Raw genomic sequence first — 54244 nt, forward strand, 5'->3', positions numbered from 1 at the left:
CAGCATCGCCGTCACTTCCGTTGCCAGAACCTTCTTGGCGTCGTTGATCTCGGAGCCGCCGAGGGCCGCGAGCCGTGCAATCTCATCCAGCGGCAGCACCGTGTAGAGCTTGAGGAAGCGCTCGACGTCGGCATCCTCGGTGTTGCGCCAGTATTGCCAGAAGTCGTAGGCGCTGAGCATGTCGGCGTTCAGCCACACAGCGCCGTTCATCGACTTGCCCATCTTGGCGCCCGACGACGTCGTCAAAAGCGGCGAGGTCAGCGCATAGAGCTGCGGCGTGCCGAGGCGATGGCCGAGATCGATGCCGTTGACGATGTTGCCCCACTGGTCCGAGCCGCCCATCTGCAGGCGCAGGCCGTGGCGCTTGTTCAGTTCAACGAAATCGTAGGCCTGGAGGATCATGTAGTTGAATTCCAGGAACGACAGCGACTGCTCGCGATCGAGGCGCTGCTTGACGGAATCGAAGCTCAGCATGCGGTTGACGGAGAAATGCTGGCCGACGTCGCGTAGGAATTCGAGATAGTTGAGCGGCATCAGCCACTCGGCGTTGTTCGGCATTAGCGCATCGCGCGGCCCGTCGCCGAAGGTCAGGTAGTTGGAAAACACCTGCTTGATGCTGTCGATGTTCGACTGGATCGTCTCCGGCGTCATCAGCTTGCGCGCCTCGTCCTTGAAGGACGGGTCGCCGACCATGCCGGTGCCGCCGCCCATCAGGGCGACTGGGCGATGGCCGGTCTTCTGCATCCAGTACAGCATCATGATCTGGATCAGGCCGCCGGCATGCAGGCTCGGCGCCGTCGGATCGAAGCCGATATAGGCCGATACGATCTCCTTGCGGAACAGGTCGTCGAGGCCGGCGTCATCCGAGGTCTGGTGGATGAAGCCGCGCTCGGAAAGGGTGCGCAGGAAATCGGACTTGAAGGCAGACATGGCTCTTTCTCTCGGCGGACGATGGGTACGATCGATCCGGCGTTGGATCGGCGACGCCAGCGCTTTAGCATCTGAAGCGCAGGAATCACAAGGATGGCAGACCGATGCCTGCGGTGGCGGCCGCAAGAATCCCAAAGGTCATCGTTGCCGAAGATGCCGGCCTCAACGGCGAGGCCACCGAGGCCGAAGCCTGGGCTTATCTCGCCGCGCGCTCGGCCCTTGGCCTGCCGCTGACTTTCCCGACCACCACAAGCTCCAGCGAGCCGGTCAGCGGCGGCTTGCGCGCTGAGCCCTAACGTCTTGGGAGACTTCATCAAAGTTTCATCACCGCGTCACCCGGTCGACATGCCGCGCCCCTAGCAGAGGCGCGTCAGTTCAACCAACCGGGGTCCACCATGCGACGCTCTCTCTATCTGGCTGCGGCCGTCCTAGCGCTTTCCACCGCTTCCGCCTTTGCCGACGACCAGGAGTTTCCGGCAAAGCTTGCCGCCCACGCGATCCTGCCGGCCAACACCATCATCCCGGCTCCCGAAAACGCGCCGGAACATCTGCGCAGCTCGGGCAAGTTCACCACGGCCGACCGCAAGCGCGCCGAGGGTCTCGGCACCGTTCCGGGCAAGGATGGCGTCCGTCCGACCGGGCTGTCGCTGCCTTTCGACGGCCAGCCCGTTCAGGGTTTCTCCGGTATCAAGTCGATGGGCGACGGCACCTTCTGGTCGCTGTCCGACAACGGCTTCGGTTCGAAGCTGAACTCGTCGGACGCCGCTCTCATGCTGCATCACATCGCTTTCGACTGGGACAAGGGCACCGTCGAGCGCAAGAAGACCGTGTTCCTGACCGACCCCGACCGCAAGGCACCATTCCCGATCGTCCTTGAAGGCTCTGATAACCGCTTCCTCACCGGCGCCGACTTCGACGTCGAATCGATCCAGCCGGTCGCTGACGGCTTCTGGGTCGGAGAGGAGTTCGGTCCCTATCTGCTGAAGTTCGATGCCGAGGGACGACTGACCGACGTCTTCGACACCGTGATCGAAGGCGAGCCGGTTCGTTCGCCAGACCATCCGACGCTGACCCTGCCGGGCAACCCGGCCGCTAAGAATCCGGTCTTCAATCTGAAGCGCTCGGGCGGCTATGAAGGCCTCGCCATGTCCAAGGACGGCGCGAAGCTCTACGGCCTGCTCGAAGGCCCGCGCTACATGGCCAATGGCGAAGTCGAGAAGGTCGACGGCAAGACAGCGCTGCGCATCGCCGAATTCGACGCGGCCAAGAAGGAATGGACCGGCCGCAGTTGGCTCTACCCGCTGGCCGACGGCGGCGAGGCCATCGGTGACTTCAATATGATCAGCGCCACCGAAGCGCTTGTCATCGAGCGCGATAATGGTGCCGGCACTGCCGACAAGGCCTGCGCTGACGCCAATGCGCCGAAGCCGGACTGCTTTGCCCGTCCGGCCAAGCTGAAGCGCATCTACAAGATCGAGATGACGGATGAGAACGTCGGCAAGGCCGTGCGCAAGGTCGGCTACATCGATCTGATGAAGATCGCCGACCCCGACAACAAGAAGCGCCAGGGCGGCGGCGAGGGCTTCTACGACATGCCTTTCGTCACCATCGAGAATGTCGATCTGGTCGACGACAGCCACATCATCGTCGGCAACGACAACAACCTGCCGTTCTCGGCCGGCCGCGCCATCGACAAGGCCGACGACAACGAGTTCGTGCTGCTCGAGGTGAGCGACCTGCTGAAGGCCAAGTAAGGCCGGCTCTCACCATGAAGCGTCGTCCGGGCTGCGCGAGCGGCCCGGATTCATTTTCTCAAGGTATGGTCTCAACTAGCTGAGACAACGTAGGAATCGGAAAGTCGACCGTTACAGGCGTGGGCACCGAGGCTATTCGCCGTCGATCCCGCCATATGTGCGCACCAGCTTGGCCATTTCGGCGGCGTCGGGCGTCGGCTTGTCCGCCTCCAGCCCTTCTGCCACGCCGACCCTGTCGGCGACCGGTCGGTTCTGGCTGACCTTCCACTTGCCTTCGATTGCAGCGATGTCGATTTCGAGGCCGACGATGCCCTTCATCTGGGCGGCGATGTAGGCATCGGGCGCGTCAGTCACCTGCCAGGGCTCGGCGCGGCCGCCTTCATGGGTGGCGGTCAATTCGGCGATCTGGCCGGTCAGCCAGTGCTGATCGTCCATCACGCGGACCTTACCGCGCACCTGCACGATGGCATAATTCCAGGTAGGCACCACCTTGCCAGTCTCGCGCTTGGTCTCGTACCAGGACGGCGTGACATAGCTGTCGAGCCCCTGGAACACGACAAGCGCATCGGGGTTGTCGGCAAACAGCTTCCACTGCGGGTTGGCGCGGGAGAGATGGGCGCGCAGCCGGCCGTTGGGCGCAGGCTCTGCATCAAGCAGAAACGGCACCGGATTGGCCACGGGGCCATCGGTGCCGCTGCAGATCAGAAGGCCCAGCGGATGGGCCTTGATCAGTGCATGCAGCACGTCCAGCCGTGTCTCCTTGAAATGGGGCGGCTGATACATGGCTGCTTGCTCCTTGCTTACTTCAGGCGCTTCGGCCGGGCGTCGGAAAGCTCGCCGGCCAGGCGGCGGTCGAGATATTCGGCGCATTCGTCGATAAGCAGGTCGGGCGCGTTGCCGAAGAAGTGGTTGGCGCCTGTCAGCGTCTTCTGCGTAATCGTGATGCCCTTCTGCGTGTGCAGCTTGTCGACCAGGCCCTGCACGTCCTTCGGCGGTGCCACCTTGTCTGCATCGCCATGGATGATCAGGCCCGACGAGGGGCAAGGTGCCAGGAACGAGAAGTCGTAGGTGTTGGGCTGCGGTGCGACCGAGATGAAACCTTCGATCTCCGGGCGCCGCATCAGAAGCTGCATGCCGATCCACGCGCCGAAGGAATAGCCTGCGACCCAGCAGCTTTTCGAGTCTGGGTGCAACGACTGCACCCAATCGAGTGCCGCCGCCGCGTCGGACAATTCGCCCGTGCCGTGGTCGAATTCGCCCTGGCTGCGGCCGATGCCGCGGAAATTGAAGCGCAGCGTGGTGAAATTGCGCTTCTGGAACATGTAGAAGAGGTCGTACACGATCTTGTTGTTCATCGTGCCGCCGAACTGCGGGTGCGGGTGCAGCACGATGGCGATGGGGGCGTTCTTTTCGCTGGACGGCTGATATCGACCTTCCAGGCGACCCGCCGGACCGGCGAAAATGACCTCTGGCATGTTATACTCCACTTGATGCAGGCGCGGACGAGACAATCCTGAGCCCAGCCTTGACGCGGGGAACACGTCTACATAGAAGCTAGTTTAGAACTGTTCAAAACTGGGCTGCGTAACCGCTCGGTTGGCAAAGCGGGTAGATAGGACGGCTGGCCTTGGAATTTCAAGGAAATTGCGCGTTGCTGCACCCGAACGTGATTTGACAGGGCAAAAACCAGGAAAATGGCCGGAAGACGCGCCTATCTCGACCACAATGCCAGTGCGCCGCTGCTGCCCGCAGCGCGTGAGGCCGTGGTTGCGGCGCTCGACATTGCTGCCAATCCGTCGTCGGTGCATGGCGAGGGCCGTGCCGCGCGCAAGCTGATCGAGGACGCCAGGCGCGCCGTTGCCGAACTCGTCGGCGCCAAGCCGGAACATGTCGTCTTCACCTCGGGCGCGACCGAGGCCGCCACCACACTGTTATCACCCGACTGGCGCATGGGCCGTGGGGTCGTGCGCATGTCCCGGCTCTTCGTCTCCGAGGCCGACCATCCTTGCGTGCTCAATGGCGGCCGCTTCCCGGCCGACCGCGTGACGCGGATCGGCGTAGACGGCAACGGCATCGTCGATCTCGCGGCACTCGAAGCTGCACTCGCTGCCCACGACAAGTCGGACGGCCTGCCGCTGGTGGCGATCCATGCCGCAAACAACGAGACCGGCGTCATCCAGCCCGTTCGCGCCATCTCGGAGCTGGTGAAGGCTGCAGGCGGTGTTCTGGTGCTCGACGCGGTCCAGGCTGCAGGCCGCATTCCTCTCGACATGTCAGAGGGTTACGCCGACTACCTGATTCTCTCCTCGCACAAGATCGGCGGCCCCAAGGGCGCCGGCGCGATCGTCGCCACCGCCGACCTGATGATGCCTGCGCCCTTGGTTGCCGGCGGCGGCCAGGAGAAGGGTCACCGCGGCGGCACAGAGAATCTTCAGGCCATTGCAGGATTTGGTGCTGCGGCACGTGACGCGCTGGCTGGTTTCGCCGATATGGAGCGGGTGCGCAGCTTGCGCGACGGCATCGAACAGACCGTCATGCGCTTTGCTCCCGATGCTGAAATCTACGGAAATTCCGTCGAACGGCTTGCCAATACGACATTCTTCGCTATTCCGGGCGTCAAGGCCGAGACGGCGCAGATCGCCTTCGATCTCGCGGGCGTCGCGCTCTCGGCAGGCTCCGCCTGTTCGTCGGGCAAGGTCGGTCCCAGCCATGTGCTGAAGGCCATGGGGTATGCCGACAATCTGGGCGCACTGCGCGTCTCGATCGGGCGGCAGACGACCGAAGAGGATATCGCCCTGTTTGCGGATGCGCTGGCCAAGCTGCTGGCGCGCCGTGGCGGGGCGACACGAGCCGCCTAGTGCATGATCCCGAAAAGCGGTCGACGCTTTTCGGAAAAGTCAGGCGCCGGCAAGAAGGCGGCAGAATTGGCCCAAGGGCCGTTGAATGGGTGTGTCACGGTCGCCGGAAGGCGGCTTCCGGGTGAATTCCGGGGCGGGATGCACTATATGGAACTTACGCCGCGCTAGCGGTGCCATAGTTTGAAAACTGTCGGGCCTTGACCCCGGCGTGGATGGAGAACGCTTATGCCTGCTGTGCAGGAGACGATCGAGCAGGTCCGCAAGATCGATGTGGACCAGTATAAATACGGATTCGAGACCGAGATCGAGACCGAAAAGGCCCCCAAAGGCCTGAACGAAGACATCATTCGTTTCATCTCGAACAAGAAGAACGAACCGGAATGGATGCTCGAATGGCGTCTTGAAGCGTTCCGCCGCTGGCTGACGCTCGAGGAGCCCAACTGGGCGCGCGTCGATTATCCCAAGATCGACTTCCAGGACATCCACTACTACGCTGCGCCGAAGAACCAGTCGGGGCCGAAGTCGCTCGACGAGGTCGATCCGGAGATTCTCAAGGTCTATGAGAAGCTCGGCATCCCGCTGCGCGAGCAGGAAATCCTCGCCGGCGTCCAGAAGGAGGTCGATCCCGACCTCGAGGAAGCTAACGACAACGTCTACAAGTCGGGCCGCGTCGCCGTCGACGCCGTGTTCGATTCGGTGTCCGTCGTCACCACCTTCAAGGACGAGCTGGCCAAGGCCGGCGTCATCTTCTGCTCGATCTCGGAAGCCATCCGCGAGCACCCGGAGCTGGTGAAGAAGTATCTCGGCTCGGTCGTGCCAACCTCAGACAACTACTACGCCACACTGAATTCGGCCGTCTTTACCGATGGCTCCTTCGTGTTCGTGCCCAAGGGCGTGCGTTGCCCGATGGAACTGTCGACCTACTTCCGTATCAACGAGAAGAACACGGGCCAGTTCGAGCGCACGCTGATCATCGCCGAGGAGGGGGCCTACGTCTCTTATCTCGAAGGCTGCACCGCCCCGCAGCGGGACGAGAACCAGCTTCACGCCGCAGTCGTTGAGCTGGTCGCGCTTGACGACGCCGAGATCAAGTATTCGACCGTCCAGAACTGGTATCCTGGCGATGCCCAGGGCAAGGGCGGCATCTACAACTTCGTCACCAAGCGCGGCGATTGCCGCGGCGATCGTTCGAAGATCTCGTGGACCCAGGTTGAAACCGGTTCGGCCATCACCTGGAAGTACCCGTCCTGCATCCTGCGCGGCGATGACTCCAGAGGCGAGTTCTATTCGATCGCCGTTTCGAACGGCTACCAGCAGGTCGACTCGGGCACCAAGATGATCCATCTCGGCAAGAACACGTCGAGCCGCATCATTTCCAAGGGCATCGCCGCCGGCTTCTCGCAGAACACCTATCGCGGCCAGGTCTCGGCCCACCGCAAGGCAACCAACGCACGCAACTTCACCCAGTGCGACAGCCTGCTGATCGGCAACCAGTGCGGCGCGCACACCGTGCCCTACATCGAGGCGAAGAATTCGTCCGCGCAGTTCGAGCACGAGGCGACCACGTCGAAGATTTCCGACGATCAGAAGTTCTACGTCATGCAGCGCGGCATTCCCGAAGAGGAAGCCATCGCGCTGATCGTCAACGGCTTCGTCAAGGAAGTCATCCAGGAATTGCCGATGGAGTTCGCCGTCGAGGCCCAGAAGCTCATCGGCATCAGCCTCGAAGGCTCGGTCGGCTGACCGGCGACACGATATTCAGGAAGAAAAAAGATGCTTGAGATCAAGAACCTGCATGCCCGTATCGCCGACAGCGGCATCGAAATCATCCGTGGCCTGAACCTGACGGTTAAGGCAGGCGAAGTCGCAGCCATCATGGGCCCCAACGGCTCGGGCAAGTCGACGCTTTCCTACATCCTCGCCGGCCGCGACGATTATGAAGTGACCGAAGGCGAGATCCTCTACAACGGCGAATCGATCCTGGAGATGGATCCTGCCGAGCGCGCCGCCAAGGGCATCTTCCTGGCCTTCCAGTATCCGATGGAGATACCGGGTGTTGCCACCATGGAATTCCTCAAGGTCGCGATGAACTCGCAGCGCAAGGCGCGCGGTGAAGACCCGCTGAAGATTCCTGACTTCCTCAAACGCGTGAAGGAAGCTGCCGCCTCGCTCGACATGGACATCAACATGCTCAAGCGCCCGGTCAATGTCGGCTTCTCCGGCGGCGAGAAGAAGCGCGCCGAAATCCTGCAGATGAAGCTGCTCGAACCGCAGCTCTGCGTGCTCGACGAAACCGATTCCGGCCTCGATATCGACGCGCTCAAGATCGTCTCCGACGGCGTCAACGCGCTGCGCTCACCCGACCGCGCGGTCGTCGTCATCACCCACTACCAGCGCCTGCTCGACCACATCGTTCCCGACACCGTCCATGTCCTCTACAAGGGCCAGGTCATCAAGTCGGGCGACAAGTCGCTGGCGCTCGAACTCGAAGAGAACGGCTACGCCGGGATCATCGAAGAGGCGGCTTGAGGTGTCGACCATGAACATGCGTGCTGAAATCCAGCGTACCCCCGCGGAGGCGGCGTTGGTCGACGCCTTCGGCGAGCGGCTGTCGCTGCTGCCCGGCGACGGCGCCGTCATGGTCAAGCGCGACGACGCCATCGAGCAGGTCAAGAACGGTCTGCCGACGCGTCGCGTCGAGGCCTGGCACTACACCGACCTGCGCCGCCTGCTGGCAAGCGTTCCCGACTTCGACGCCAGCGCCAAGGCCAAGTCGGTCGCGCCGCTGCTCGAAGGCTCGACCGTGCTGTCGCTCGCCAATGGCGTGTCGCAGCCTGTTTCCGGCATCGACGGGGTGACCTTCCAGCGTCTTGCCGACAAGCTCACCGACGGCAGCTATGCCCCGGCGCTCGTCACCTATGGAAACGACGATACCATCGGCGCCATCAACACCGCTTTCGTCGCCGACGGCTACTTCGTCGACATCGAGGCCGGTAGCCAGCTGGACAAGCCCATCGAGCTGCAGAACCTCCAGGCCGGCGGCCAGAGCCATGTGCGCTTGCCGGTGCGTGTCGGTGCCGGTGCCAAGGCGACGATCGTCGAACGCCAGACGGGCGAGGGCGCTGGCCTTGTCAGCTCCGTCAGCCAGCTCCTGCTCGGCGACGACGCCGAGGTGTTGTGGCTGATCGTCCAGGACCAGCCGGAGACGGCGACCCATCTCGCCCAGTTCAAGGCCGAGCTCGGCAAGAACGCCAAGTTGACGCTGTTCGTGATGAATGCCGGCGGCAAGCTCGTCCGCCAGGAAGTCATCGTCAAGGCGGCAGGCGAAGGCGCCGATTTCAAGCTGCGCGGCGTCAACTTGCTCGCCGGCGACAGCCATGTCGACGTCACCATGGTGCTCGACCATGCCGTGCCGCACACCTCCTCGACCGAGGTGGTTCGCAACGTGGTCACTGGCCGCGCCAAAGGCGTGTTCCAGGGCCGCATCAACGTGCACCAGGTCGCCCAGAAGACCGACGCCCGCATGGCCTGCAACACGCTGTTGCTGTCCGACGACGGCGAGTTCTCGACCAAGCCGGAGCTGGAGATCTTCGCCGACGACGTCGCCTGCGGCCATGGCGCCACCGTCACCGAGATCGACCACAATCATCTGTTCTACCTGATGGCGCGCGGCATCGACGAGAAGTCGGCCCGTGGCCTTCTGATCCGCGCCTTCCTGGCCGAGGTCATCGAGGAGCTCGAGGACGAAAGCGTCGTCGATCCGCTGGAAGAGCTGCTGAGCAACTGGTTTGCGACGCACGGGTAACGGCTGAGGGCTGCGCTTGGGCGTACCCTCAACCGGCCTCGCTCCGCTCGGCCACCTTCTCCGACAAGGGGAGAGGGAAATGCGCCTGACCTTCTCCCTTGCAGGAGAAAGTCGATTGGCGCGAAGCGCTGAGACGGATGAGGGGTGTTGGAAGAAACGTGGCTTAGAGAAGACGCGATGGACAAGAAAGTCGAAGCCAGCACCTACGATGTCGAGGCGATCCGCCGCGACTTCCCGATCCTGTCGCGCGAGGTCTACGGCAAGCCGCTGGTCTATCTAGACAATGGCGCCTCGGCCCAGAAGCCACAGGTTGTTATCGACACCATCGCCAATGCCTATTCGAATGAATACGCCAACGTCCACCGCGGCCTGCATTACCTCTCCAATGCCGCGACCGACGCCTATGAGAAGGCGCGCGAGAGCGTGCGCCGCTTCCTCAATGCGCCCAACGTCGACCAGATCGTTTTCACCTCCAACGCCACCTCGGCGATCAACACCGTCGCCTATGGCTATGGCATGCCGAACATCGGCGAGGGCGACGAGATCGTTCTGTCGATCATGGAGCACCACTCCAACATCGTGCCGTGGCATTTCATCAGGGAACGCCAGGGCGCCAAGCTTGTCTGGGTGCCGGTCGATGACCTCGGCGCCTTCCATGTCGAGGAATTCGAGAAGCGCCTGACCGACCGGACAAAGCTGGTCGCGATCACGCATATGTCGAACGCGCTGGGCACGGTGACCCCGATCAAGGAAATCTGCCGCATAGCACATGCGCGCGGCATTCCCGTTCTGGTCGACGGCAGCCAGAGTGCTGTCCACATGCCTATCGATGTGCAGAACCTCGACTGCGACTTCTTCGTCATGACCGGGCACAAGCTCTACGGTCCGTCAGGCATCGGCGTGCTCTACGGCAAGCGCGAGCTGCTCGAGCGTATGCGCCCGTTCCATGGCGGCGGCGAGATGATCGTCGAGGTGACCGAGGACATCGTCACCTACAACGAGCCGCCGCACCGCTTCGAGGCCGGCACGCCGCCGATCGTCCAGGCGATTGGCCTGGGCGCAGCACTCGACTACATCGACGGCATCGGCCGCGAGCGCATCGCAGCGCATGAGGCGATGCTGCGCGACTACGCCCATGAGCGGCTGCGCTCCATCAATTCGCTGCGCATCTTCGGCGACGCGCCCGGCAAGGGCGCCATCGTCTCGTTCGAGCTGCAGGGCATCCACGCCCATGACGTGTCGATGGTCATCGACCGCCAGGGTGTCGCCGTGCGCGCCGGCACCCACTGCGCCCAGCCGCTGTTGAAACGCTTCGGCGTCACCTCCACATGCAGGGCGTCCTTTGGCATGTACAACACCAGGGCCGAAGTCGATGTCCTGGTCGAGGCGCTTGAAAAAGCGCGCAAATTCTTCGGGTGAGCACCATGGAAGACGTTATCGCCGCGACCACTGAAGAGACCGTGCCCGAAACCGGCGGCAACGGTGTCATGTCGGCCTCGACAATCCCGGCCGACGAACTGGCGCGCTTGACCGACGATATCATCTCGGCGCTGAAGACGGTCTATGACCCGGAAATCCCCGCCGACATCTACGAACTCGGCCTCGTCTACAAGATCGACATCGAGGACGATCGCACCGTCAAGATCGACATGACGCTGACCGCCCCCGGGTGCCCGGTCGCCGGCGAGATGCCTGGCTGGGTGCAGAACGCCGTCGGCACCGTCGAAGGCGTGTCGGGTGTCGAAGTCAACATGACCTTCGACCCGCCATGGACGCCTGACCGCATGTCGGAAGAGGCACAGGTCGCGGTGGGGTGGTATTGAGCCATCGACGGTGGTGCTTGCATGCACATGCAATCTTCACCATCTTAGCTCTGTAATGGAACATTCCCCGGGCCTTTAACCCGGCGACGAATGGAGACTGAAATGGGACGCTTCGCCGTCATCTCAATGACCGACCGGGCCGCCGAGCGCGTGCGCGAGATCATGGCCACCCGTGAAAATGCCCAGGGCATTCGCCTCGGCATCAAGAAGGGCGGCTGCGCCGGCATGGAATACACGGTCGATCTGGTGACCGAGCCGAACCCCAAGGACGACCACATCGAGCGCGACGGCGCCCATGTTTATGTCGCGCCGGAAGCGGCATTGTTCCTGTTCGGCACCCAGATGGATTTCGAGACCACGACCCTGCGTACCGGCTTCACCTTCAACAACCCGAACCAGAGCTCGGCCTGCGGCTGCGGCGAATCCGTCGAGTTGAAGCCCGCCGACCTCAAGGCGCTCGCCGAGGCGCGCGCGCAGGCCTGATCCACTACGAGGCATCGGCCGATGAGCGATGAAGCCATCCGCGAAACCTTCTCGGGCCTTGGCGACGTCACCATCCGAAAGATGTTTGGCGGCAAGGGCATCTATCACGACGGCCAGATCGTTGCCGTTGAAGTGCGCGGTGAAATCTTGCTCAAGGCTGATGCGGTGAGCGCGCCCGATTTCGAGGCAGCCGGCGCGACACGCTGGAGCGATGCCGGCGGCCGGCCGGTCAACATGCCCTATTGGACCATCCCTGAAAGCGCGGTCGATGATCCGGACGAACTCGCCGTGTGGACGCGCAAGGCATATGAAGCCGCGCTGCGCGTCCGGAAATAGCAGGCGCCTCAGAGCGCCCGGGCGATCTTCGCTGCCAGGCGTGCGTTGTTTTCCACCAGCGCGATGTTGGTTTTGAGGCTGGCGCCGTTGGTCAGTTCCAGAATCTTGGCGAGCAGGAACGGCGTAACAGCCTTGCCCGAGATGTTCTGGGCCTCAGCTGCCTTCTGTGCAGCCTCGATGTAGCCGGCCATCTTTTCGGTCGGGATCTCGTCGCTCTCGGGCACGGGGTTCGCCACCAGCAGGCCGCCGTCGAGGCCCAGTGCTGCGCGTGTCGCATGCAGGCGTGCGATCTTCTCGGGCGCATCGAGGCGCAGCGGCGCGGCAAAAGGCGACTTGCGCGACCAGAATGCCGGCACGATGTCGGAGCCGTAGGCGACAACAGGCACACCGCGTGTTTCCAGCACTTCGAGCGTCTTTTCGATGTCGAGGATGGCCTTGGCGCCGGCAGACACCACAATCACGGGCGTGCGCGCCAGCTCGTCCAGGTCGGCCGAGATGTCGAAGCTCTTCTCTGCGCCCTTGTGCACGCCGCCGATGCCGCCTGTCGCGAACACCTTGATGCCGGTGAGATGGGCCGCGATCATCGTCGCTGCCACCGTGGTTCCGCCGGTGCGACCTTCGGCGACCGCATAGGCGATGTCGGCGCGCGACAGTTTCATCGCGCCGCCGGTCATGGCAAGCGATTCGCGCTCGCCGTCCGACAGGCCGATCTTGATGCGGCCGTTGATGACGGCGATCGTCGCGGGAACCGCGCCTTCGTCCGAGATGATCTTCTCGACATTCGCCGCCATCGCCGAGTTGTCGGGATAGGGCATGCCGTGGGTGATGATGGTGCTCTCGAGCGCGACCACGGGCTTGCCGGCGGCAAGGGCAGCGGCAACAGGCGCGTGGACGTCGATGAAGGGGCGGGCGGTTTCGGGTGTCATCTTGATCTCCATGGGCGGCCTCATGCCATTTCCTTGGCTTGCGGCACAAGGGCCAGCATCTCTGCGAAGGCCTGTTGGTCGAGTTCCGGTACTGCGGAAGCGGTCTCGATGGCGAGCACGGCGGCTGCAATGCCTTCGCGCAGCGCGCGCTCCAGCGTAAGCCCGCGCATCAGCGCTGCGGTCGTGGCGCCTGCCAGCGCGTCGCCCGCACCTGTCACGTCGACAATCCGGCGCGGGGCGGGGGGCGCAACCTCGATCAACCCTGACGTGTCATAGGCGAAGACTCCGCTGCCACCGGCCGTGACGACGCCGCGCTTGAGCCCGGCGGCCCGCAGTCCACGCATGAATTCGGCCGGCGAGGAATCGGTGGTGGTGCCTGCCAGCACCCCCGCCTCGCGCCGGTTCATGTAGAGGCAGGAGAGCTTGCCGAGGATCGGCACCAACCGCACCGCCTTGGCCGGCGAAATGGCAATCGCAAACAGCGGCCTGTCGGCAATCTCTCCAAGCTTGGTCAGTGCCGCTTCGGGCAGGTTGGCGTCGCACAGAACTGCGTCTGCCGCTGTTATCGCCTCGCGTGCCTTGGCGCGCCGCATCTGCTTGGCGAAGGCGAGTTCATAGAGCCCCATGTCAGCCAATGCCGCCACCACGTCGCCGTCGCGGTCGAGCAGCGCCGTGTAGCTCGGCGTCGCCCTGTCCAGGAACACAACCGACAGGTCCTCGATGCCGTTCGCTGCGATCTCGGAGGCCACTGCTTCGCCTGCAGCGTCGCCGCCGCGCACTGACATCAGCGCACCGCGCGCGCCCCGACGAACTGCACCGCGCAGCGCGTTGAAGGCGCCGCCGCCGACCTCTTCGCTCATCGCGCCGGGGATCGAGGCGCCCGGCACGAAGGGCGCCGTCATGCGTCCCCTGCGGTCGACATGCGCGCCGCCGATGGCGAGGATCCTGGGTGATGTCATCAATGATATGTCCGGCCGGATTTCGAAGCGGCGAACTTAGTGCGCCGGGAGGTTGGCAGCAACCACGGCGAATCGCCTTCGCGGCCATTTGCTGGAGTTTGTCGCTTCGCTCGCATGCGACATCGGATCACGCATGTGTGTGAAACGAAAAAAGAACACCAGGCTGAATTGCGTTTTGTTTCAATCGGTTGGGTGCTCTTGCCAAATAAGAACAAAACAGATACAAATTTATATCGGTACCGGATCTGCCGGCCTTCATTGACGACCACGGGGTGATGTATCATGGCTCAGAATTCATTGCGGCTCGTAGAGGATAATTCGGTGGACAAATCTAAGGCTCTGGACGCGGCGCTGTCGCAGATCGAACGCGCCTTCGGCAAGGGCTCGATCATGCGCCTGGGTGCCAATGAGCAGGTTGTCGAGATCGGCACGGTCTCCACCGGCTCGCTCGGCCTCGACATCGCGCTTGGCGTCGGCGGCCTGCCGCGCGGACGTATCATCGAGATCTATGGGCCGGAAAGCTCGGGTAAGACGACGCTTGCCTTGCACACGATCGCCGAGGCCCAGAAGAAAGGTGGCATCTGCGCCTTCGTCGACGCCGAACATGCGCTCGATCCAGTCTATGCCCGCAAGCTTGGGGTCGATCTCGAAAACCTGCTGATCTCGCAGCCCGACACCGGCGAACAGGCACTCGAAATCTGCGACACGCTGGTGCGCTCGGGCGCCATCGACGTGCTGGTCGTCGACTCCGTCGCCGCACTTACCCCGCGCGCTGAAATCGAAGGCGAGATGGGTGAGTCGCTGCCGGGCCTCCAGGCCCGCCTGATGAGCCAGGCGCTGCGCAAGCTGACCGCCTCGATCTCGCGTTCCAACACCATGGTCATCTTCATCAACCAGATCCGCATGAAGATCGGCGTCATGTATGGTTCGCCTGAGACGACGACGGGCGGCAACGCGCTCAAGTTCTACGCCTCGGTCCGCCTGGATATTCGCCGCATCGGCTCGGTCAAGGACCGCGACGAGGTCGTCGGCAACCAGACCCGCGTCAAGGTGGTCAAGAACAAGCTGGCCCCACCCTTCAAGCAGGTCGAGTTCGACATCATGTATGGCGAAGGCGTCTCCAAGACCGGCGAGCTCGTCGACCTCGGCGTGAAGGCTGGTGTGGTCGAGAAGTCAGGTGCCTGGTTCTCCTACAATTCCCAGCGTCTGGGCCAGGGGCGCGAGAACGCCAAGCTGTTCCTGCGCAACAATCCCGAAGCTGCGCGCGAGATCGAGACGGTACTCAGGCAGAATGCCGGGCTGATCGCCGAAAAGTTCCTTGAGAACGGCTCGCGTGAGGATGATGGCGAGGATGAAGCCAGCGCCATGTGATTTGGCCCTGTGTCCGGTTGGCGGTTCTGTCGCTCGGCGCAGCTAAACGTTCAGCTCTTGTTCGAAACCGCCGGCCTTAGCGCCGGCGGTTTTCGTTTGTGGCAGCGACGGCCGCTTTGGCCTGTAATCTTGGCGGATATCAGCGCCTTTGCGGCGGCGGGGTTTCTGGACAGGGTCAAGGTGGGCAGCTAAAAGGCCAGTTCGAAATCCCGCCGGCAAAAGGCGGACATCTGTTCTGCTCGGCGACCAAAGGCGACAACATGAGTGGCGTGAACGAGATCCGGTCGACATTCCTCGACTACTTCAAGAAGAATGGGCACGAGGTGGTGGCCTCCAGCCCGCTCGTGCCGCGCAACGACCCGACCCTGATGTTCACCAACGCCGGCATGGTGCAGTTCAAGAACGTCTTCACCGGCCTGGAGTCGCGCCCCTATTCGCGCGCCACGACCGCCCAGAAGAGCGTGCGTGCCGGCGGCAAGCACAACGATCTCGACAATGTCGGTTACACCGCCCGCCATCTCACCTTCTTCGAGATGCTCGGCAACTTTTCCTTTGGCGACTATTTCAAGGAACAGGCGATCGAGCTCGCCTGGAATCTGATCACCAAGGAGTACGGGCTCAAGAAGGACAAGCTGCTCGTCACCGTCTATCACACCGACGACGAAGCTGCTGAATACTGGAAGAAGATCGCCGGCTTCTCTGACGACCGCATCATTCGTATCCCCACCTCGGACAATTTCTGGGCGATGGGCGACACCGGTCCCTGCGGCCCGTGCTCGGAAATCTTCATCGACCGCGGCGACCACATCTGGGGTGGCCCTCCCGGCAGCCCGGAGGAGGACGGCGATCGCTTCCTCGAATTCTGGAACCTCGTCTTCATGCAGTACGAGCAGGTGACGAAGGAAGAGCGCATCGACCTGCCGCGCCCCTCCATCGACACCGGCATGGGCCTCGAGCGCATGGCCTCGATCCTGCAGGGCGTCGAGACCGTCTTCGAGACCGACCTGTTCCGTCACCTCATCGACGCCGCGTCGTCGGCCATCGGCCGCGGCCCGGATGAGAGCAATGTGGCCTCCTACCGCGTCATCGCCGATCATCTGCGTTCGTCTTGCTTCCTGGTTGCCGATGGCGTGCTGCCGTCGAATGAAGGCCGTGGTTATGTGCTGCGCCGTATCATGCGCCGCGCCATGCGCCACGCGCAGCTGTTGGGTGCCAGCGAACCGCTGATGTGGAAGCTGGTGCCGGCGCTGGTCCGCGAGATGGCGCAGGCCTACCCGGAACTCGGCCGCGGCGAAGCACTCATCACTGAAACGCTCAAACTCGAAGAGACCCGCTTCCGCAAGACGCTCGCCCGCGGCCTTGGCCTGCTGGCCGACGCGACCGAGACGCTGGGTGCCGGGGACATGCTCGACGGCGAGACGGCCTTCAAGCTCTACGACACCTACGGCTTCCCGCTCGACCTGACACAGGACGCGCTCCGCCAGCGTAGCATTTCGGTCGATCTCGCCGGCTTCACCGATGCGATGGAGCGGCAGAAGGCCGAGGCGCGCGCCAATTGGGCGGGTTCCGGCGAAGCCGCGACCGAGGCCGTGTGGTTCGCCGTCCGCGAGAAGGCGGGCGCAACCGACTTCCTGGGTTATGAGACGGAGCAGGCTGAGGGCGTAGTCCTGACCCTGATCAAGGACGGTGCGGTCGTCGACGCTGCGAATGAGGGCGAAGAAGTTGCCATCGTCGTCAACCAGACGCCGTTCTATGGCGAGTCCGGTGGCCAGATGGGCGACACGGGCACGATCTCGGGCGAAGGTTTCGTCATCGAGGTCACCGACACGCAGAAGAAGGCCGACGGCCTGTTCGTTCACTATGGCAAGGTCACCAAGGGCAAGCTCAAGACCGGTGCGGCCGTGGAGCTGAAGGTCGACCACAACAGGCGCTCGAAGCTGCGCGCCAACCATTCGGCCACCCACCTCATCCACGAGGCGCTGCGCGAGGTGCTCGGCACGCATGTCGCGCAGAAGGGCTCGCTGGTGGCCCCGGAGCGGTTGCGCTTCGACATCTCGCACAACAAGCCGATTTCCGCCGAGGAGTTGGAGGAGGTCGAGCGCATGTCGAACGAGATCGTCGTCCAGAACAGCCCTGTCACCACGCGCCTGATGAGCGTCGACGATGCCATTGCCGAGGGCGCCATGGCGCTGTTCGGCGAGAAGTATGGCGACGAGGTTCGTGTTGTCTCCATGGGCACCGGTCTGCACGGCGTCAAGGCCAACCGGCCCTATTCGGTTGAGCTCTGCGGCGGTACTCATGCCCGCTCGACAGGCGACATCGGCCTGATCCGCATCGTTTCCGATGGCGCGGTCGCGGCCGGCGTGCGCCGCATTGAGGCGCTGACGGGCGATGCCGCCCGCCGTCACCTCGACGAACAGGACCGCCGGCTCAAGTCGGTCGCCTCGACCCTCAAGGTGGCACCGGGCGATGTCCTCGCGCGCGTCGAGGCGCTGCTCGATGAGCGCAAGAAGCTCGAGCGGGATCTCACCGATGCCCGCAAGAAGCTCGCCATGGGCGGCGGGCAGGGCGGCTCGGCAGATGCCGTGCGCGAGATCGCAGGCGTCAAGTACCTCGGCAGGGTGGTCTCGGGCGTCGACCCCAAGGACCTCAAGGGCATGGCCGATGAAGGCAAGACTGGCCTGGGTTCGGGCGTGGTGACGCTGGTCGGCGTTTCCGACGACGGCAAGGCAAGCGCTGTCGTTGCCGTCACCGCAGACCTGGTCGGCCGCTTCAGCGCCGTCGACCTGGTACGCGTCGCTTCCGCCGCGCTGGGTGGCAAGGGTGGCGGCGGCCGCCCCGACATGGCCCAGGCCGGTGGTCCCGACGCCACCAAGGCCGATGAGGCCGTCGAGGCCGTCGCTCAGGCGATGGCCGGCTGATCCTAGGTCGGCTTCGAGAATTGAAGGGCGGGAGCTTCGGTTCCCGCCCTTTTCATTTGGTCGATGTTCAGGCCACCGATCGCGCCCTGGGATCAGTCTTCAAAGGTCGCGACGAACTCGACCTTGATCCGGTCCGGGTCCTCGACGAACAGCGCGTAATAGTCGCTGCCGCCATTGGCGAAAGGATAGCGCTCGTCATAGAGGCAGGAGGCGCCGTTGTCGTGGCAGTGCTGCCTCAGCCTGTCGACCGTCTCACGGTCCTTCACACGAAATGCCAGATGGTTCAGTCCGACGCCCGATCGATGATAGGGCCGCTGCGCGTGTTTCTCCGCCACCTGCACGAAGGTGAGATAGGCATCGTCCTCATGCGCGAGGGTGAAGCCACTGTCCCACCGACCGTCTTGCCGATAGCCGATCTGCCCGAGCAGGGACGCCCAGAAGGCATGGGATTTCTCAAGGTTGGAGACATAGATTTCGACGTGATGGAGCATAGGGCTGTTCCCCTGAACGCAGTCTCTTGCCGTCCCGAAATGTGTATCGCGTCCAGGCGCTGTCGGCCAGCCTGATCGCCAGCGCTTGCGCTTGCGGCATGCGTGCTGGACCCCCGGCTTGAAGTCAGCAGGATTTGTCAAATCGGCCTATGGTTGTGTCCGGTCGATCGATTTGCATGAGGCTTGGCATGAACGGCGAAACGGCATGGGCAGTCTATGAAGCACGCCTGAGACGGGTTTCGGCCCATATCCACGAGCACCTCGACGAGGAGCTGGATATGGACCGTCTGGCCGACATCGCCTGCCTGTCGAGCTATCACTGGCACAGGATCTACCGCGCCATCTACGGCGAAACGGCGGCCACCACGGTCAAGCGCCTAAGGCTGCATCGAGCCGCCGGAGACATCGTGGGAACGGATCTCGGTGTCGGTGAAATTGCAAAGCGGTCTGGCTATCCCAATGTCCAGTCGTTCAACCGCATCTTCAAGGCGGTCTACGGCATGCCGCCGGCGCGCTACCGGAGGGAGGGAAGCCACAAGCTCTTCGAAACCAACAGAGGAAAGGCTTCCCACATGTTCGACGTTCAGGTCCGCACCATCCCAGATACCAGCCTCGTCGGCGTCGCCCATCAAGGCTCCTACATGCAGATCGACAGGGCTTTCGAGCAGTTGTTCGGTACGCTCTACGCCCGCGGCCAGGCGCGATCGGACATGCGCATGATCGGCGTCTATTTGGACGATCCCGACCTTGTCGCCGAAGAAAAGCTGCGCTCCATTGCCTGCGTCAATGCCGATGCCTCGGCACCAGCGGCCGCACCGCTTGAGCGTCGCGCGATTTCGGGCGGTGAGTATGCCGTTCTGCGCCACAAGGGCCCCTATGCCGAGATGCACAAGGCCTACAAGTGGCTCTATGCCGAATGGCTGCCGAAATCGGGCCGTCAGCTGCGCGATGCCCTCATGTTCGAGGAGTATCTCAACAACCCGCGCGAAGTGACGCCCGCAGAGCTTCTGACCGACATCCACCTGCCGCTGGTGTGAAGTCGGCATGTCCCGAACGAAAAAGGCCCCGGATCGCTCCGGGGCCCTTTTTGCTTCAATACCGACAGGCAGATCAGCCCATCGCCTTCTGCAGGTTCTCGTCGATCTTGTCGAGGAAGCCGGTGGTCGACAGCCAGGGCTGGTCGGGGCCGATCAGCAGCGACAGATCCTTGGTCATGAAGCCGCTTTCGACGGTCTGGATGCAGACGCGCTCCAGCGTTTCGGCGAAGCGCTTCAGCTCGGCGTTGTCGTCGAGCTTGGCGCGGTGGGCCAGACCGCGGGTCCAGGCGAAGATCGATGCGATCGAGTTGGTCGAGGTTTCTTCGCCCTTCTGGTGCTGGCGGTAGTGGCGCGTCACGGTGCCGTGGGCGGCTTCCGCTTCCACGGTCTTGCCGTCAGGCGTCATCAGCACCGAGGTCATCAGGCCGAGCGAGCCGAAGCCCTGCGCCACGGTGTCCGACTGCACGTCGCCGTCGTAGTTCTTGCATGCCCAGACGTAGCCGCCCGACCACTTCAGGCTCGAGGCCACCATGTCGTCGATGAGACGGTGTTCGTACCAGAGCTTGCGCGCCTTGAACTCGGCCTCGAATTCCTTCTCGTAGACATCCTGGAAGATGTCCTTGAAGCGGCCGTCATAGGCCTTGAGGATGGTGTTCTTGGTCGACAGATAGACCGGATAGTTGCGCAGCAGGCCGTAGTTCAGCGAGGCGCGGGCGAATTCGCGGATCGACTCGTCGAGGTTGTACATGGCCATCGCGACGCCGGCGCCCGGCGCGTCGAACACGTCGTGCTCGATCACCTGGCCGTCGTCGCCGACGAACTTGATCGACAGCTTGCCCTTGCCCGGGAATTTGAAATCGGTCGCCTTGTATTGGTCGCCGAAGGCGTGACGGCCGACGATGATCGGCTTGGTCCAGCCCGGCACCAGGCGCGGGACGTTCTTCATGATGATAGGCTCGCGGAAGATGGTCCCGCCGAGGATGTTGCGGATCGTGCCGTTGGGCGACTTCCACATCTTCTTGAGCTTGAACTCTTCGACGCGCTGCTCGTCGGGCGTAATGGTCGCGCATTTAACGCCGACGCCGTGCTTGTTGATGGCGTTGGCGGCGTCGATCGTCACCTGGTCGTTGGTGGCGTCGCGGTGCTCGATGCCGAGGTCGTAATATTCCAGGTCAATGTCGAGATAGGGGTGGATCAGCTTGTCCTTGATGAACTGCCAGATGATGCGGGTCATCTCATCGCCGTCGAGCTCGACGACGGGCTTGGCCACCTTGATCTTCGCCATTTGGAAAATGCCTCTTTTTGCCTGGAACCAGCCGGTCCCGGAGGGTTCACGATTGGGAGTGCGGCCCCTATACCAAAGCGAATCGGAGCGCGCAAATGATTGCGATTGCGACCTTCGGCCTGTCCGCTGACATTGTATGAACACGCCTGCCTGCCACGCCCCTGGTCGCAGTTTTGGGCGTCATCTTTTCTTCTTGGGCGGCATCGGTCCGACAAAGCGCGAAGCCATGGCGATCCATTGCCCGAGTGCTGTGTCGTCGAGCTCAACGGCGTCGACCATGATGAAGCCCTTCATCTCGCGGCCGGTGAAATCCATCCGCTTCGCGCCGGGCATGGCAAGTGCCGCAGGCTCCTGCTCGTCGCCGACGCGCGCAAGCAATGCGCCATCCTTCAGCGTGCCCACCAGCATGTTGCCGTTGAGCGTGAAGCAGGTGCCGCCGAACATCCTGATTTCGCCGACATTGGGGTCTTCGCCAATGGCATGTCTGATGCGTTCCGCGAGGTCGTCGGCCATGCTGGTTCCTTACCGGAACTTCATTTTCGCGCGCAAATATGTCAGGGACGCGCAAAAGTCGCAATTTTTGGTTCAATCGCATCCATGTCAGCCACTGAAGCCTCGCCGTCAGCAATGCCCGTCATCATCCTGGTCGAGCCGCAGCTCGGCGAAAACATCGGCATGGTGGCGCGCGCCATGGCCAATTTCGGGCTCGCCGAGCTCAGGCTCGTCAATCCGCGCGATGGTTGGCCGAACGAGAAGGCCCGCGCAGCCGCAAGCCGCGCCGACCATGTCGTCGATGCCGTCGCTGTGTTCCCCGACCTGGCCTCGGCACTCGCCGACCTCAACTTCGTCTTCGCTACCACGGCGCGCGAACGCGACGGCTTCAAGGAAGTCCGCGGCCCGGTCGAGGCGGGCAGGGCGCTCAGGGCGCGCAGCGTTTCGGGCCAGCGCACCGGCATCATGTTCGGGCGCGAGCGTTTCGGCCTCTACAATGAAGAAGTGGGCCTCGCCGACGAGATCGTCACCTTTCCCGTCGACCCCGGCTTTTCTTCGCTCAACATCGCCCAGGCGGTGCTGCTCATGTCCTATGAGTGGATGAAGTCGGGCCTGGAGAGTGAGACCCAGACCAATTTCTCCGGTCCCGAGATGGCGCCCGCCACCAAGCAGCAGCTACAGGGCTTGTTCGATCATCTCGAAGCGGCGCTCGAATCGCGCGGCTATTTCCGCCCGGCAACCAAGAAGCCCAAGATGGTGGACAATCTGCGCGCCGTCTTGACCCGCGCCGGTTTTCACGAGCCCGAACTCAAGGTGCTGCGCGGTGTTGTAGCCTCGCTCGACTATTTCTCGCCCAAGGAGCCGCGTGGCGCCGGCTACCCGGAGCGCAAGGCGAAGGTCGATAATGCCGTTCATTCCGGCAGCGCAGGCGGTGATGAAGATGACATCCCGCCTGTCGGCGGCAAGGGACTCGACAATGACTGACCGCCCGATCCTGATGTTCGATTCGGGCATCGGTGGATTGACCGTGCTGCGCGAGGCGCGCGTGCTGATGCCTGATCGGCGCTTCGTCTATGTCGCGGACGATGCCGCCTTTCCTTATGGCAATTGGGAGGAGCCGGCGCTGAAGGAGCGCATCCTCAGTCTGTTCGCCGAACTGCTCGAACGCTTCAAGCCGGAGCTGTCGGTCATCCCGTGCAACACGGCCTCGACACTGGTCATCGAGGCGATCCGCGAGCGCTTTCCCGGGCATCCCTTCGTCGGCACGGTACCGGCGATCAAACCCGCGGCGGAGCGCACGCGCTCGGGCCATGTTTCGGTGCTGGCGACGCCCGGCACGGTGAAACGGCAATACACCCGCGACCTCATCACCCAATGGGCATCGAAATGCCATGTCCGCCTCGTCGGAAGCCATCGGCTGGCCGAACTCGCCGAGATCTACATGCGCGAGGGCTTCGTTGACGAGCAGGCGGTGGCGGAAGAAATCGCCCCGTGCTTCGTCGAGCAGGACGGGCGGCGCACCGACATCGTGGTGCTCGCCTGCACGCACTATCCCTTCCTGGTCAACCGCATGCGCAAGACCGCACCCTGGCCGGTCGACTGGATCGATCCGGCCGAGGCCATCGCCCGCCGCGCCCAGTCGCTGCTCAAGCCGAGGGAAGGCTCGTTGCGGGATGAGGCACCGGGCTTCGGCCGCGACATTGCCATTTTCACCTCGGGCAAGCCGCATTTCGCAACGGTGCGGCTGATACAGGGCTTCGGGCTCAGCCTGGCCTGAGCTGACCGCCCTATAAGCACGCTCCCAGGCTGGTCGCTAGGCCGCGGTGCGCCTGACCATCGCCGATGCCGACAGGATCACCAGTATCGTCGCCACATAAGCGGCGATCTGAATGCCCTCGGGCCGCGCCACATAGCCGACCAGTATGTGCAGCAGGAAGCCGATCGCGTTTGTCTGCGGCAGGATTTCCGACGTGTTCCAGATGTCGTAGCCGAGTGGCGGAAGCACGCCGGCCTGGACCAGGAAGGCCGCGGCCTGCGCGGCGAGCCCGGCCGCCAGCAGGATAATGATGACGCCGGTAACGCGAAAAATCTGCTTCAGCGGCACGCGCAGCAGCCCGGCATAAAACAGCGTGCCCACAAGTGCCGCCGCACCAACGCCGAGCAATCCGCCTTGCAGCATGGGTGCCAGGCCATATTCGCCGTCGATGGCGATGCCATAGAGAAACAGCACCGTCTCCGAACCTTCGCGCAGCACGGCAACCGCGCAGATGATCGCCAGCGCCGACAGCGGTCGCGAGCCTTCCTTGACCGCTTCGCCGACGGCGCGGCTATGACCGGCCAGCTCGGCTGCATGGGCGCTCATCCAGATCTGGTGCCAGGCAAGCATCGCGACGGCGACGAGCAGGATCGTGGCGTTGAACAGTTCGGTGCCGTTGCCGTCGAACAGGTCCGACAGGCCGCTGGCGAAGAAGGCGACGATCGCAGCGCCGGCAAGGCCTGCCACCACGCCGCCCGCCACCCAACCGGTTCGCCCCGCAATGCCTTTGCTAGCCGCCAAAACGATCGAGACGATCAGCGCTGCTTCGAGCGTCTCGCGAAAGACAATGACGAAAGTCGAGAGCATCGGTTCACTCCGCAAACAGATTGCCGAGCGCGGTTTCCTTGTGCCTGTCACCGAAGAAGCCGTAGCTTCCGGCCGACAGTGGTCCGACATGCAGCGTGATCTGCTTGCCGCCGGCCACGACCTTCTCGACATGGAAGTCGTTGCTTTCGAATTCCTCCGCCGTCGGATCGTCGTTGACGACCACAAGGTCGAATTCCTTTCCGGCGGGAACTGTCACGCTCTGCGGCTTGAAGCGGTGGTCCTTGATGGTGATCGTGAACGAAGTTGCATCGGTTGCGGCATGCGAGAGGCCGCCGGAAGCGACGAGCAGCCCCGTTGCGAGGATTGCGAATGTTGTGCGGGAAAGGAGCATGGCTTCGACCTTCTTGCCCCTGCCAACGTCCGCCCGGCCGGGCAGGGAATGGCATCAGGATAGAAAGGTGATGGGGTGTGTCAAGTTAAATTGACACCTTAGAATTGTTATAAATACAATGATTACAGAGTGTTAGAGGATTGGTGCCGGTTTGATATGGTGGCTGGGGAACTCTCGGATACGGCCTTGCGTTGACCTTCTATGTTGAACCTGCCGAGGGAGGCCAATGCAATGCCCGCCACTTCCAGAGCCCAGCAGAAGGCCGCTGGCGCGGCCCTCGCTGCCAAGCGCGGCGAAATCAACAAGAACGAACTCTTCGGTGCGTCGAAGGAAATGTATGAATCGATGACCGAAAAGGAACTCGAGGAATTCGCCCAGACCAAGCACAAGGGCCTGCCGGAGCATAAGGCCAAACACTAGGGTGCGGTGCATCCGTTCGGATGCACCGATAGCTCCGGCAGCGCTGGCTCAGTAGCCCAGTGTAAAGCGTTTGCCGGTATGAACTGGGTGCTCGGCCTCATCGACAACGGCAACGGCGAAATCCTCGACCGAGATGTGGCTCTGGCCGCTGGCGTCGAACACCGGCTGGTCGCCGCCGAGGCGGAACTTGCCGGTGCGTTCGCCCGGCGCCATCATGATGGCTGGCGAGATGAACGACCATTGGAACCCTGTCTCCTTGCGCAGCGCCGCCAGCGCGTCGCGGGCGGCGCGGGCGCCATCCTTGTAGGCGGCAGGGAAGTCCGGACCGTCCACCAGCTGCTTGCCGTCGATTTCGAGGCTGCCGGCGCCACCGACCACGACCACGCGCTTGCCGGCCGCCTTGACGGCTTCGATGATGGCCTTCGAGCCGGCGCTGTGCTTGGCATAGATATCAGGATCGCCCCACCCGCCGTTGAAGGCGGAGATGACGATGTCGGCATCGGCGATGGTCGCCTTGAGCGCCGGGATGTCGGTAACGTCCGCCTTCACAGCGGTGACGCCGTCGAGCGTTGCTACCTTCGCCGGATTGCGGACGATGGCCGTAACCTTGTTGCCGCGCGATACGGCTTCCTTGAGCACGGCATTGCCGACGAAGCCGGATGCGCCGATGAGAGCGATTTTCATGATTTTCTCCATTCCACCCGCTTTGCCTTGGAACGGCATCGAGGGTATAATCTGTAATCTGGTTACCAATGATAACTATATAGCTTCGATGAAACGGGCCGAAAAGAACGCATGATTTTGTGCCCAGGTTACCCCGAGAGAACCGCATGAACGCCTCGACCAAACCTGCCGGGCAAAACGCCGACACCGACACGCTGGTTCCGCTGCTGCACACCACGCCGGGTTTCGCCAGCGATGGGCGCAATTGTCCGATCCGTGAAGTGCTCGACCGTGTCGGCGACACCTGGAGCATCCTGGTCATCATCAATCTCCAGGAGCAGCCGGTGCGCTTCAATGCGCTGAAGCGCTCGATCGAGGGCATCTCCCAGCGCATGCTGACGGTGACCTTGCGCTCGCTCGAGCGTGATGGCCTGGTGCGCCGAACCGTGCGCCCGACCACCCCGCCCGAGGTGGAATACGGCCTCACCGAGCTTGGCCAGTCGATCGCCGTGCCCATCGGCGCGCTCGGCAGCTGGGCCGCCGCCAACCGCGACCAGATGCGCGGCGCCCGCGAAGCCTTCGATCAGGCAAGCTGAGCGCTGCAGGAATCGGAATGCGTGGCGCGGCGTGTGCTCCTAGTCTCCGGGCTCCAAAGAAGGAGCAAGCAGATGGAAGTCACACGCATCATCCCGCCCAACGCCATAGCCGAGAACGTTGATTGGCCGCGTGTGCTTGCCGAGCTCGATGAGTTCGGCACCGCTTTGACAGGGCCATTGCTGGATCGCGAAACCTGCCGCGCGCTACGCGGGCTCTACGATGGCGACGGACATTTCCGTAGCCGCATCGTCATGCAGCGCCACGGCTTCGGCTCGGGCGAGTACAAGTATTTCGCCGATCCGCTACCCGACATGATCTCGGCGCTGCGCCATGGCTTCTACGAGCGCCTTGCACCTTTCGCTAGCAGGTGGAACGAGCGCATGGGCATCGCCACGCGCTATCCGCCGGATCTCGATGCCTTCCTGGCCGAATGTCATGCCGACGGCCAGACCAGGCCGACGCCACTGCTGCTCAAATATGGCGCCGGCGACTACAATTGCCTGCATCAAGATGTGTACGGCACTCATCTGTTCCCGGTTCAGCTGGTGATTCTGCTGAGCGAACCTGGCGAGGAGTTCGACGGCGGCGAATTGGTCATGACCGAGCAGCGCCCGCGCATGCAGTCACGCGCCGAGGTCGTGCCGCTGCACATGGGCTGTGGCGCGCTGTTTGCCGTCAACGATAGGCCGAAAGCTGGAAGCCGGGGCGATTACAGGGTAAAGATGCGCCACGGCGTCAGCCGCATTCGCTCCGGCGAGCGCTTCACGCTCGGCATCATCTTCCATGATGCGAAATGAGCCGGCTGCCGGCCCAGGCGTTGACATCCAGGGCTGTTTCCCCTAGTTAGCCGCCAACGCCGGGCCGAAAAGCCCGGTGTTTCATTTGACGTGTCCCGTGGGCCTTTTCCGCAATGCGTGCGTGGAAGGTCCTGTCAGGTCTCGAAAACGGAGGCCAGAGGAGGGCGCGTTTCCTTCACTCGAAACACGAGGTTTCGAGTGTATTGTTTTGAAAGGGAATGCGATGAGCAAGCGCGAATCCGCTAAGTACAAAATTGATCGCCGTCTTGGCGAGAACATCTGGGGCCGTCCGAAGTCCCCGGTCAACAAGCGTGAATACGGCCCCGGCCAGCACGGTCAGCGTCGCAAGGGCAAGCTCTCGGACTTCGGTCTGCAGCTGCGCGCCAAGCAGAAGCTGAAGGGTCACTACGGTGACGTGTCGGAAAAGCAGTTCCGCAAGACCTACGAAGAGGCCAACCGCCGCAAGGGCGACACCTCTGAGAACCTGATCGGCCTGCTCGAGTCGCGTCTGGATGCGGTCGTCTACCGCGCCAAGTTCGTGCCGACCATTTTCGCGGCCCGTCAGTTCGTCAACCACGGCCACGTCAACGTCAACGGCAAGCGCACCAACATCTCGTCCTACCGCTGCAAGGCTGGCGACGTGATCGAAGTCCGCGAGAAGTCGAAGCAGCTGGTTATCGTTCTCGAGGCCGTCGCTCTCGCCGAGCGTGACGTTCCCGACTACATCGAAGTCGACCACAACAAGATGGTCGCCACCTTCGCTCGCGTTCCCGGCCTGTCGGACGTTCCGTTCGCAGTCCAGATGGAACCGAACCTCGTCGTCGAATTCTATTCGCGCTAATCCCTCACGGGTTCAGCATCGAATTCAAGAGAGCGGCCGGCAACGGCCGCTCTTTTCGTTTGGGTTTCTGTCTTGGCCTCGGCGTCTTGCGCGGCGCAGGATTTTGCGAAATACCGCAGCAGACATGCAGTTGCCGCGCGTGCGGCTCCAGCGGATTTGAAGGACGGGCCGATGGGCATTCACGAACAGGACGCACTGGCCGAGCCGGAAGAGGTGAACTTCCCGCTCTATCGCGATGCTCCCTCGTCGGTGGAATTCAACAAGCTGCGGAAGCGGCTGCTACGGCAGGCGCGCCAGGCCATAGAAGATTACGCCATGGCAAAGCCGGGCGAACGCTGGCTGGTGGCCCTGTCGGGCGGCAAGGACTCTTACGGCCTGCTCGCTGTCCTGCTTGACCTCAAATGGCGCGGCCTGCTGCCGGTCGAACTGCTTGCCTGCAATCTCGACCAGGGCCAGCCGAATTTCCCGAAGAACGTGCTGCCCGACTATCTCGACGCCAACGGCATCGCTCACCGCATCGAGTATCGCGACACCTATTCGATCGTCACCGACAAGATTTCGGAGGGCAGCACCTATTGTTCGCTGTGCTCCAGGCTGAGGCGCGGCCATCTCTATCGCATCGCGCGCGAGGAGGGCTGCTCGTCGCTAGTGCTCGGCCATCACCGCGAGGACATCCTCGAGACCTTCTTCATGAACCTGTTCCATGGCGGCCGTCTCGCCGCCATGCCGCCCAAGCTGCTCAACGATGAGGGCGACGTCATGGTGCTTCGGCCGCTCGCCTTCTGCGCCGAGGCCGACATGGCGAAGTTCGCCGACGCCATGAAGTTCCCGATCATTCCCTGCGACCTCTGCGGCAGCCAGGAGGGCCTTCAGCGCAACGCCATGAAGGCGATGCTCGACGACATCGAACGCAAGATGCCGGGCCGCAAGGACACCATGATTCGCGCGCTCGGCAATGTCAGGGCCTCACATATGCTCGACCGCAAACTCTTCGACTTTGCTACGCTGTCCCTGGGCGGCGCCTGACCGACGATCGGTCCGCCACGGCCCTGCTGAAAAGAAAAACCCCACCCCGATGTCTCGGGATGGGGTTTTGTTTTGGTATGCTGAAAAGGTTAGTGCGGCTTTGCCGGAGCTCCCGGTGCGCTGAACAGCTTGCCGCGCTCGGCGATCAGCACCATCACCAGACCCAGCAATGCGACGCTGACGTAACCCAGCGCCAGCGGCATCACCGTGCCGTCGAACGACTGGCCGATGAAGGCGCCGATCAGGCCGCCGCCCACCGTCTGCATGAAGCTCTGCACCGACGACGCCGTGCCCGCGATGTGGCCAAGCGGCTCCATGGCGATAGCGTTGAAGTTCGAGCCGATCCAGCCGAACTGGAACATTGCCGCCGCAAACAACACCACGAAGACGGGGAAGGGTACCCAGCCAGTCAGCGACCAGGCGAACCAGATGGCGCTCACGACCGTGAAGCCGAGCAGTGCGCCATGCGACAGTCGGCGCATGCCGAGCTTGATCACCAGGCGCGAGTTCAGGAACGACGACACCGACATCATCGCTGCGATCGCCGCGAAGACCAGCGGGAACCACACGCCCAGCCCGTAGATGCCGACATAGACCTGCTGGGCCGAGTTGATGAAGCCAAACAGCGACCCGAAGATGATCATCGAGGCCAGCGTGTAGAACAGCGACACGCGCGTCGTCAGCACGATGCGGAAGCCGTTGACGATCGACATCAGGCTCAGCGGCCGCCGATCCTGCGGATGCATGGTCTCGGGCATGCGCAGCGCCGTCCAGGCGGTGATCGCAAGTGCGGTCACCGACATGACCACGAAGATCATGTGCCATTCGGAAAACAGCATGATGAGCTGGCCGATGCCGGGTGCAAGAACCGGGATGATCATGAATACCATGAACACCAGCGACATGATCTCGGCCATCTGCCGGCCGCCGTAACGGTCGCGCACGATGGAAATGGCGATCACGCGCGTCGAGGCCGCACCGATACCCTGGATGAAGCGCAGCACCAGCAGGATCTCGAAGGACGGTGCAAACGCCGCGGCGAAGGCCGCGAGAATGTAGATGCTGAGGCCGAACAGCAGCGGGCCGCGCCGGCCGAAACGATCGGATGCCGGTCCGTAGAACAACAGCGCCAGGCCCATGCCGGCGACATAGGCGGTAATGACGAACTGCCGGTGGTTTTCGCTCTCGACGCCAAGGCTGGCGCCGATCTGCTGCAAGGCCGGCAGCATGATGTCGATGGCAAGCGCGTTGACCGCCATCAGTGCGGCGCAGATCGCGATGAATTCCCAGCGCGGAAGGGGAAACAGTGCGTCGATCACGTCGTCGGTGTTTTTCGGTTCCATATCGATTTTCGGTCCAAACGAAAATGCGCCGGGAATCCGGCGCATTCTCAAAATGCGATGAGCCCCGAATGGACCGGAGCCGATGGTCTTCTCAGGTGATCAGGCGGCGCCCTTGACGCTCACGCCCTTCTCCTGGAGGAACGACTGCAGTTCTCCAGCCTGGAACATCTCGCGGATGATATCGCAGCCGCCGACAAACTCGCCCTTGACGTAGAGCTGGGGAATGGTCGGCCAGTTGGAATAGTCCTTGATGCCCTGGCGAAGGTCGTTCGAGGTCAGGACGTTGACGCCTTTGTAGTCGACGCCGAGATAGTCGAGGATTTGCACGACCTGACCGGAAAAGCCGCACTGCGGAAAGCCGGGCGTGCCTTTCATGAACAGCACGACGTCCTGGCTCTTCACTTCACTGTCGATGTATTCGTTGATTCCGCTCATGGGCCCAAAACCTCAAACCTAGCCGGACTCTGTCGTAGCCGGCAATATCCGCTAGACTGCTAGCACTTGCCACTATGTGGTTGCAACAGTCGAGCTTTCCAAGCCTTGCAATGCCGCATCCCGACAGGGGCGGGCAGGGCATGCCGCTTTTGCCGATCTGACGTCGTCAAGCGGCTGGCAAGGCGGCGTTCAGGCGCTGCGGCGTACCTTCGAGCGCGAACGCACCGTGCGCTTGCGGCTCGTCTGCTTCTTGGCTGGCCTCAAAAGCTTCTCGATCTGGCGCAGCGTCGACGAGCTCGACGAAACCGTGCGTTTGCGCCGGCGTGCCCGCTTCGAGGTGCCTGAGGTCTTCTTCAGTATATCCTTGAGCGCGCCATCGACGACACCCTGCACGAGATCGGAAATCAGCGACATTGAGCCCACACTTCGTGTTTCGATTTGTATCGTCGATGAATAGAAGACCGTTCTGCCAATGTCGAGACATTGACCTATTTGAAGGCCCTAACGCAGATGAAGGCAGGCGAGAGGCTCAATTCTGCGAAGTGCTGGGGATCGACGGACGCCATCTCAGGCACGGGCAGCGGCTCGACGAAACGGTCGAGCCTCCAGCCGGCATCGGCAAGGCCGTTGAGTATGTCCTGCAGCGGCCGTCGGTACGATTGCACATATGGGTTCGGCGCACCGAAGCCGCCCCAATGCATGCCCCACAGATTGGTGGCGAAGTAGCTGGCATCGCCCCGCGTGCGCTGGTCGGCCCAGTCGCGCATCGGATGGCCCATCGAAAAGATCAGCCGGCAGCCACTTCGGCCAATGCGGTGGAACTCGGAGAAGACGGGGCCGAGTTCCTGCACATAGTCCAGCGCCAGCGAACACAGGATCGCATCGGTGCTGTCGCTTGCCAGCCAGTGCAGCGGCTTGGCAAGATCGCCTTCGTGGAAATCGACGTCGAGACCGGCGCAGCGTTTCCGCGCCAGTTCAAGCATTTCGGGCGTGATGTCGAAGGCGTGGACCCGCGCTCTGCCGCGCGCCAGCTTTTCCGCGCAGATGCCGGAGCCGCAGCCGGCATCGACCACGTCCAGCCCGGCGACGTCACCGAGCAGGGCCAGCGAGGCCGGGCGCTCGTAGAGCGCGTTGTGCGGCTTGGTAGGTGCGGCCGCATCATAGCGCTCGGCAAAGGTGGAGTAGGCGCGGCGCGCGACCTGTTCGTCTTCAGACATGAGATTTGCTCGTTGAGCGTCTGGCCGGATGCGAAATTCGGGTCTCAACTGCAGCCAGGCAATGAGGCAAGTTTCTGAAGGTCTTCTTTGGCAGCGCTTTTCAGGATTGCGGCCGGTATTCTGGTGCTGTCGACATTCACAATCAGGCCGATGCTGTCGACAACGACGTAACCGCATTCTTTGTCGCCCGCCGCGGACATACCGTCGAACTCTACGGCGACAAGACGTCCTTCAGGCTGTTCATAGGTAACGGTTTTTGTGAAACGTCTTTGCTGGACCGGATCGGTCGTCGCCGATGAGGCAAGCCAGGTGCGGTAACCGATCACTGCCTGGGTCTGCTTGGAGAAGTGCAGGTAGGCGCCAGCGAAGTCGCCACGGTCGAACTTGGCGAAAAACTGCCGCGCCGCAGCAATCGCCTCATAGTCTGTCGACTGCTGGGCCCTGCTGGCATCTGTCAGGGCGACAGCTAAACAGGGAACGAGCACCAGGAGACGCGACATTCTCCGACCAGGTGTCCGAGAAGTCGCGCCTGACATCTTTTTCTACTCCGGCACGCTGGTCTGCAGGGCGAGAGCATGCAGCACCCCGCCCATGTTGCCCTTCAATGCGTCGTAGACCATCTGGTGCTGCTGCACGCGGCTCTTGCCACGGAAGCTTTCCGACACGACCTCGGCGGCGTAGTGATCGCCGTCGCCGGCGAGATCGCGGATGGTCACCCGGGCACCCGGAATGCCTTCCTTGATCAGCCGTTCAATGTCGTGTGCGTCCATTGCCATTTTTGAGTTCCCGCTCAGTTGTTCATGAAGCGAGGGAACCAGGATTCGTGAGCCGAGGTCAACTCGTCGATCGTCACGGCCCGTGCCTCGCCCAGCTTCAGTTCCTTGCCACCAGTCGTTCCGATCCACGGTGCGTGGATGCCGAGCGTCTTGGCTTCATTCCACAATTCCTGCATCTCGGCCGACTTGGGGTCAAGCTTGACGGTGACCAGGTAGCGGCCCTGGTCTTCGCCGAAGAACACCGGGATCGGGTTGGTGCCGCTCAGACCAGGAACGACAGCACCGATGCCTGAGGCTATCGCCATCTCGGCCAGTGCGACCGCAAGGCCGCCATCCGAGAGGTCGTGCACGGCGGTGGCCGTGCCGTTGCGGATCAGCTTGCGGACGAAGTCGCCGACCTTCTTCTCATGCTCGAGGTCGACTTCAGGCGGCGGGCCGTCGGTGCGACCGTGGATGTCGCGCATGTAGATCGACTGGGCGAGATGCGTGCCCCATGTGGCCGGGCCGCCGACCAGAAGGATCACTTCACCCTCTTTGGCAAAGCAGGCCTTGGCCATCTTCGACCAGTCGTCGATCAGGCCGACGCCACCGATGGTCGGTGTCGGCAGGATTCCTTGCCCGTTGGTCTCGTTGTAGAGCGACACGTTGCCCGACACGATCGGAAAGCCGAGCGCGCGGCACGCGTCGCCGATGCCGGTGACGGCCTTGACGAACTGGCCCATGATCTCGGGGCGTTCGGGATTGCCGAAGTTCAGGTTGTCGGTGGCGGCCAGCGGCAGGGCGCCGGTGGCGGTCAGGTTGCGCCAGCATTCGGCAACTGCCTGCTTGCCGCCTTCATAGGGATCGGCCTCGCAATAGCGCGGCGTCACGTCGGACGAGAAGGCCAGTGCCTTGGTCTCGTGACCCTCGACGCGCACCACGCCGGCGTCGCCCCCGGGGCGCTGCAGCGAGTTGCCCTGGATCATCGTGTCGTACTGCTCGTAGACCCAGCGGCGCGACGACAGGTCGGGGCCGTCGAGCATCTTGATGAGTGCGTCGGTGACATCGGCCTGCGGCACGTCGTCGGCGGCAAGCGGCGCGCGCTTGGCCGGCTCGACCCACGGACGGTCATATTCGGGCGCTTCGTCGCCGAGTTCCTTGATCGGCAGGTTGGCAACCTCGACGCCCTGGTGGATGACGCGGAAACGCAGGTCGTCGGTGGTCTTGCCGACGATGGCGAAGTCGAGGCCCCACTTGACGAAGATCGCCTCGGCTTCTTCTTCCTTTTCAGGACGCAGCACCATGAGCATGCGCTCCTGGCTCTCCGACAGCATCATCTCATAGGCGCTCATGCGCTCTTCGCGCACCGGTACCTTGTCGAGGTCGAGCTCGATGCCGAGGTCGCCCTTGGCGCCCATCTCGACGGCCGAGCAGGTGAGGCCGGCCGCACCCATGTCCTGGATGGCGATGACAGCGCCCGAGGCCATCAGTTCGAGGCAGGCTTCGAGCAGGCACTTTTCGGTGAACGGATCGCCGACCTGGACGGTCGGGCGCTTTTCGTCGATCTTGTCGTCGAATTCGGCCGAGGCCATGGTCGCGCCGCCGACACCGTCACGGCCGGTCTTGGCGCCGAGATAGACGACCGGCAGGCCGACGCCCTTGGCCTGCGACAGGAAGATGCCATCGGTCTTGGCGAGACCGGCGGCAAAGGCATTGACCAGGATGTTGCCGTTGTAGCGAGCGTCGAAATTCACTTCGCCGCCTACGGTCGGCACGCCGAAGGCATTGCCGTAGCCGCCGACGCCGGCAACCACGCCCGACACCAGGTGGCGGGTCTTGGGATGGCTGGGCGCGCCGAAGCGGAGCGCATTCATCGAGGCGACGGGGCGGGCGCCCATGGTGAAGACGTCGCGCAGGATGCCGCCGACGCCGGTCGCAGCGCCTTGATAGGGCTCGATATAGGAGGGGTGGTTGTGGCTCTCCATCTTGAAGACGACGCAGTCGCCGTCGCCGATGTCGACCACGCCGGCATTTTCGCCGGGGCCCTGCATGACGACGTCGCCCTTGGTCGGCAGCGTGCGCAGCCACTTCTTCGACGACTTGTAGGAGCAGTGCTCGTTCCACATGGCCGAGAAGATGCCGAGCTCGGTGAAGGTAGGTTCGCGTCCGACGAGGTCGAGTATCCGCTGATATTCGTCTGGCTTCAGGCCATGCGCGGCGATGAGCTCGCCGGTGATCTTCACGTCATTCTGAATGGTCATCGTAGATCGCAGAATCCGTTGGGGGAGGCGTTGGTGGCTCCATAGCCCATGATTGGCCCGGGATATACCGCCAAAGGCCAGAAAGTCATCCTTTATGGGCAGAAAACGGCCCTTCGGCGGTACGGCATCCGCTCGGCCTCAGCCGAAACTGTCGTAGCCGGCATCCCCTTCGTCGAGCAGCCGGCGAAGCTTGGCCAGTCCCATGTCGACCTCGGCACGCGTGCGCGGCGCCGAAACGCCTATCCTGACCCGGTGGAACACCTGGTCCGAGCGCCCCGCCTTGAACTCGTCCTCGTCATCGACCAGTACGCCCTGGCCATAGGCCGCATTCTTGAATGTGCCCGAGTTCCACGGTTCCGGCAGCGCCAGCCAGATGAAGGGGATGTTGGGATTGATGTTGAAATCATAACCGCCCAGCGCCTTGCGCACGGCATCCAGACGCCAATTGATCTCGGCAATCGCGCGCGCACGAATGGCGGCGGCATCGCCCGACAGCACCAATTGGGCGCATAGTTCGGCCAGCAGGAACGGCATGCCGCCGGTTACCATCTTGTGGGCGACGCGGATGCTGTGGCGGAAGTGCGCCGGGCACGAAACCCAGCCGCCGCGCACGCCCGCGGCCACCGACTTGGACAGCCCGCCGACAACGATGACACGCTCCGGCGCGAACTCGGCCAGGAGCGGCGTGCGGTCGTCGGTCAGGGCGCCATAGAGATCGTCCTCGACCAGAAGCACATTGTATTTCCTGGCGATTGCGGCGATCGCAGCACGCCGCTCGCTCGGCATGGTCACGCATGTGGGGTTCTGTGCCGTCGGCATCAGGAAGGCCAGTTTGGGGTGCTTCTGGGCGCAAACCGCCTCGAAATCGTCGGGATCGACGCCATCTGCGTCCGAATTGACCAGTGCCATGCGCCGGCCGATCAGCCCGGCGCTTCGGGCGATCTGGGTGTAGGTCACATGTTCGAACAGGATGTGGTCGCCCGGCTGCGTCAGTGCAGCGATGGTCGCGACGACTGCCGCATGCGCGCCGAGTGTCGGCACGATCGTGTCGGGGGCAGGACGAAAGCCATTGCGCGACAGCCATGTACTGCCCGCCTCGAACCAGTGCTCCGGAAAGGTCCTGGTGTAGCTCGTCATGTCGTCGGGATTGTCCCGACTGATTGCTGCGAGGATTGTCTCGATTGTACCGCCTTGGTCGACATTTGGGGCTGCGGTGCTGTCGAAATGCAGCTTGCCGGATGGCGCCTCGATCGTGCGCGATCCCTCATGAGCCAGAGTCGGCGGTGCACTGAGGGCCGGCTGGCTACCGCCTCGCTCCAGCACATAGGTGCCGCGCCCGACTTCGCCGCTGACCAGCCCGCGTTCGCGCAGCAGCGCATAGGCCCGCCCCACGGTGCCGATGGTCACGCCGATGTCGTAGGCGAGATTACGCTGCGGCGGCAGCTTGGCGCCTGAGGCAAGCACGCCGCTGTCGATGTCATTCTCGATGCGTTCGGCCAAGCGCAGATAGAGCGGGCCGGAGCCGGATGAAAGGTCGGGAAGCCAAATTGTCATGGTGACAATTCCTATATTGTCATCACATCTGAGTCAATTCATAGCATTGTTCGTCATCAATAGCTACAATTCGGATCAATGAAATGAGTACAATAGATGCAATTGGCGGAGGCGCCATAGGAGCATCTGGTCAGCAGAAGCGCGGCGCGCTTGGCGTTCTGACTGTGGCTCCGCTTCGTATGATCAGATGGCTGGGGCGCTGCATGGAGCGCCGGCGCACCCGGCTGAGCCTGCTGGAACTCACCGACGAGCAGCTCGCCGATATCGGAATTTCGCGCTGCGACGCTTATCGCGAAGGTCTGCGCCCCTTCTACGATTGACCACTCCCATGGTCGCGGATCGTCACGACCCACGGACGGTCCGGTTTAGGTGGAGGCGCGCCCCTGTGCCTCCACCCTTTTTTCAGTGAGGAGCGGCCTCAGGCCGCAGCGCCGCAGGACGCGTCGCCCGTGCGCCAGCGGTTGATGTCGGACGTGATGCGGCTGCCGAGCGTCTCATCCATGAGCGGGCCGAAGACCTGGACCTGGCTAGAATTGCCTTGTGCCTGTACGACCAGCAGCGGGCGGGCGCCGTACTGCTTGGCAGGTACCAACAGGAAGCGCGGCGTGCCGCCGAAATTGTTGAGCTCGTTGGCCATCTGGTACTTCTTGAAGGCCGGATCCTTGCTGGCGAACCAGCACTTGTGCGCCGCGATCGCGACCTGTTCCATGGAGCGCAGCGAGGCGCTCTTCCCGGACGCTGCCGGCGGCGGCGTCTTCGGACCGGAATTGCAGGCGGCGAGGCCGATGACCGCGGCCGTTGCCGCCAGAATCCGCAGAGACTTCATGCGCCGATGCCGCCCTTCGTCAGGTGAGGTTGAGATTGTCCCGGATACGACGCTCAGGCTGCCTTGGGCAGTCCGAGCGCGCTTTCGAACAGCGCCCGGCCGTCATTGCCGCCATGCGCCGCCTCGATCAGGTTTTCCGGATGCGGCATCAGGCCGAGCACGTTGCCCTTGTCGTTGATGATGCCGGCGATGTCGTTGATCGAGCCGTTCGGATTGGTGCCCTCGGCGTAGCGGAACACCACTCGCTCGTCGCCCTCGATGCGCTTCAGCGTTTCGGGATCGGCGAAGTAGTTGCCGTCATGGTGCGCGACAGGGCAGCGGATGACCTGGCCGGCTGCGTAGTTACGGGTGAAGGCGGTGTTGGCGTTGGCGATCTCGAGCTTCACTTCGCGGCAGACGAACTTGAGCGAGTTGTTGCGCATCAGGGCGCCGGGCAGGAGGCCCGCTTCGACCAGGATCTGGAAGCCGTTGCAGACGCCGACAACCTGCACGCCCTTGGCGGCCTTCTCGGCCACAGCGCGCAACACCGGCATGCGGGCGGCAATCGCTCCGCAGCGCAGGTAGTCGCCGAAGGAGAAGCCGCCGGGAATGGCGATCAGGTCGACATCAGGGATTTCCGTGTCGGTCTGCCAGACCGTGACGGGCGCCTTGCCAGAAATCTTGGTCAGCGCCGCAATCATGTCGCGGTCGCGGTTCAGGCCGGGAAGGAGGACGACTGCTGATTTCATTTCGGTTCGTAAGGCCTCTGGGGTTCGGCAAGTTCACGCAGTTCCGGGCGACGCTCGATGCGCTCGAGCCGTTCGTCGTGGCGATCAAGTATGCGGCTGACGCCAGCCAGCGCCTCTTCCGCACCTGTCATGCGTCTCTTGATCTCCTGGAGGTCGAACTTCGTCTCCGAGAGATCGCCGTGGACGCGCTTAAAAAGCTCGTACATCGGCTCGTTGGTGACTTCAGGCACGCAGCCCTCCGGTGCAACCTCAGGTAAGCGTCACACTGTAGTTCTCGATCACCGTATTCGCCAGAAGCTTCTCGCACATGGCGTTGAGGTCGGCTTCCGCCTTGGAGCGGTCGTTGCCGTCGATCTCGACGTCAAAGACCTTTCCCTGGCGCACGGAGCCGACGCCGCCGAAGCCGAGGCCGTCGAGCGCATGTTCGATCGCCTTGCCTTGCGGGTCGAGCACGCCGTTCTTGAGGGTGACGGTGACGCGGGCCTTGATCACGGGCATTTCACTCCGAGGTAGAATTGCAAAACAGTCGGGCGCGAAGTTACTCGCGCCCGTTCTTGGATTTTGGTCAGTGCTTGACGAGAACCGGTCCGGTCGGACGGGGCGTCTCGTTCTCGTTCATGATGCCGAGACGGCGCGCCACTTCCTGGTAGGCTTCGACCAGCCCGCCCATGTCGCGGCGGAAGCGGTCCTTGTCCAGCTTGTCCTGGGTGGCTACGTCCCACAGCCGGCAGCTGTCGGGCGAGATTTCGTCGGCAACCACGATGCGCATCATGTCGCCCTCGAACAGCCGGCCGCATTCGATCTTGAAGTCGACGAGCTGGATGCCGACGCCCATGAACAGGCCGGAGAGGAAGTCGTTGACGCGAATGGCGAGCGCCATGATGTCGTCGATTTCCTGCGGGCTCGCCCAGCCGAAAGCGGTGATGTGCTCTTCCGAGACCATTGGATCGTCGAGCGCGTCTGCCTTGTAGTAGAACTCGATGATCGAGCGCGGCAGCACGGTGCCTTCCTCGATGCCGAGGCGCTTGGCCAGCGAGCCGGCGGCGACGTTGCGTACCACCACCTCGAGCGGGATGATCTCGACTTCCTTGATCAGCTGCTCGCGCATGTTGAGCCGGCGGATGAAGTGGGTTGGAATGCCCATGCGGTTGAGGTGGTTGAAGATGTGCTCGGAGATGCGGTTGTTCAGCACGCCCTTGCCGTCGACCACTTCATGCTTCTTCTTGTTGAAGGCGGTGGCGTCGTCCTTGAAAAACTGGATCAGAGTGCCCGGCTCAGGTCCTTCGTAAAGGATCTTGGCCTTGCCTTCGTAAATGCGTCGGCGTGACTTCATTTGATTGTTTCTCTGGTTGGAAGGGCAGTCGGCAACAACCGGTCCCTTTCTCACGCCGCAAAGCCGCGGCGGCTGTGGGTTTCAAGGGCGGTCTCTACCGCAAACGAGCAAATTGCTCAATGATGATTTCCGGCCAATCAACGCCTTTTGGTACCGAAATGCCGCACCGCAACACCAAAGCCGGGCGAAAGTGGGATATTGACCGGGCGGCGGGGTTTTGGTTTGAGGGTGGCAACAGTACATACACAGGAAATCGAATCGATTTCCCAGCTCGGAGGATTGCCATGAGCAGCATGAAGGATCGCGAAGAAGGCTTCGAGCGCAAGTTCGTCTTCGACGAGGAGCTGCGTTTCAAGGCCAATGCGCGCCGCAACAAGACGCTCGGCCTCTGGGCCGCCGAGAAGCTCGGCAAGTCTGGCGCCGATGCCGAGGCCTACGCCAAGGAAGTCGTCGTTTCCGATATCCAGGAAGCCGGCGACCATGACGTCTTCCGCAAGATCCGCGCCGACTTCGACGCCGCCGGCGTCGACCAGTCCGACCATCAGATCCGCCGCACCATGGACGAGTTGATGGCGCAGGCGATCGAGCAGATCAAGAACAGCTGATTTCGGCTCTGCCGGGATCAAGTTCCACTGGACCAACGAACCGCCCGGCTTCCGGGCGGTTTTTGTTTGCGCTGAAGGATGCTTCCGGCTGAAATGGCGCCCGCTTCAAGGAGATCCGAAATGTCGCTCGTCGAGAAACTGAACGCCGGCCAACCAATCCTCACCGCGTGGTCGGGCGTGCCAGACGCGCTGACGGTGGAGATCATGGCGCGCCAGGGGTTTGATGCCGTCACCCTCGATATGCAGCATGGCGGCCACAACGAGGACAGCGTGCTGCGCTCGCTGGCGCCCGTCCTCAATTCCGGCAGGCATGCCCTTGTACGCGTGCCGGTGGGCCGCTTCGACATGGCCAGCCGCGCGCTCGACTTCGGTGCCGAGGCGGTCATCGCGCCAATGGTCAATTCCGTCGAGGACGCGGAGCGCTTCGCAGCTGCGATGAAATACCCCCCGCTCGGCGAACGCTCCTGGGGACCGACCTTCGCCGCCCCGCGCCACGGTAGCAAGGATCCGGTCAAGTGGCTGCATGAGAGCAACGCCCGCACCGTGTCCTTCGCCATGGTCGAGACGCATCAGGCCGTTGCCGCGCTCGACGGTATTCTGGCCACCCCTGGCATCGACGGCATCTTCGTCGGCCCCGGCGATTTCTCGATCGCCTGGACCAGGGGCGAGACGGTCAATGCGACATTGGAAGCAATGATGGAAACGGTTGCCGACATCGCCAGGCGCACACGCGCCGCAGGCAAGCATGCCGGCATCTATGTCACGGATCCGGCAATCGCCGGCCGTTTCGTCAAGATGGGCTTCCAGCTGCTGGCCACGGGGTCCGAGCACCAGCTGATCGCAGCGGGCGCGGCAAGCCTCGTGGCCGATCTCAAGAAGTCTATCGGCTGATCAGCCTTCCAGGCGCGACAGAAACTGCGCAAACACCATCGATCCTTCCGGCCACGGCCCGTGGCCGGAATCGGAGTTGATGTGGCCGGCTTCACCTGCCTCGATGAACAGCGAACCCCATGCGGCGGCGATGTCTTCGGCGACGTCGAGCTTGCAATAGGGATCGTTGCTGCTGGCCACCACCACAGAAGGAAACGGCAGCGGATCGCGCGGATAGGGGCCGAAGGTCATCAGGTGCTTCGGCCGGATTGCCGGATTGGACACATCCGGCGGCGCCACGAAGAACGCGCCCGCGACGTATTTCTTGAAGCCGGGAATGGCGTGGATCACCGTCGGGATGCCGAGCGAATGCGCGATCAGCACCACCGGCCGTTCCGCGGCGTTGACCGCATCGACCACCTTGGCGGTCCAGTCCTCGCGCACCGGCTTCGACCATTCGTCCTGCTCGACGCGTCGCGCAGTCGACAGCTTTTCCTCCCAGCGGCTTTGCCAGTGGGTTTCATCCGAATTGGTGTATCCGGGAACGATGATGATATCGGCGTCTTTGACCTTCATGTTGCGGATGTAGCGATCCACTCGCATTGGTGCAACTCCCCGTCGATGATGTCCAAATGCTGAACGACGTGTTCGGTCTTTGCTTACTTGTGTGAACGATCGCTTCAGCCGATCTAGGAGGGGACGAAAACATCAGCCGTGTTGGCCGGAGAGTGGATTTTGGAACTGACACGACGCAAACTGGTTGGCAGTGCGGCACTCCTGGCTTTGGGAGCTGGAGTGCGGACTGGCCACACGGAGCCAAAGATGAGCAACATTCCCTTTGCCGCCACCACCCCTGTCAGCGTTTCGCGCGTCGGCCTGAAGGCCCGCGACGCCGATGCACTGGCAAGTTTCTATCGCGACGTCGTCGGCCTGCAGGAATTCAAGCGCGACGGCGAGACCATCACGCTTGGCGCCGGCAGCCGCGCGCTGCTCGACATCGAGTCCGACAAGTCAGCCAAGCCTGACGATCCCCGCAACGCCGGCCTGTTCCACACTGCCTTCCTGCTGCCCAGCCGCGCCGACCTCGGCCGGTGGATCAGGCATGCCATCGACAAGCGCATTCCGGTCGATGGCGCGTCGGACCACTTGGTCAGCGAGGCGCTTTACCTCACTGACCCTGAAGGCAATGGCATCGAGATCTACACCGATCGTCCGCATAATGGCTGGAAGTGGAACGGCTCCCAGGTCGCCATGGCGACCGAGCAACTGGACATCGGTTCGATTATTTCAGAGGTGCCCGCAGGCGATGCCGGTTGGCAGGGCGCGCCCGAAAACAGCATTGTCGGCCATGTCCATCTGCGCGTCGGCGATCCCGCTGTCGCTGCCGAATGGTGGAACACGGAGTTCGGCTTCGACACCGTGGCCAAATATGGCGGCCAGGCCGTGTTCCTGTCCTCGGGCGGCTATCACCACCACATCGGCGCCAATTCCTGGCAGAGCCCGGGTGCCGGAAAACGTGACACCGCGCTGACCGGCCTTGCCTGGGTCGAGATGCGGTCGGCCTCGGCCGAAAAAAGCGACAGCCGCGAAGATCCGTGGGGCACTGTCATCCGCACCTTGCCTGGCCAGCCGGGCTGACATGCTGATCCGGCCCGAACAACCTTCCGACCACGATGCGATCCACGAACTCACGCGGATCGCATTCGCGCCGATGCCCTACAGCGCCGGCACGGAATCGGACATCATCAGACGGCTGCGCGCCGATGGCGATCTGACCGTCTCGTTGGTGGCGGAGCACGACGGCGAGATTGTCGGCCATGTGGCGTTCTCGCCTGTCTCTGTCGATGGCCGGCATGACGGCTGGTTCGGGCTCGGCCCGATCTCGGTGAAGGCCGAAATGCAACGCCAGGGCATAGGCAAGGCGCTGATCTCGGCCGGATTGGCAGTCCTTGGCAAGCGCGGCGCGCATGGCTGCGCGCTCGTCGGCAACCCCGAGATCTACGGTCGCGTCGGCTTCATCAGCGACGGCAGGCTGACATGTGGGGACATCGATTCGAAATATGTCCAGTGGTTGGCGCTGGACGGTTCGACACCGCGAGGAGTGCTGACCTTCGCTCCCGGCTTCGGCTTGTAGGCGATCCATCCTGACATGGTTGGGCGCTGGCTTGTGCTATGGGTGGCCAATCCCGATCTGCCCAACCGGCGGCTCCGTTGGGAATGTGAGGAAGGCCGCCCATGCTGAAAGTCATCGCTCAGGATTTTATCAAGCCTGAGTTCATCGAGGTCGTGCTGCCGCTTTATGCAGAACTCGTGGAAAAGACCAAGCTTGAGCCGCTCTGCATTTCCTACGATCTCTTCGTGGATCAGAAAGACCCGGGGCATTTTGTTTTCATTGAGGAATGGCCCAACAGAGCCGCGTTGGATGTCCATTGCCAAAGCGAGCACTTCACGCGGCTGGTGCCGCAGATCAACAGGCATCAGCGGCAAGACCCGACATTCATCCTGATGGATGCGTTTACATCCTGACAAGCTGTGTGCCGCCAAAAGACAAAAGCCCTCATGGCGGCGCGCCATGAGGGCTTTTCATTTCGTAGGCCTGTGAAGGCCCCTCCGGCTTCAGCTTAGCCGAATACGCGCTTGAAGATCGTGTCGACGTGCTTGGTGTGGTAGCCGAGGTCGAACTTCTCGCGGATTTCGCTTTCGGGCAATGCCGCAGTCACTTCCTTGTCGGCGAGCAATTCCTCGAGGAAGTCCTTGCCTTCTTCCCAGACCTTCATGGCATTGCGCTGCACCAGCCGGTAGGCATCCTCGCGGGAAACGCCGGCCTGAGTAAGGGCCAGCAGCACGCGCTGCGAGTGAACAAGCCCGCGGAACTTGTTCATGTTTTTCAGCATGTTGTCGGGATAGACGACCAGCTTGTCGATGACGTTGGTCAGGCGCGCCAGCGCGAAGTCGAGGGTGACTGTGGCGTCAGGGCCGATCATGCGCTCGACCGACGAGTGCGAGATATCGCGCTCGTGCCACAGCGCCACGTTTTCCATCGCCGGTGCCGCATAGGAGCGAACCATGCGGGCGAGGCCGGTCAGGTTCTCGGTGAGAACCGGGTTGCGCTTGTGCGGCATCGCCGACGAACCCTTCTGGCCCGGCGAGAAATACTCTTCCGCTTCGAGCACTTCGGTGCGCTGCAGGTGGCGGATCTCAGTGGCGACGCGCTCGATCGAGGAGGCGATCACGCCAAGCGTCGCAAAGAACATGGCGTGGCGATCGCGCGGGATGACCTGCGTCGACACCGGCTCCGGCTTCAGGCCGAGCTTGGCTGCGACATGCTCCTCGACGCGCGGGTCGATGTTGGCGAAGGTGCCGACGGCGCCCGAAATGGCGCAGGTGGCGATGTCTTCGCGGGCGTGTACCAGGCGCTCGCGGCAGCGCGAGAATTCGGCATAGGCCAGCGCCAGCTTGACGCCGAAGGTCGTCGGCTCGGCATGGATGCCGTGGCTGCGGCCGATGGTGACCGTGTCCTTGTGCTCGAAAGCGCGGCGCTTGAGGGCTTCGAGCAGCGCATCGATATCGGCGAGCAGGATGTCGGTGGCGCGCACCAACTGCACCGAAAGGCAGGTGTCGAGCACGTCCGACGAGGTCATGCCCTGGTGGATAAAGCGCGAATCCGGGCCGACGAATTCGGCGAGGTGCGTCAGGAAGGCGATGACGTCATGTTTGGTGACGCGTTCGATCTCGTCGATGCGCTCGACGTCGAAGGTGGCAGCGCCGCCCTTTTCCCAGATCGTCTTTGCCGCTTCCTTGGGAATGACGCCGATTTCGGCCAGCGCGTCGCAGGCATGGGCCTCGATCTCGAACCAGATGCGGAAGCGCGTTTCGGGAGACCAGATGGCGACCATCTCGGGCCGCGAATAGCGAGGGATCATGGCGGGGCTCTTCCAGCTGAGGTTTCGTCGCCGCTCCCCTAACAGAGGTGGGCCCAATGCTCAACGCGAACGGCGGGCAAACCAGAGCGCTGCGGCGATTAGGGCGACAAATCCATAGGGAAAATAGAGCCGGATGCCGAGCACGGCAAACTGATAGAGGGCGACGAGGCCGGTGAAGACGAACTGATACGTCCAGGTCACGGTGAACGGCTCGGCATGCCATTCGGCGTAATAGCGCCGGTATTGCAGGGCATAGAGCGCGGCCGTCAGGCCGATCGTGGCAACGCCTAAGCAAACGAAAGCCGCAGCGAAGGCGCCTTCACGGCGGGCTTTTTGCGACAGAAGCCGTGCCAGCGTCCACGCGACAGGAAATGCCAGCGCGCCGCCGGCGGCATAGAGCAGGACGACGAAACGGATATGCCCGGCCGTCCCCCAACTCATCGAAAACAGCGAGGTAAAGGCGCTGGCGGCCATCGCCAGGCCCCAAATCAGCATGCCGGCGATCGCCATGCGCGGGGCGGGCAGGGCGGCCTGCAGCCTGTTGCGCGCCGGCATGGAGTTGGCGGCTGATATCTGGCTCGCTTCGGCGGACAAGTGGTCTACGACCTGCCGGTGACCGCGAGCCAGCGATGGTCTGGACCCTCGAAACCGTGGCGGATGACGGTCACCAGCACCGCATAGGACATCTTGCCGTCGGGCGCGAAGAACGTCTGCACCCCGCCGATACGGTAGCCGGTGGGGCAGCCGCGGCTCTGCGGCACGTCCTTGTCTTCCTGCAGTATCTCCGCCTTGTCGCCGGGCTGTGCGCCGATCTTCGTAAGCTTGAAGCCTTTCACCGGGCCGATGCCGGGGCAGCGTTCCAGCTCGCCGAAGGAAACCTCCTCCAGTTGAAACGCGAGCTGCGGGTCGATGGGCGGGAACACCGGCCGCGGGTTGACCACCATCCGGTACGGATCGGCGCTGATTTCTGTGACGGCATTGAAGCCCGCAAGCGTGCCCCTGTTGGCGCCAAGCTCGCTGTCCTTGACCGACTTCTCGCCGCGCTGGCGCGCCTCGTCGCGGGCTGCCTGCACGCCCTTGCTCTCGTCTTCCAGCATCACGCGAACGGGCGTATCGGCCAGGAACTTGTCGGTCGTCGTGTCGATGTAGAAACGGTTGGCGTAGGCAAAGCCAGAACCATCCTGGACGCCGAACTCCTCGAAGCCGAAGACCTTGCCGTCAGCGCTGAAGCCGAGCACGTTCAACTCGGCGGCGTCGCCCGCATGGGCGGCCGATGCGGCGACCAGCGACATGCCGGCAAGGCAAAAGAGCTTGAAGAGTTTCATCGCGACCTCTCTTTCCCGTTGACTCAGTTTTTCAGGCGAAAGCGCTAAGATATTGTCACCGAAGACATTTTGTCAGCCCGTATGGGCCGACCAAACCTGCATCCTGTCGCCTGCCAAGGGTGTAGCGGCAAACACGCCGCGCGCGATCGCGCGCGCCATGGTAGATGTCGCTGCTGCGTAGAAGTCGATGACATCGGCGGCTCCGACCTCGATGCCGCTCGCGCCGGTCGCCAGCCCGAAGACGAGATCGCCGTCGAACGGCGTATGTACGGGCCAGATGGCGCGGGTGAAGCCATCATGGGCTGATATCGCCAGCCGCTTTGCCGCAGCCTTGGTCAGCACGGCGTCGGTGGCGATCACGGCGATGGTGGTGTTGGCGACGGCGTTGTTTTCTTCCTCGTATTTCTTGGCGACACGCGCCGCGTCGGCAGGCATCGGCGAGGGGTAGCCCAGCCCGCCGAACTCGCCATCCAGCTCGAATGGTGCAGCCCAGAAATGCCTGCTGCGTCCGACGGTCACCGAACCTGTGGCGTTGACTGCGACCAGGGCGCCGACGGTCACGCCGTTGGGCAGCACTGTCGAGGCCGAACCCAGCCCGCCCTTGAGCCCGGCAGTCAGCGCGCCGGTACCGGCGCCGACCGTACCAAGGTCGAAGGTGCGCGCCGCCATTTGCGTCGCCTCATAGCCAAGCTCGCGATAGGGCGGATAACGGCCCCAGTCCTTGTTGCCGCCATTCAGCATGTCGAACAGGATCGCCGCCGGCACGATCGGGATCACCTGGTCGCGCATGGCAAAGCCGACGCCCTTCTCGCGCAGCGCCGCCTGCACGCCAGAAGCCGCATCAAGGCCGAAAGCCGAGCCACCCGATAGAGCGATGGCGTTGATTGCCTCGACCGTGTTGTGGGCTTCTAGCAGGTCGGTTTCTCGCGTGCCTGGCGCGCCGCCCAGCACTTGGACTGCAGCCGTCGCCGGCTTGTCGCACACCACCACTGTCACGCCCGACTTGAGCTTGTCGTCAGCGGCATTGCCGACCGACAGCCCGGTGACGTCGGTGATGAGGTTCAGCGGTCCGGCCTTCAACATCATTTCGTCTCTCTGTCGCAGCCAGGCGATCGCTTGGCGTCGCACAAAGGCAGTCATAACAAGCAGATGGAGAGGCAGCCGGAGCTATCCCGGCGTTTGCCCTTCCAGCGGCACATAGTTGGTCCCGTCGAAGCGAAACAGGCGGAACGCGTTGTCCTGGAGATCGCCCTTGGCGTCGAAGCGCAGCTTGCCCAGGACCGTGTCGAAGTCTCGCCCGGCAAAGGCCTCGGTAATCGGCTTGCCGCTCGCGGCCGAAGCCTTGGCAGCCGCATCTGATATCTCCACCGCCGCATAGGCGGGCAGGGTGTAGCCTTCGGGAATGATTTTCTGTGCCTCGAAGGCCTGCAACACCTGCGGTCTCGCAACGTCGATCCAATCAGGCGGGGCGACCATCAGCGTGCCCGCTGTCGGCGACACTGTGCGGTCGGCTACACGGAGCGTCTCACCGCCGGCAAACACAATGTCTGCTCCAGCAGCGGCGGCATCGCGCGCCATCACCGCGATGTCCTCACCGTCGCCGCCGACGAACACATGCGTGGCGCCCGCCTTGCGCAGGCGCCCGACCAGTGCCACCTGGTTGTCAAGCTGGGGACGGAATGTGTCGACAAAGACTGGTTTCAGCCCAGCCTGCTCGGCCGCTGCGCGGAAGCTTTCGGCCAGCTCTCGGCCATAGATCGTGCCATCATCGACGATGGCGAACAGCTCGTTGGCCCACAGTCGCGTCAGGAGCGTTCCTGCCGCATCGTGCTCGGCGTCGCCGCGCGGCGCCAAGCGCAACACCGGCCAGCCCGTCTTGGCGCGGCCGTCAGTCAGGCTGTCGGTGCGTACGCCCACCGCAATGACTGGAATCTGCGCATCCTTGAGCGCGGGCAGGGCGGCTTCCAGTGCCTCGGTGCAGAGAAAGCCGATGGCCGTTTGCACCTTTGCGTCGACGAAGCTCTTCGCCGCCTTGCGGCCGCCCGCAGCCGAGCACTGGTCGTCGGCAAATGTCAGTTCGGCGCCGGAGCTCGCGGCTGCCATGGCCGCGCCCGCCTTCACCTGCTCTCCGAGCATGGCCGACGGGCCCGACAGCGGAGCCGCGACGCCGACCCTGAGCGGCTCGGCCTGCGCTGCCATCGCCGGAAACGATGCGGCCAGCGCGGCAATGATGATCGTTTTCGATCGCATTTAGCCCAACGAAATCCCTTCGCGCCCCGCTTTCGGGCGATGTCCTGACCTACTGCCTGGCCCGGACAAGCGCAATGTGCTTGTGGCTTAGTTGCTTGGCAGCTCAACTATCCGTCCATATATTGCGGTTAGGGTTCACTGCATATTGCGGTAAGGGTTCACTGCGGGAAGTTGTCTTGTGCTGAAGAAGTTTGAAGTCGGGCCGCAGGCCTATCGCGACGCGATGAGCCATTTCGCAGGCGCTGTCCATCTGGTCACCACGGACGGAGTGGCGGGTAAACGCGGCGCGACCGTCATTGCCGCCTGCTCGGTTTCGGACAACCCGCCTATGGTGCTTGTCTGCGTCAACCGCGAAAACCCCAAGAACGACGCCTTCGTCAAGAACGGCAACTTTGCGCTCAACACGCTGAGTGCAAGGCACGAACCGCTGGCGGTGGCGTTTTCCGGCGTCACCGGCATGCCGCCGGAAGAACGATTCGCACTTGCCGAGTGGCAGGTGCTCGCCTCTGGCGCGCCAGTGCTGCTCGATGCGGTGGCTGTGTTCGATTGCGAACTGGTCGATGCCAAGGAGATGGCCACCCATCGCATCATGTTCGGCAAGGTGACAGGCCTGCGTATCGGCGATAATCTTCGCCCGTTGATCTATCACGGCCGCAGCTACCACGTGCTCTAGGCCGATTTCCGGAAGTGCCATGACCGCATCAGCGACGCGTCCGTTTCCGAATTCGATCGACGAGACGCTCGAAATGCTCGCCGGCGCAGACTATGTCGCCGACCGCGCGCTGGCGACGGTACTGTTCCTGTCCCTGCGCATGCGCCGCCCGCTGTTTCTCGAAGGCGAGGCCGGCGTCGGCAAGACCGAGATCGCCAAGGTCCTGGCCAGCGCACTTGGCCGCCGGCTGATCCGGCTGCAGTGTTACGAGGGCCTCGACGTCTCCTCCGCCGTCTACGAGTGGAACTATGCGGCGCAGATGATCGAGATCCGCATGGAGGAGGCGACCGGCAAGGTCGACCGCAACGATATGGAGAAGAACGTCTTCTCCGAGAAATACCTGATCCGCCGTCCGGTCCTCGACGCCCTCACAGGCAAGGAGGGGGCGGCCCCGGTCTTCCTGATCGACGAACTCGACCGCACCGACGAGGCCTTCGAGGCCTTCCTGCTCGAAATCCTCTCCGACTATCAGGTGACGGTGCCCGAACTCGGTACGATCAAGGCGGAGGAGCCGCCGATCGTCGTCATCACCACCAACCGCACCCGCGAGATTCATGACGCGCTCAAGCGCCGTTGCCTGTACCATTGGGTCGACTATCCCAATGCCGAGCGCGAACTGGAGATCGTGCGCCGCAAGGTGCCGCAGGCCAATCAGCGGCTTTCGGCCGAGGTTGTGCGGTTCATCCAGCGGCTGCGCGAGATCGAACTATTCAAGGTGCCCGGCGTGGCCGAGACCATCGACTGGGCCGGAGCGTTGACCGAACTTGACAAGGTCGCACTTGATCCCGAGACCGTGTCAGACACCATTGGCGTGCTCCTGAAGTACCAGGACGACATCGCCCGCATAGAGCAGGGTGAGGGCCGCCGGATCCTCAACGAGGTGAAGGCGGAGCTGGCGGCAGCGGAGTAGGTGCCCAAATGGACTTGCGCAGCACCGAGACCCTCGCCGCCAAGTCCGACGGACGCATCGCCGACAATATCGTCTATTTCGCACGCACCCTGCGCAAGGCGGGCATGCGGGTCGGTCCGGCCTCGGTCAAGGATGCCATCGAGGCGGTGCTCGCCGCCGGCATCGGTACGCGCGACGACTTCTACTGGACGCTTCATGCCGTGCTGGTCACTCGCCATGAGGACCACCCGACCTTCGACGAGGCGTTCCGGCTGTTCTGGAAATCGCGCGAGCTGATCGAGAAGATGCTGGCGATGTTCTCGCCGGTCGCGCTCGACAACCGTGAGAAGCAGAAGCCGCGCGCCGCCGAAAACCGCGTCAGCCAGGCGATGTTCGAAGGTCACCAGAAGGCCCAGCCGGCGCGTGAGATCCCTGAGGTCGAGGTCGACGCGCGCTTCACCGTGTCGGGCAACGAAGTGCTGCGCGCCAAGGACTTTGCCCAGATGAGCGCGGACGAATTGTCGGATGCCCGACGCGAGATCGCAGCGCTCCGTCTGCCTTTCGACATGGTGCGCACGCGCCGCTTCAGGCCCGATCCGCATGGCGGCAAGATCGATCCCCGCGCCATGATGCGAGCTGCCGCCCGCAGCGGCGGCCAGCTGATCCTGCCGAAATTCCGCTCGGCCCGCGAGGTCCAACCGCCATTGGTCGTGCTGGCGGACATCTCTGGATCGATGAGCCAGTACACGCGCATCTTCCTGCATTTCCTGCATGCGCTGACCGAAAAGCGCCAGCGGGTGCACACATTCGTCTTCGGCACGCGGCTCACCAACCTGACGCGCCAGATGCGCCATCGCGATCCCGACGCCTCTCTTGCCGGTTGCTCGGCCGCCGTCCGAGACTGGTCGGGCGGGACGCGCATCGGCGACGCACTTGGCGAGTTCAACCGGCTGTGGTCGCGGCGCGTGCTGGGGCAGGGAGCCGTGGTGCTGCTGATCACGGACGGGTTGGAGCGCGACGATGTCGCCGGCCTGTCGGAAGAGATGGAGCGGCTCCATAAATCGTGCCGGCGGCTGGTCTGGCTCAACCCGCTGCTGCGCTTCGACGGTTTCGAGGCGCGCGCACGCGGCGTTCGCGCCATGCTGCCGCATGTTGATGAGTTCCGCGCAGTCCATAATCTCAACGCGCTTGGCGATCTCTGCGCTTCGCTCGGCGTACCCGCTTCATGCAGCAGCGACCCGAGACGCTGGCTTGACGGCTTGGGCCGCGCTGCCTGAGCATCGGGAGGGAGGAAACGATGCCAAGCAAATTCCTGGACGAAGCCCGCGATCCGCTGATCATCGCGGAAGGCTGGATGAAGGACGGCAAGGACGTGGCCATTGCCACCGTCGTTGAAACATGGGGCTCGGCGCCGCGTCCAGTCGGCAGTCATCTCGTCATCGATGCCGATGGCACTTTCCACGGCTCCGTCTCCGGCGGCTGTGTCGAAGGTGCGGTGATTTCCGAAGCGCTCGACGTCATCGAAAGCGGCAAGCCGAAAATGCTCGATTTCGGTGTTGCCGACGAAACCGCCTGGCAGGTCGGACTTTCCTGCGGCGGTCGCATCCGGGTCTATGTCGAGCGGCTGGGGTAAAAACGAATGGACCCGTATGTTCTGAAGACCTTGAATGCCGAGCGCCGCGCCCGCCGCGCCGCAATCGTCGTCACCGATCTTGGCGACGGCCGCGGCCGCGTCATCAAGGAGGGCGACGCGGTGGTCGGCGATCTCGGTGCAGCCATCGGCAAGGCGTTCCGCTCAGGCGCGTCGAGCATGGTCGAGGCCGAGGGCCGCAGCTTCTTCCTCAACGTGCATCTGCCGCAGCCACGGCTGGTCATCATTGGCGCGGTCCATATCAGCCAGGCACTGGCGCCAATGGCCAGGATTGCCGGCTTCCCGCTTGAGATCATCGACCCGCGCACGGCTTTTGCCAGCGACGAGCGCTTTCCCGACGACATTCACAAGGCCGAATGGCCAGAGGACGTGCTGAAGCATTGCCCGCTCGACCGCTACGCGGCGTTGGCAGCGATCACCCACGACCCCAAGATCGACGACTGGCCGCTCAAGGCAGCACTTGACGCCGAGTGCTTTTATGTCGGCGCGCTGGGCAGCCGCAAGACCCATGCCAGGCGCGTCGAGCGCCTGCTGGCCATGGGCGTGAGGCCTGAGCAGATCGAACGCATCAACGCGCCGATCGGGCTCGACATCGGTGCGGCCAACCCGGCCGAGATCGCCGTTGCGGTGCTGGCGCAGGTCATCGCGGCCTTCCGCTCGCGCGGTCTTGCGGCCAAGTCGAAAGGCGAGGCGGCGTGAAGTTCGGCCCCATTCCGGTCGCGGATGCAATTGGCGCTGTGCTGGCTCATGCCACGACGTCGGGCGAGCGCCGCTATCGCAAGGGGCAAGTTCTCGGCGCGGACGATGTCGCTGCCTTGCAGGCCGCGGGCCTTGCCGAGGTCGTTGTCGCAGCGCTCGAGCATGGCGATCTTGGCGAGGACGCTGCCGCCGAAGCCATTGCGGCAGCCATGCGCCACCGGCACATCGAGGTGAAGCAGGCCGCCACAGGCCGCGTCAACCTCCACGCCACTTCGCCAGGCGTCTTCACTGTCGATGCCCAGCTGATCGATGCGATCAACGCTGTCGACCCGGCGATAACGGTGGCCACGCTTGCCCAGCTTGCCCGGGTCGAGCGGGACCAGATGGTCGCGACCGTGAAGATCATTCCTTTCGCGGTGTCTGGCCAACTCGTCGCCGAGGTGATCGACCTCTGCGCCGGCAAGGAGATCTTCGCAGTCAATCCATTTGCGGCCAGGCGTGTCGGCGTAATCCAGACGACGTTGCCGAGCGTGAAATCAAGCGTGCTCGACAAGACCGCGCGCGTCACCGAACAGCGTCTTGCCCGCTCCGGCAGCCGGCTGACAGCCGAGCGCCGCACGCCACATGAGGCCGCTGCAGTGGCAGAGGTCGCCAAGGCGCTTGCCCGTGACAACGACCTGGTGGTGATATTCGGCGCGTCGGCCCTGGCCGATTTCGATGATGTCATTCCGGCCGCCATCCGGGCGGCGGGTGGCAGCGTCATCCGGTCCGGCATGCCGGTCGATCCGGGCAATCTGCTGGTGCTCGGCCATATCGGCAATGCTGCCGTGCTTGGCGCGCCCGGCTGCGCCCGCAGTCCCAAGGAGAACGGTTTCGACTGGGTGCTCGATCGACTGCTCGCCGGGCTTGAGGTCACTGCTGCCGACATCGGTGGCATGGGCGTGGGGGGCTTGCTCATGGAAATTCCGTCGCGACCGCAGCCGCGCGAGGCGCCGGCCGTGCCCGTCGCACCCAAGGTCCATGCCGTGTTGCTGGCGGCCGGGCGCTCCAGCCGCATGGGCGGCCCCAACAAGCTGATGGCGCTGTTCCAGGACAAGCCGCTGGTGCGCCGCACGGCCGAGCGCGTATTGGCCTCCAAGGCCGAGGGCACCGTGGTGGTCACCGGCCACCAGGCCAGTCGCATCCGCGACGCGCTCGTCGGGCTCGATCTGCCGGTGGCTCACAATGCCGATTTTGCCTCAGGCCTCGCCAGCTCGCTCAAGGCAGGCATCGCCGCACTCCCCGAGGACGCGGCCGGTGCCCTGATCGTGCTCGGCGACATGCCCGAGGTGCTGCCGGCCGATCTCGACCGGTTGATCGAGGCATTCGAGCGGGCGGGCGGCCGCGCTATCGTCCGCGCCACCCACGATGGCAAGCGCGGCAATCCCGTCATCCTGCCAAGGTCACTGTTTGCCGCCGTCGCTCATCTCGAAGGCGACACCGGCGCGCGTCATCTGATCGAGAGCGAAGGCGTCGATGTCGTCGACATCGAAATCGGCGCCGGCGCCGCCGTCGACGTCGATACGCCCGAGGCGCTGGAAGGCGCGGGCGGGGTGCTGCAGGATTGACAAATGCACTATGAGCTAGCCAACCCTAGATCATGTCACTCGATTCAGCTTTGCATTCCTTCGCGCCCCCTTCTGGCCTGCCGGCCATCTCCCTCTCAAGGGGGGAGATCGGCAGCTTTGCCGGCGTGACTTACCCTCTGTTGCAGAAGGGCGCAGACCCTGATGACAGCCCATCTCCCCCCTTGAAGAGATGGCCGGCAGGCCAGAAGGGGGCAACGTCGAGCACAAGCCTTCGCCGGTTCGCCTGGGGTGTTCTTGCGGTTGCCTTTGCGTCGCTCGCAACCTCGGCACACGCCCAGAGCCTCGCGCCCTACAAGGACGATCTCTTCGCCTATCCCGGAATTCTCTCGTCGGAGGGCGATGCCTATCGCGTCGTCGACTACCAGGAGATGCGCGACATCAACGAGCGCGACCAGGTGCCGGAGCGGCGGGTGCAGGGCAAATATGTTTCGACTGGCGTCCGCAAGGTCC

General features: G+C 63.3%; 62 protein-coding genes and 1 pseudogene (2 of these 63 cut by a window edge). 33 read left to right on the forward strand and 30 right to left on the reverse strand.

The window, feature by feature from the left end; genetic code table 11:
- A protein-coding gene (tyrS, locus tag NDO48_RS03100; protein ID WP_018427441.1) for a tyrosine--tRNA ligase crosses the window boundary here: on the reverse strand, positions 1-930 show its 5' portion. It extends 324 nt beyond the left edge of the window; the window shows 930 of its 1254 coding nt (coding positions 1-930); its start codon is at positions 928-930; the stop codon falls past the left edge of the window.
- 137 nt (positions 931-1067) lie between these two features.
- On the opposite strand from tyrS, the pseudogene NDO48_RS03105 reads away from it, so the two are divergent.
- Both NDO48_RS03105 and NDO48_RS03110 read left to right on the forward strand, forming a co-directional pair.
- Positions 1068-1226, forward strand: a pseudogene (locus tag NDO48_RS03105) (anhydro-N-acetylmuramic acid kinase); the annotation flags it as partial.
- A 99-nt stretch (positions 1227-1325) separates the two neighbouring features.
- Complete coding sequence (locus NDO48_RS03110) at positions 1326-2684, forward strand: esterase-like activity of phytase family protein (RefSeq protein WP_267320838.1); 1359 nt, start codon at positions 1326-1328, stop codon at positions 2682-2684.
- 132 nt (positions 2685-2816) lie between these two features.
- Here the strand turns inward: NDO48_RS03110 and NDO48_RS03115 are convergent, their stop codons facing one another.
- Positions 2817-3467, reverse strand: a complete 651-nt coding sequence (locus tag NDO48_RS03115) for an FMN-binding negative transcriptional regulator (protein WP_267320839.1) — start codon at positions 3465-3467, stop codon at positions 2817-2819.
- A 17-nt stretch (positions 3468-3484) separates the two neighbouring features.
- Positions 3485-4180, reverse strand: coding sequence for an alpha/beta hydrolase (locus NDO48_RS03120; protein WP_323848087.1), 696 nt, complete (start codon positions 4178-4180; stop codon positions 3485-3487).
- Positions 4181-4378: 198 nt separating this feature from the next.
- Here NDO48_RS03120 and NDO48_RS03125 point away from each other — a divergent pair, with 198 nt between their 5' ends.
- From NDO48_RS03125 to NDO48_RS03160, 8 genes are all read left to right on the forward strand, one after another.
- Complete coding sequence (locus NDO48_RS03125) at positions 4379-5542, forward strand: cysteine desulfurase family protein (protein WP_018427446.1); 1164 nt, start codon at positions 4379-4381, stop codon at positions 5540-5542.
- Positions 5543-5767: 225 nt separating this feature from the next.
- Complete coding sequence (sufB, locus tag NDO48_RS03130; RefSeq protein WP_018427447.1) at positions 5768-7285, forward strand: Fe-S cluster assembly protein SufB; 1518 nt, start codon at positions 5768-5770, stop codon at positions 7283-7285.
- A 30-nt stretch (positions 7286-7315) separates the two neighbouring features.
- Entirely contained in the window at positions 7316-8071 is a 756-nt protein-coding gene (gene sufC / locus NDO48_RS03135; RefSeq protein WP_018427448.1) for a Fe-S cluster assembly ATPase SufC, read from the forward strand.
- 10 nt (positions 8072-8081) lie between these two features.
- Positions 8082-9347 (forward strand): Fe-S cluster assembly protein SufD, encoded by a 1266-nt coding sequence (gene sufD, locus NDO48_RS03140; RefSeq protein WP_026227070.1) that lies wholly within the window; start codon positions 8082-8084, stop codon positions 9345-9347.
- 177 nt (positions 9348-9524) lie between these two features.
- Complete coding sequence (locus NDO48_RS03145) at positions 9525-10766, forward strand: cysteine desulfurase (RefSeq protein WP_018427450.1); 1242 nt, start codon at positions 9525-9527, stop codon at positions 10764-10766.
- Positions 10767-10771: 5 nt separating this feature from the next.
- Positions 10772-11170 (forward strand): SUF system Fe-S cluster assembly protein, encoded by a 399-nt coding sequence (locus NDO48_RS03150; RefSeq protein ID WP_018427451.1) that lies wholly within the window; start codon positions 10772-10774, stop codon positions 11168-11170.
- Between the two features lie 102 nt (positions 11171-11272).
- On the forward strand, positions 11273-11653 hold the full coding sequence (sufA, locus tag NDO48_RS03155; protein WP_026227071.1) for a Fe-S cluster assembly scaffold SufA: 381 nt from the start codon (positions 11273-11275) through the stop codon (positions 11651-11653).
- A 21-nt stretch (positions 11654-11674) separates the two neighbouring features.
- Positions 11675-11989: a TfoX/Sxy family protein gene (locus NDO48_RS03160; protein ID WP_018427453.1), complete on the forward strand. Its 315-nt coding sequence runs from the start codon at positions 11675-11677 to the stop codon at positions 11987-11989.
- 8 nt (positions 11990-11997) lie between these two features.
- Here the strand turns inward: NDO48_RS03160 and NDO48_RS03165 are convergent, their stop codons facing one another.
- Positions 11998-12915, reverse strand: a complete 918-nt coding sequence (locus NDO48_RS03165) for a pseudouridine-5'-phosphate glycosidase (RefSeq protein ID WP_026227072.1) — start codon at positions 12913-12915, stop codon at positions 11998-12000.
- Positions 12916-12935: 20 nt separating this feature from the next.
- Complete coding sequence (locus tag NDO48_RS03170; RefSeq protein ID WP_018427455.1) at positions 12936-13874, reverse strand: carbohydrate kinase family protein; 939 nt, start codon at positions 13872-13874, stop codon at positions 12936-12938.
- A gap of 282 nt (positions 13875-14156) precedes the next feature.
- On the opposite strand from NDO48_RS03170, the gene recA reads away from it, so the two are divergent.
- Positions 14157-15245 (forward strand): recombinase RecA, encoded by a 1089-nt coding sequence (recA, locus tag NDO48_RS03175; protein WP_026227074.1) that lies wholly within the window; start codon positions 14157-14159, stop codon positions 15243-15245.
- A gap of 260 nt (positions 15246-15505) precedes the next feature.
- A complete protein-coding gene (gene alaS / locus NDO48_RS03180) occupies positions 15506-18166 on the forward strand; it encodes an alanine--tRNA ligase (RefSeq protein ID WP_018427458.1) in 2661 nt (886 codons plus the stop codon).
- Between the two features lie 92 nt (positions 18167-18258).
- Here the strand turns inward: alaS and NDO48_RS03185 are convergent, their stop codons facing one another.
- Positions 18259-18657: a VOC family protein gene (locus NDO48_RS03185; protein ID WP_018427459.1), complete on the reverse strand. Its 399-nt coding sequence runs from the start codon at positions 18655-18657 to the stop codon at positions 18259-18261.
- 188 nt (positions 18658-18845) lie between these two features.
- On the opposite strand from NDO48_RS03185, the gene NDO48_RS03190 reads away from it, so the two are divergent.
- Positions 18846-19694: an AraC family transcriptional regulator gene (locus NDO48_RS03190; protein ID WP_267320841.1), complete on the forward strand. Its 849-nt coding sequence runs from the start codon at positions 18846-18848 to the stop codon at positions 19692-19694.
- A 73-nt stretch (positions 19695-19767) separates the two neighbouring features.
- Here the strand turns inward: NDO48_RS03190 and NDO48_RS03195 are convergent, their stop codons facing one another.
- Together NDO48_RS03195 and NDO48_RS03200 are read right to left on the reverse strand one after the other, a co-directional pair.
- Positions 19768-20979 (reverse strand): NADP-dependent isocitrate dehydrogenase, encoded by a 1212-nt coding sequence (locus NDO48_RS03195; protein WP_018427461.1) that lies wholly within the window; start codon positions 20977-20979, stop codon positions 19768-19770.
- A gap of 180 nt (positions 20980-21159) precedes the next feature.
- Positions 21160-21492, reverse strand: a complete 333-nt coding sequence (locus tag NDO48_RS03200; protein ID WP_267320842.1) for a TfoX/Sxy family protein — start codon at positions 21490-21492, stop codon at positions 21160-21162.
- A gap of 84 nt (positions 21493-21576) precedes the next feature.
- Between NDO48_RS03200 and NDO48_RS03205 the strand changes: the two genes are divergently transcribed.
- A complete protein-coding gene (locus NDO48_RS03205; protein WP_026227076.1) occupies positions 21577-22455 on the forward strand; it encodes an RNA methyltransferase in 879 nt (292 codons plus the stop codon).
- Entirely contained in the window at positions 22448-23248 is an 801-nt protein-coding gene (gene murI, locus NDO48_RS03210; RefSeq protein WP_267320843.1) for a glutamate racemase, read from the forward strand. The genes NDO48_RS03205 and murI overlap by 8 nt, the downstream gene beginning before the upstream one ends.
- A 36-nt stretch (positions 23249-23284) precedes the next feature.
- Here murI and NDO48_RS03215 read toward each other — a convergent pair whose 3' ends face one another.
- Positions 23285-24094: an FTR1 family iron permease gene (locus NDO48_RS03215; RefSeq protein ID WP_018427465.1), complete on the reverse strand. Its 810-nt coding sequence runs from the start codon at positions 24092-24094 to the stop codon at positions 23285-23287.
- A gap of 4 nt (positions 24095-24098) precedes the next feature.
- Positions 24099-24446, reverse strand: a complete 348-nt coding sequence (locus tag NDO48_RS03220; protein ID WP_018427466.1) for a cupredoxin domain-containing protein — start codon at positions 24444-24446, stop codon at positions 24099-24101.
- Between the two features lie 231 nt (positions 24447-24677).
- Here NDO48_RS03220 and NDO48_RS03225 point away from each other — a divergent pair, with 231 nt between their 5' ends.
- Positions 24678-24866 (forward strand): DUF3008 family protein, encoded by a 189-nt coding sequence (locus NDO48_RS03225; protein ID WP_026227078.1) that lies wholly within the window; start codon positions 24678-24680, stop codon positions 24864-24866.
- 48 nt (positions 24867-24914) lie between these two features.
- On the opposite strand, the gene NDO48_RS03230 is transcribed toward NDO48_RS03225, so the two are convergent.
- The gene (locus tag NDO48_RS03230; RefSeq protein WP_416377174.1) at positions 24915-25550 is read right to left on the reverse strand and encodes an NAD(P)-dependent oxidoreductase; all 636 of its coding nucleotides are present in this window, start codon (positions 25548-25550) and stop codon (positions 24915-24917) included.
- A gap of 146 nt (positions 25551-25696) precedes the next feature.
- Here NDO48_RS03230 and NDO48_RS03235 point away from each other — a divergent pair, with 146 nt between their 5' ends.
- From NDO48_RS03235 to ttcA, 4 genes are all read left to right on the forward strand, one after another.
- Positions 25697-26125 carry a winged helix-turn-helix transcriptional regulator gene (locus NDO48_RS03235; RefSeq protein WP_267320844.1) on the forward strand — a complete coding sequence of 143 codons (429 nt, stop codon included), beginning with the start codon at positions 25697-25699 and terminating at the stop codon, positions 26123-26125.
- Positions 26126-26197: 72 nt separating this feature from the next.
- Positions 26198-26923, forward strand: coding sequence for a 2OG-Fe(II) oxygenase (locus NDO48_RS03240; RefSeq protein WP_267320845.1), 726 nt, complete (start codon positions 26198-26200; stop codon positions 26921-26923).
- Positions 26924-27146: 223 nt separating this feature from the next.
- Complete coding sequence (rpsD, locus tag NDO48_RS03245) at positions 27147-27764, forward strand: 30S ribosomal protein S4 (protein WP_018427471.1); 618 nt, start codon at positions 27147-27149, stop codon at positions 27762-27764.
- A gap of 171 nt (positions 27765-27935) precedes the next feature.
- Positions 27936-28790: a tRNA 2-thiocytidine(32) synthetase TtcA gene (ttcA, locus tag NDO48_RS03250; protein ID WP_018427472.1), complete on the forward strand. Its 855-nt coding sequence runs from the start codon at positions 27936-27938 to the stop codon at positions 28788-28790.
- 89 nt (positions 28791-28879) lie between these two features.
- On the opposite strand, the gene NDO48_RS03255 is transcribed toward ttcA, so the two are convergent.
- The 8 genes from NDO48_RS03255 to NDO48_RS03290 form a co-directional block, all read right to left on the reverse strand.
- Positions 28880-30133: a multidrug effflux MFS transporter gene (locus tag NDO48_RS03255; protein WP_267320846.1), complete on the reverse strand. Its 1254-nt coding sequence runs from the start codon at positions 30131-30133 to the stop codon at positions 28880-28882.
- Between the two features lie 99 nt (positions 30134-30232).
- A complete protein-coding gene (gene grxD / locus NDO48_RS03260; RefSeq protein WP_018427474.1) occupies positions 30233-30568 on the reverse strand; it encodes a Grx4 family monothiol glutaredoxin in 336 nt (111 codons plus the stop codon).
- 189 nt (positions 30569-30757) lie between these two features.
- Positions 30758-30982, reverse strand: a complete 225-nt coding sequence (locus NDO48_RS03265) for a hypothetical protein (protein ID WP_018427475.1) — start codon at positions 30980-30982, stop codon at positions 30758-30760.
- 74 nt (positions 30983-31056) lie between these two features.
- Entirely contained in the window at positions 31057-31785 is a 729-nt protein-coding gene (locus tag NDO48_RS03270) for a class I SAM-dependent methyltransferase (protein ID WP_267320847.1), read from the reverse strand.
- A 44-nt stretch (positions 31786-31829) separates the two neighbouring features.
- Positions 31830-32285, reverse strand: a complete 456-nt coding sequence (locus NDO48_RS03275; protein WP_018427477.1) for a hypothetical protein — start codon at positions 32283-32285, stop codon at positions 31830-31832.
- Positions 32286-32327: 42 nt separating this feature from the next.
- Complete coding sequence (locus NDO48_RS03280; RefSeq protein ID WP_026227082.1) at positions 32328-32561, reverse strand: BolA family protein; 234 nt, start codon at positions 32559-32561, stop codon at positions 32328-32330.
- A gap of 14 nt (positions 32562-32575) precedes the next feature.
- Complete coding sequence (gene purL, locus NDO48_RS03285; RefSeq protein ID WP_267320848.1) at positions 32576-34801, reverse strand: phosphoribosylformylglycinamidine synthase subunit PurL; 2226 nt, start codon at positions 34799-34801, stop codon at positions 32576-32578.
- 138 nt (positions 34802-34939) lie between these two features.
- The gene (locus NDO48_RS03290) at positions 34940-36355 is read right to left on the reverse strand and encodes a PLP-dependent aminotransferase family protein (RefSeq protein ID WP_018427480.1); all 1416 of its coding nucleotides are present in this window, start codon (positions 36353-36355) and stop codon (positions 34940-34942) included.
- 83 nt (positions 36356-36438) lie between these two features.
- Here NDO48_RS03290 and NDO48_RS03295 point away from each other — a divergent pair, with 83 nt between their 5' ends.
- A complete protein-coding gene (locus tag NDO48_RS03295) occupies positions 36439-36675 on the forward strand; it encodes a DUF1127 domain-containing protein (RefSeq protein ID WP_040456120.1) in 237 nt (78 codons plus the stop codon).
- A gap of 98 nt (positions 36676-36773) precedes the next feature.
- Here the strand turns inward: NDO48_RS03295 and NDO48_RS03300 are convergent, their stop codons facing one another.
- From NDO48_RS03300 to purC, 5 genes are all read right to left on the reverse strand, one after another.
- Positions 36774-37181, reverse strand: coding sequence for a hypothetical protein (locus NDO48_RS03300; RefSeq protein ID WP_018427482.1), 408 nt, complete (start codon positions 37179-37181; stop codon positions 36774-36776).
- A 53-nt stretch (positions 37182-37234) separates the two neighbouring features.
- Positions 37235-37909: a phosphoribosylformylglycinamidine synthase subunit PurQ gene (purQ, locus tag NDO48_RS03305; protein ID WP_018427483.1), complete on the reverse strand. Its 675-nt coding sequence runs from the start codon at positions 37907-37909 to the stop codon at positions 37235-37237.
- Positions 37906-38139 carry a hypothetical protein gene (locus NDO48_RS03310; protein ID WP_026227084.1) on the reverse strand — a complete coding sequence of 78 codons (234 nt, stop codon included), beginning with the start codon at positions 38137-38139 and terminating at the stop codon, positions 37906-37908. The genes purQ and NDO48_RS03310 overlap by 4 nt, the downstream gene beginning before the upstream one ends.
- Positions 38140-38158: 19 nt before the next feature.
- The gene (gene purS, locus NDO48_RS03315; protein ID WP_026227085.1) at positions 38159-38401 is read right to left on the reverse strand and encodes a phosphoribosylformylglycinamidine synthase subunit PurS; all 243 of its coding nucleotides are present in this window, start codon (positions 38399-38401) and stop codon (positions 38159-38161) included.
- Positions 38402-38474: 73 nt separating this feature from the next.
- The gene (gene purC / locus NDO48_RS03320) at positions 38475-39242 is read right to left on the reverse strand and encodes a phosphoribosylaminoimidazolesuccinocarboxamide synthase (protein ID WP_018427486.1); all 768 of its coding nucleotides are present in this window, start codon (positions 39240-39242) and stop codon (positions 38475-38477) included.
- Between the two features lie 284 nt (positions 39243-39526).
- Between purC and NDO48_RS03325 the strand changes: the two genes are divergently transcribed.
- Both NDO48_RS03325 and NDO48_RS03330 read left to right on the forward strand, forming a co-directional pair.
- The gene (locus tag NDO48_RS03325) at positions 39527-39847 is read left to right on the forward strand and encodes a DUF1476 domain-containing protein (protein ID WP_018427487.1); all 321 of its coding nucleotides are present in this window, start codon (positions 39527-39529) and stop codon (positions 39845-39847) included.
- 120 nt (positions 39848-39967) lie between these two features.
- Positions 39968-40738 carry an HpcH/HpaI aldolase family protein gene (locus tag NDO48_RS03330; RefSeq protein ID WP_018427488.1) on the forward strand — a complete coding sequence of 257 codons (771 nt, stop codon included), beginning with the start codon at positions 39968-39970 and terminating at the stop codon, positions 40736-40738.
- On the opposite strand, the gene NDO48_RS03335 is transcribed toward NDO48_RS03330, so the two are convergent.
- Positions 40739-41293: an RBBP9/YdeN family alpha/beta hydrolase gene (locus NDO48_RS03335; protein WP_026227088.1), complete on the reverse strand. Its 555-nt coding sequence runs from the start codon at positions 41291-41293 to the stop codon at positions 40739-40741.
- Between the two features lie 159 nt (positions 41294-41452).
- On the opposite strand from NDO48_RS03335, the gene NDO48_RS03340 reads away from it, so the two are divergent.
- The 3 genes from NDO48_RS03340 (at position 41453) to NDO48_RS03350 (ending at position 43243) form a co-directional block, all read left to right on the forward strand.
- Positions 41453-42355, forward strand: coding sequence for a VOC family protein (locus NDO48_RS03340; RefSeq protein WP_416377175.1), 903 nt, complete (start codon positions 41453-41455; stop codon positions 42353-42355).
- Between the two features lies 1 nt (position 42356).
- The gene (locus NDO48_RS03345; protein WP_018427491.1) at positions 42357-42851 is read left to right on the forward strand and encodes a GNAT family N-acetyltransferase; all 495 of its coding nucleotides are present in this window, start codon (positions 42357-42359) and stop codon (positions 42849-42851) included.
- Positions 42852-42952: 101 nt separating this feature from the next.
- On the forward strand, positions 42953-43243 hold the full coding sequence (locus NDO48_RS03350) for a putative quinol monooxygenase (RefSeq protein ID WP_267320849.1): 291 nt from the start codon (positions 42953-42955) through the stop codon (positions 43241-43243).
- Positions 43244-43338: 95 nt separating this feature from the next.
- On the opposite strand, the gene purB is transcribed toward NDO48_RS03350, so the two are convergent.
- The 5 genes from purB to NDO48_RS03375 all read right to left on the reverse strand — a co-directional run bounded on the left by purB (position 43339) and on the right by NDO48_RS03375 (position 48215).
- Positions 43339-44640, reverse strand: coding sequence for an adenylosuccinate lyase (gene purB, locus NDO48_RS03355; protein ID WP_267320850.1), 1302 nt, complete (start codon positions 44638-44640; stop codon positions 43339-43341).
- 60 nt (positions 44641-44700) lie between these two features.
- Positions 44701-45195: a hypothetical protein gene (locus NDO48_RS03360; RefSeq protein WP_018427494.1), complete on the reverse strand. Its 495-nt coding sequence runs from the start codon at positions 45193-45195 to the stop codon at positions 44701-44703.
- Between the two features lie 44 nt (positions 45196-45239).
- A complete protein-coding gene (locus NDO48_RS03365; RefSeq protein WP_018427495.1) occupies positions 45240-45965 on the reverse strand; it encodes a DUF2259 domain-containing protein in 726 nt (241 codons plus the stop codon).
- Between the two features lie 72 nt (positions 45966-46037).
- On the reverse strand, positions 46038-47048 hold the full coding sequence (locus NDO48_RS03370) for a P1 family peptidase (RefSeq protein ID WP_026227090.1): 1011 nt from the start codon (positions 47046-47048) through the stop codon (positions 46038-46040).
- Positions 47049-47132: 84 nt separating this feature from the next.
- Positions 47133-48215: a branched-chain amino acid ABC transporter substrate-binding protein gene (locus NDO48_RS03375; protein WP_018427497.1), complete on the reverse strand. Its 1083-nt coding sequence runs from the start codon at positions 48213-48215 to the stop codon at positions 47133-47135.
- A gap of 178 nt (positions 48216-48393) precedes the next feature.
- Between NDO48_RS03375 and NDO48_RS03380 the strand changes: the two genes are divergently transcribed.
- The 7 genes from NDO48_RS03380 to NDO48_RS03410 all read left to right on the forward strand — a co-directional run.
- The gene (locus NDO48_RS03380) at positions 48394-48888 is read left to right on the forward strand and encodes a flavin reductase family protein (RefSeq protein ID WP_018427498.1); all 495 of its coding nucleotides are present in this window, start codon (positions 48394-48396) and stop codon (positions 48886-48888) included.
- Between the two features lie 19 nt (positions 48889-48907).
- On the forward strand, positions 48908-49837 hold the full coding sequence (locus NDO48_RS03385) for an AAA family ATPase (RefSeq protein WP_018427499.1): 930 nt from the start codon (positions 48908-48910) through the stop codon (positions 49835-49837).
- 8 nt (positions 49838-49845) lie between these two features.
- A complete protein-coding gene (locus NDO48_RS03390; protein WP_018427500.1) occupies positions 49846-51093 on the forward strand; it encodes a vWA domain-containing protein in 1248 nt (415 codons plus the stop codon).
- 20 nt (positions 51094-51113) lie between these two features.
- A complete protein-coding gene (locus tag NDO48_RS03395; RefSeq protein WP_018427501.1) occupies positions 51114-51449 on the forward strand; it encodes an XdhC family protein in 336 nt (111 codons plus the stop codon).
- A gap of 6 nt (positions 51450-51455) precedes the next feature.
- Entirely contained in the window at positions 51456-52166 is a 711-nt protein-coding gene (locus NDO48_RS03400; RefSeq protein ID WP_018427502.1) for an XdhC family protein, read from the forward strand.
- Positions 52163-53773 carry an NTP transferase domain-containing protein gene (locus NDO48_RS03405; RefSeq protein WP_018427503.1) on the forward strand — a complete coding sequence of 537 codons (1611 nt, stop codon included), beginning with the start codon at positions 52163-52165 and terminating at the stop codon, positions 53771-53773. The genes NDO48_RS03400 and NDO48_RS03405 overlap by 4 nt, the downstream gene beginning before the upstream one ends.
- Before the next feature lie 182 nt (positions 53774-53955).
- Positions 53956-54244, forward strand: the 5' portion of a protein-coding gene (locus NDO48_RS03410) for an alpha/beta hydrolase family protein (protein WP_018427504.1). It continues 632 nt past the right edge of the window; only the first 289 of its 921 coding nucleotides appear in the window; its start codon is at positions 53956-53958; its stop codon lies off the right edge, out of view.

This window comes from Aminobacter sp. MET-1 (genome assembly GCF_026521175.1).
Lineage (GTDB): Bacteria > Pseudomonadota > Alphaproteobacteria > Rhizobiales > Rhizobiaceae > Aminobacter.

Bases quoted from the DNA above. Each gene is read 5' to 3' on its own strand.
- NDO48_RS03165 (WP_026227072.1), bottom strand. From the start codon at position 12,915: ATGACACCCGAAACCGCCCGCCCCTTCATCGACGTCCACGCGCCTGTT.
- grxD (WP_018427474.1), bottom strand. From the start codon at position 30,568: ATGAGCGGAATCAACGAATACATCGACAGTGAAGTGAAGAGCCAGGAC.
- NDO48_RS03275 (WP_018427477.1), bottom strand. From the start codon at position 32,285: ATGTCGCGTCTCCTGGTGCTCGTTCCCTGTTTAGCTGTCGCCCTGACA.
- NDO48_RS03230 (WP_416377174.1), bottom strand. From the start codon at position 25,550: ATGAAAATCGCTCTCATCGGCGCATCCGGCTTCGTCGGCAATGCCGTG.
- rpsD (WP_018427471.1), top strand. From the start codon at position 27,147: ATGAGCAAGCGCGAATCCGCTAAGTACAAAATTGATCGCCGTCTTGGC.
- purQ (WP_018427483.1), bottom strand. From the start codon at position 37,909: ATGAAATCAGCAGTCGTCCTCCTTCCCGGCCTGAACCGCGACCGCGAC.
- NDO48_RS03190 (WP_267320841.1), top strand. From the start codon at position 18,846: ATGAACGGCGAAACGGCATGGGCAGTCTATGAAGCACGCCTGAGACGG.
- NDO48_RS03335 (WP_026227088.1), bottom strand. From the start codon at position 41,293: ATGAAGGTCAAAGACGCCGATATCATCATCGTTCCCGGATACACCAAT.
- NDO48_RS03240 (WP_267320845.1), top strand. From the start codon at position 26,198: ATGGAAGTCACACGCATCATCCCGCCCAACGCCATAGCCGAGAACGTT.
- NDO48_RS03325 (WP_018427487.1), top strand. From the start codon at position 39,527: ATGAGCAGCATGAAGGATCGCGAAGAAGGCTTCGAGCGCAAGTTCGTC.
- NDO48_RS03160 (WP_018427453.1), top strand. From the start codon at position 11,675: ATGAGCGATGAAGCCATCCGCGAAACCTTCTCGGGCCTTGGCGACGTC.
- NDO48_RS03290 (WP_018427480.1), bottom strand. From the start codon at position 36,355: ATGACAATTTGGCTTCCCGACCTTTCATCCGGCTCCGGCCCGCTCTAT.
- NDO48_RS03125 (WP_018427446.1), top strand. From the start codon at position 4,379: ATGGCCGGAAGACGCGCCTATCTCGACCACAATGCCAGTGCGCCGCTG.
- NDO48_RS03270 (WP_267320847.1), bottom strand. From the start codon at position 31,785: ATGTCTGAAGACGAACAGGTCGCGCGCCGCGCCTACTCCACCTTTGCC.
- NDO48_RS03265 (WP_018427475.1), bottom strand. From the start codon at position 30,982: ATGTCGCTGATTTCCGATCTCGTGCAGGGTGTCGTCGATGGCGCGCTC.
- NDO48_RS03170 (WP_018427455.1), bottom strand. From the start codon at position 13,874: ATGACATCACCCAGGATCCTCGCCATCGGCGGCGCGCATGTCGACCGC.
- NDO48_RS03385 (WP_018427499.1), top strand. From the start codon at position 48,908: ATGACCGCATCAGCGACGCGTCCGTTTCCGAATTCGATCGACGAGACG.
- sufC (WP_018427448.1), top strand. From the start codon at position 7,316: ATGCTTGAGATCAAGAACCTGCATGCCCGTATCGCCGACAGCGGCATC.
- purB (WP_267320850.1), bottom strand. From the start codon at position 44,640: ATGATCCCTCGCTATTCGCGGCCCGAGATGGTCGCCATCTGGTCTCCC.
- alaS (WP_018427458.1), top strand. From the start codon at position 15,506: ATGAGTGGCGTGAACGAGATCCGGTCGACATTCCTCGACTACTTCAAG.
- NDO48_RS03220 (WP_018427466.1), bottom strand. From the start codon at position 24,446: ATGCTCCTTTCCCGCACAACATTCGCAATCCTCGCAACGGGGCTGCTC.
- sufA (WP_026227071.1), top strand. From the start codon at position 11,273: ATGGGACGCTTCGCCGTCATCTCAATGACCGACCGGGCCGCCGAGCGC.
- NDO48_RS03200 (WP_267320842.1), bottom strand. From the start codon at position 21,492: ATGGCCGACGACCTCGCGGAACGCATCAGACATGCCATTGGCGAAGAC.
- NDO48_RS03295 (WP_040456120.1), top strand. From the start codon at position 36,439: ATGAGTACAATAGATGCAATTGGCGGAGGCGCCATAGGAGCATCTGGT.
- NDO48_RS03145 (WP_018427450.1), top strand. From the start codon at position 9,525: ATGGACAAGAAAGTCGAAGCCAGCACCTACGATGTCGAGGCGATCCGC.
- NDO48_RS03215 (WP_018427465.1), bottom strand. From the start codon at position 24,094: ATGCTCTCGACTTTCGTCATTGTCTTTCGCGAGACGCTCGAAGCAGCG.
- sufB (WP_018427447.1), top strand. From the start codon at position 5,768: ATGCCTGCTGTGCAGGAGACGATCGAGCAGGTCCGCAAGATCGATGTG.
- purC (WP_018427486.1), bottom strand. From the start codon at position 39,242: ATGAAGTCACGCCGACGCATTTACGAAGGCAAGGCCAAGATCCTTTAC.
- NDO48_RS03205 (WP_026227076.1), top strand. From the start codon at position 21,577: ATGTCAGCCACTGAAGCCTCGCCGTCAGCAATGCCCGTCATCATCCTG.
- NDO48_RS03345 (WP_018427491.1), top strand. From the start codon at position 42,357: ATGCTGATCCGGCCCGAACAACCTTCCGACCACGATGCGATCCACGAA.
- NDO48_RS03110 (WP_267320838.1), top strand. From the start codon at position 1,326: ATGCGACGCTCTCTCTATCTGGCTGCGGCCGTCCTAGCGCTTTCCACC.
- NDO48_RS03375 (WP_018427497.1), bottom strand. From the start codon at position 48,215: ATGCGATCGAAAACGATCATCATTGCCGCGCTGGCCGCATCGTTTCCG.
- ttcA (WP_018427472.1), top strand. From the start codon at position 27,936: ATGGGCATTCACGAACAGGACGCACTGGCCGAGCCGGAAGAGGTGAAC.
- NDO48_RS03350 (WP_267320849.1), top strand. From the start codon at position 42,953: ATGCTGAAAGTCATCGCTCAGGATTTTATCAAGCCTGAGTTCATCGAG.
- NDO48_RS03395 (WP_018427501.1), top strand. From the start codon at position 51,114: ATGCCAAGCAAATTCCTGGACGAAGCCCGCGATCCGCTGATCATCGCG.
- NDO48_RS03195 (WP_018427461.1), bottom strand. From the start codon at position 20,979: ATGGCGAAGATCAAGGTGGCCAAGCCCGTCGTCGAGCTCGACGGCGAT.
- murI (WP_267320843.1), top strand. From the start codon at position 22,448: ATGACTGACCGCCCGATCCTGATGTTCGATTCGGGCATCGGTGGATTG.
- NDO48_RS03365 (WP_018427495.1), bottom strand. From the start codon at position 45,965: ATGAAACTCTTCAAGCTCTTTTGCCTTGCCGGCATGTCGCTGGTCGCC.
- sufD (WP_026227070.1), top strand. From the start codon at position 8,082: ATGAACATGCGTGCTGAAATCCAGCGTACCCCCGCGGAGGCGGCGTTG.
- NDO48_RS03280 (WP_026227082.1), bottom strand. From the start codon at position 32,561: ATGGCAATGGACGCACACGACATTGAACGGCTGATCAAGGAAGGCATT.
- NDO48_RS03390 (WP_018427500.1), top strand. From the start codon at position 49,846: ATGGACTTGCGCAGCACCGAGACCCTCGCCGCCAAGTCCGACGGACGC.
- NDO48_RS03370 (WP_026227090.1), bottom strand. From the start codon at position 47,048: ATGTTGAAGGCCGGACCGCTGAACCTCATCACCGACGTCACCGGGCTG.
- NDO48_RS03300 (WP_018427482.1), bottom strand. From the start codon at position 37,181: ATGAAGTCTCTGCGGATTCTGGCGGCAACGGCCGCGGTCATCGGCCTC.
- NDO48_RS03235 (WP_267320844.1), top strand. From the start codon at position 25,697: ATGAACGCCTCGACCAAACCTGCCGGGCAAAACGCCGACACCGACACG.
- NDO48_RS03185 (WP_018427459.1), bottom strand. From the start codon at position 18,657: ATGCTCCATCACGTCGAAATCTATGTCTCCAACCTTGAGAAATCCCAT.
- NDO48_RS03150 (WP_018427451.1), top strand. From the start codon at position 10,772: ATGGAAGACGTTATCGCCGCGACCACTGAAGAGACCGTGCCCGAAACC.
- NDO48_RS03400 (WP_018427502.1), top strand. From the start codon at position 51,456: ATGGACCCGTATGTTCTGAAGACCTTGAATGCCGAGCGCCGCGCCCGC.
- recA (WP_026227074.1), top strand. From the start codon at position 14,157: ATGGCTCAGAATTCATTGCGGCTCGTAGAGGATAATTCGGTGGACAAA.
- purL (WP_267320848.1), bottom strand. From the start codon at position 34,801: ATGACCATTCAGAATGACGTGAAGATCACCGGCGAGCTCATCGCCGCG.
- NDO48_RS03330 (WP_018427488.1), top strand. From the start codon at position 39,968: ATGTCGCTCGTCGAGAAACTGAACGCCGGCCAACCAATCCTCACCGCG.
- NDO48_RS03115 (WP_267320839.1), bottom strand. From the start codon at position 3,467: ATGTATCAGCCGCCCCATTTCAAGGAGACACGGCTGGACGTGCTGCAT.
- NDO48_RS03360 (WP_018427494.1), bottom strand. From the start codon at position 45,195: ATGCCGGCGCGCAACAGGCTGCAGGCCGCCCTGCCCGCCCCGCGCATG.
- NDO48_RS03255 (WP_267320846.1), bottom strand. From the start codon at position 30,133: ATGGAACCGAAAAACACCGACGACGTGATCGACGCACTGTTTCCCCTT.
- NDO48_RS03225 (WP_026227078.1), top strand. From the start codon at position 24,678: ATGCCCGCCACTTCCAGAGCCCAGCAGAAGGCCGCTGGCGCGGCCCTC.